Annotated in this window: 51 protein-coding genes (1 of these 51 running past the window's edge); 25 read left to right on the top strand and 26 right to left on the bottom strand. The window is 68.8% G+C overall.

What is annotated here, in order from left to right:
* On the top strand, positions 1-94 hold the end of the coding sequence (locus E6O51_RS19240) for a DUF2238 domain-containing protein (protein ID WP_136386644.1). It extends 521 nt beyond the left edge of the window; 94 of the gene's 615 nt are visible here — the last part of the coding sequence; the start codon falls outside the window, past its left edge; its stop codon occupies positions 92-94.
* Positions 95-162: 68 nt separating this feature from the next.
* Positions 163-1,722: a protein adenylyltransferase SelO gene (locus E6O51_RS19235; RefSeq protein ID WP_136386643.1), complete on the top strand. Its 1,560-nt coding sequence runs from the start codon at positions 163-165 to the stop codon at positions 1,720-1,722.
* 1 nt (position 1,723) lies between these two features.
* On the opposite strand, the gene E6O51_RS19230 is transcribed toward E6O51_RS19235, so the two are convergent.
* Positions 1,724-2,302, bottom strand: a complete 579-nt coding sequence (locus E6O51_RS19230) for an NnrU family protein (RefSeq protein ID WP_136386642.1) — start codon at positions 2,300-2,302, stop codon at positions 1,724-1,726.
* A 52-nt stretch (positions 2,303-2,354) separates the two neighbouring features.
* Entirely contained in the window at positions 2,355-2,801 is a 447-nt protein-coding gene (gene smpB, locus E6O51_RS19225; protein WP_136386641.1) for an SsrA-binding protein SmpB, read from the bottom strand.
* A 98-nt stretch (positions 2,802-2,899) separates the two neighbouring features.
* Here smpB and E6O51_RS19220 point away from each other — a divergent pair, with 98 nt between their 5' ends.
* Both E6O51_RS19220 and E6O51_RS19215 read left to right on the top strand, forming a co-directional pair.
* The gene (locus E6O51_RS19220; RefSeq protein ID WP_136386640.1) at positions 2,900-3,337 is read left to right on the top strand and encodes a type II toxin-antitoxin system RatA family toxin; all 438 of its coding nucleotides are present in this window, start codon (positions 2,900-2,902) and stop codon (positions 3,335-3,337) included.
* 3 nt (positions 3,338-3,340) lie between these two features.
* Positions 3,341-3,664 carry an RnfH family protein gene (locus tag E6O51_RS19215; RefSeq protein WP_136386639.1) on the top strand — a complete coding sequence of 108 codons (324 nt, stop codon included), beginning with the start codon at positions 3,341-3,343 and terminating at the stop codon, positions 3,662-3,664.
* A 66-nt stretch (positions 3,665-3,730) separates the two neighbouring features.
* Here E6O51_RS19215 and E6O51_RS19210 read toward each other — a convergent pair whose 3' ends face one another.
* Positions 3,731-4,231, bottom strand: a complete 501-nt coding sequence (locus E6O51_RS19210) for a DUF4124 domain-containing protein (protein WP_168735342.1) — start codon at positions 4,229-4,231, stop codon at positions 3,731-3,733.
* A gap of 82 nt (positions 4,232-4,313) precedes the next feature.
* Here E6O51_RS19210 and guaB point away from each other — a divergent pair, with 82 nt between their 5' ends.
* Together guaB and guaA are read left to right on the top strand one after the other, a co-directional pair.
* Positions 4,314-5,774, top strand: coding sequence for an IMP dehydrogenase (gene guaB / locus E6O51_RS19205; RefSeq protein ID WP_136386637.1), 1,461 nt, complete (start codon positions 4,314-4,316; stop codon positions 5,772-5,774).
* Between the two features lie 57 nt (positions 5,775-5,831).
* Positions 5,832-7,397: a glutamine-hydrolyzing GMP synthase gene (guaA, locus tag E6O51_RS19200; protein WP_136386636.1), complete on the top strand. Its 1,566-nt coding sequence runs from the start codon at positions 5,832-5,834 to the stop codon at positions 7,395-7,397.
* A gap of 28 nt (positions 7,398-7,425) precedes the next feature.
* On the opposite strand, the gene E6O51_RS19195 is transcribed toward guaA, so the two are convergent.
* Both E6O51_RS19195 and E6O51_RS19190 read right to left on the bottom strand, forming a co-directional pair.
* Complete coding sequence (locus E6O51_RS19195; protein ID WP_136386635.1) at positions 7,426-7,956, bottom strand: hypothetical protein; 531 nt, start codon at positions 7,954-7,956, stop codon at positions 7,426-7,428.
* A gap of 25 nt (positions 7,957-7,981) precedes the next feature.
* Positions 7,982-8,530 carry an ester cyclase gene (locus E6O51_RS19190; protein WP_168735341.1) on the bottom strand — a complete coding sequence of 183 codons (549 nt, stop codon included), beginning with the start codon at positions 8,528-8,530 and terminating at the stop codon, positions 7,982-7,984.
* Between the two features lie 194 nt (positions 8,531-8,724).
* Here E6O51_RS19190 and E6O51_RS19185 point away from each other — a divergent pair, with 194 nt between their 5' ends.
* The gene (locus tag E6O51_RS19185; protein ID WP_136386633.1) at positions 8,725-9,342 is read left to right on the top strand and encodes a TetR family transcriptional regulator; all 618 of its coding nucleotides are present in this window, start codon (positions 8,725-8,727) and stop codon (positions 9,340-9,342) included.
* A 28-nt stretch (positions 9,343-9,370) separates the two neighbouring features.
* Here the strand turns inward: E6O51_RS19185 and E6O51_RS22415 are convergent, their stop codons facing one another.
* From E6O51_RS22415 to E6O51_RS19165, 4 genes are all read right to left on the bottom strand, one after another.
* Complete coding sequence (locus E6O51_RS22415) at positions 9,371-9,469, bottom strand: DUF3363 domain-containing protein (protein ID WP_211091468.1); 99 nt, start codon at positions 9,467-9,469, stop codon at positions 9,371-9,373.
* A 16-nt stretch (positions 9,470-9,485) separates the two neighbouring features.
* On the bottom strand, positions 9,486-10,502 hold the full coding sequence (locus E6O51_RS19175) for an SDR family NAD(P)-dependent oxidoreductase (RefSeq protein WP_136386632.1): 1,017 nt from the start codon (positions 10,500-10,502) through the stop codon (positions 9,486-9,488).
* Positions 10,503-10,525: 23 nt separating this feature from the next.
* The gene (locus E6O51_RS19170; protein WP_136386631.1) at positions 10,526-11,374 is read right to left on the bottom strand and encodes an SDR family oxidoreductase; all 849 of its coding nucleotides are present in this window, start codon (positions 11,372-11,374) and stop codon (positions 10,526-10,528) included.
* A gap of 114 nt (positions 11,375-11,488) precedes the next feature.
* Entirely contained in the window at positions 11,489-12,220 is a 732-nt protein-coding gene (locus E6O51_RS19165; RefSeq protein WP_211091467.1) for an SDR family oxidoreductase, read from the bottom strand.
* A gap of 165 nt (positions 12,221-12,385) precedes the next feature.
* Here E6O51_RS19165 and E6O51_RS19160 point away from each other — a divergent pair, with 165 nt between their 5' ends.
* Positions 12,386-13,336 (top strand): AraC family transcriptional regulator, encoded by a 951-nt coding sequence (locus tag E6O51_RS19160; protein ID WP_136386629.1) that lies wholly within the window; start codon positions 12,386-12,388, stop codon positions 13,334-13,336.
* Positions 13,337-13,589: 253 nt separating this feature from the next.
* Complete coding sequence (locus E6O51_RS19155; protein WP_168735340.1) at positions 13,590-13,922, top strand: DMT family transporter; 333 nt, start codon at positions 13,590-13,592, stop codon at positions 13,920-13,922.
* Positions 13,923-13,981: 59 nt separating this feature from the next.
* Here E6O51_RS19155 and E6O51_RS19150 read toward each other — a convergent pair whose 3' ends face one another.
* Complete coding sequence (locus E6O51_RS19150) at positions 13,982-14,941, bottom strand: LysR substrate-binding domain-containing protein (protein ID WP_136386627.1); 960 nt, start codon at positions 14,939-14,941, stop codon at positions 13,982-13,984.
* 218 nt (positions 14,942-15,159) lie between these two features.
* On the opposite strand from E6O51_RS19150, the gene E6O51_RS19145 reads away from it, so the two are divergent.
* Positions 15,160-16,668 carry an acetyl-CoA hydrolase/transferase family protein gene (locus E6O51_RS19145; protein ID WP_136386626.1) on the top strand — a complete coding sequence of 503 codons (1,509 nt, stop codon included), beginning with the start codon at positions 15,160-15,162 and terminating at the stop codon, positions 16,666-16,668.
* 42 nt (positions 16,669-16,710) lie between these two features.
* On the opposite strand, the gene E6O51_RS19140 is transcribed toward E6O51_RS19145, so the two are convergent.
* Together E6O51_RS19140 and E6O51_RS19135 are read right to left on the bottom strand one after the other, a co-directional pair.
* Positions 16,711-18,153 (bottom strand): malonic semialdehyde reductase, encoded by a 1,443-nt coding sequence (locus tag E6O51_RS19140; RefSeq protein ID WP_136386625.1) that lies wholly within the window; start codon positions 18,151-18,153, stop codon positions 16,711-16,713.
* A gap of 37 nt (positions 18,154-18,190) precedes the next feature.
* A complete protein-coding gene (locus tag E6O51_RS19135) occupies positions 18,191-19,165 on the bottom strand; it encodes an aldo/keto reductase (RefSeq protein WP_136386624.1) in 975 nt (324 codons plus the stop codon).
* Positions 19,166-19,335: 170 nt separating this feature from the next.
* On the opposite strand from E6O51_RS19135, the gene E6O51_RS19130 reads away from it, so the two are divergent.
* Positions 19,336-19,731: a winged helix-turn-helix transcriptional regulator gene (locus tag E6O51_RS19130; RefSeq protein ID WP_136386623.1), complete on the top strand. Its 396-nt coding sequence runs from the start codon at positions 19,336-19,338 to the stop codon at positions 19,729-19,731.
* A 34-nt stretch (positions 19,732-19,765) separates the two neighbouring features.
* On the opposite strand, the gene E6O51_RS19125 is transcribed toward E6O51_RS19130, so the two are convergent.
* Positions 19,766-20,368 (bottom strand): cysteine hydrolase family protein, encoded by a 603-nt coding sequence (locus E6O51_RS19125; protein ID WP_136386622.1) that lies wholly within the window; start codon positions 20,366-20,368, stop codon positions 19,766-19,768.
* A 116-nt stretch (positions 20,369-20,484) separates the two neighbouring features.
* On the opposite strand from E6O51_RS19125, the gene E6O51_RS19120 reads away from it, so the two are divergent.
* Complete coding sequence (locus E6O51_RS19120) at positions 20,485-21,357, top strand: LysR family transcriptional regulator (protein ID WP_136386621.1); 873 nt, start codon at positions 20,485-20,487, stop codon at positions 21,355-21,357.
* 54 nt (positions 21,358-21,411) lie between these two features.
* Here the strand turns inward: E6O51_RS19120 and E6O51_RS19115 are convergent, their stop codons facing one another.
* The 4 genes from E6O51_RS19115 to E6O51_RS19100 all read right to left on the bottom strand — a co-directional run bounded on the left by E6O51_RS19115 (position 21,412) and on the right by E6O51_RS19100 (position 28,684).
* On the bottom strand, positions 21,412-24,528 hold the full coding sequence (locus tag E6O51_RS19115) for a UvrD-helicase domain-containing protein (protein WP_136386620.1): 3,117 nt from the start codon (positions 24,526-24,528) through the stop codon (positions 21,412-21,414).
* Between the two features lie 34 nt (positions 24,529-24,562).
* A complete protein-coding gene (locus E6O51_RS19110) occupies positions 24,563-25,801 on the bottom strand; it encodes an MFS transporter (protein WP_230976857.1) in 1,239 nt (412 codons plus the stop codon).
* 98 nt (positions 25,802-25,899) lie between these two features.
* A complete protein-coding gene (locus E6O51_RS19105) occupies positions 25,900-26,844 on the bottom strand; it encodes a zinc metalloprotease HtpX (protein WP_136386618.1) in 945 nt (314 codons plus the stop codon).
* A 22-nt stretch (positions 26,845-26,866) separates the two neighbouring features.
* Entirely contained in the window at positions 26,867-28,684 is a 1,818-nt protein-coding gene (locus E6O51_RS19100; RefSeq protein ID WP_168735338.1) for a sensor histidine kinase, read from the bottom strand.
* A 148-nt stretch (positions 28,685-28,832) separates the two neighbouring features.
* Here E6O51_RS19100 and tadA point away from each other — a divergent pair, with 148 nt between their 5' ends.
* From tadA to E6O51_RS19085, 3 genes are read left to right on the top strand one after another with little or no spacing between them, the layout of a single operon-like run.
* A complete protein-coding gene (gene tadA, locus E6O51_RS19095) occupies positions 28,833-29,297 on the top strand; it encodes a tRNA adenosine(34) deaminase TadA (RefSeq protein ID WP_136386616.1) in 465 nt (154 codons plus the stop codon).
* An 11-nt stretch (positions 29,298-29,308) separates the two neighbouring features.
* Positions 29,309-29,788, top strand: coding sequence for a L,D-transpeptidase (locus E6O51_RS19090; protein ID WP_136386615.1), 480 nt, complete (start codon positions 29,309-29,311; stop codon positions 29,786-29,788).
* Between the two features lie 3 nt (positions 29,789-29,791).
* Positions 29,792-30,229 carry a GNAT family N-acetyltransferase gene (locus E6O51_RS19085; protein WP_136386614.1) on the top strand — a complete coding sequence of 146 codons (438 nt, stop codon included), beginning with the start codon at positions 29,792-29,794 and terminating at the stop codon, positions 30,227-30,229.
* A gap of 12 nt (positions 30,230-30,241) precedes the next feature.
* Here the strand turns inward: E6O51_RS19085 and E6O51_RS19080 are convergent, their stop codons facing one another.
* Together E6O51_RS19080 and ygfZ are read right to left on the bottom strand one after the other, a co-directional pair.
* On the bottom strand, positions 30,242-31,033 hold the full coding sequence (locus tag E6O51_RS19080) for an NRDE family protein (RefSeq protein WP_136386613.1): 792 nt from the start codon (positions 31,031-31,033) through the stop codon (positions 30,242-30,244).
* Between the two features lie 9 nt (positions 31,034-31,042).
* Positions 31,043-32,059 carry a CAF17-like 4Fe-4S cluster assembly/insertion protein YgfZ gene (gene ygfZ, locus E6O51_RS19075; RefSeq protein WP_136386612.1) on the bottom strand — a complete coding sequence of 339 codons (1,017 nt, stop codon included), beginning with the start codon at positions 32,057-32,059 and terminating at the stop codon, positions 31,043-31,045.
* A 129-nt stretch (positions 32,060-32,188) separates the two neighbouring features.
* Here ygfZ and mltG point away from each other — a divergent pair, with 129 nt between their 5' ends.
* The 7 genes from mltG (at position 32,189) to gdhA (ending at position 38,252) form a co-directional block, all read left to right on the top strand.
* Positions 32,189-33,190, top strand: coding sequence for an endolytic transglycosylase MltG (gene mltG / locus E6O51_RS19070; protein ID WP_136386611.1), 1,002 nt, complete (start codon positions 32,189-32,191; stop codon positions 33,188-33,190).
* On the top strand, positions 33,187-33,819 hold the full coding sequence (gene tmk / locus E6O51_RS19065; RefSeq protein WP_136386610.1) for a dTMP kinase: 633 nt from the start codon (positions 33,187-33,189) through the stop codon (positions 33,817-33,819). Before mltG ends, tmk begins: the two co-directional genes overlap by 4 nt.
* The gene (holB, locus tag E6O51_RS19060; protein WP_136386609.1) at positions 33,816-34,865 is read left to right on the top strand and encodes a DNA polymerase III subunit delta'; all 1,050 of its coding nucleotides are present in this window, start codon (positions 33,816-33,818) and stop codon (positions 34,863-34,865) included. Before tmk ends, holB begins: the two co-directional genes overlap by 4 nt.
* A complete protein-coding gene (locus tag E6O51_RS19055; protein ID WP_136386608.1) occupies positions 34,862-35,227 on the top strand; it encodes a PilZ domain-containing protein in 366 nt (121 codons plus the stop codon). Before holB ends, E6O51_RS19055 begins: the two co-directional genes overlap by 4 nt.
* Before the next feature lie 96 nt (positions 35,228-35,323).
* Positions 35,324-36,097, top strand: coding sequence for a TatD family hydrolase (locus E6O51_RS19050; RefSeq protein WP_136386607.1), 774 nt, complete (start codon positions 35,324-35,326; stop codon positions 36,095-36,097).
* On the top strand, positions 36,081-36,761 hold the full coding sequence (locus E6O51_RS19045; RefSeq protein ID WP_136386606.1) for an ankyrin repeat domain-containing protein: 681 nt from the start codon (positions 36,081-36,083) through the stop codon (positions 36,759-36,761). Before E6O51_RS19050 ends, E6O51_RS19045 begins: the two co-directional genes overlap by 17 nt.
* Before the next feature lie 147 nt (positions 36,762-36,908).
* On the top strand, positions 36,909-38,252 hold the full coding sequence (gene gdhA, locus E6O51_RS19040) for an NADP-specific glutamate dehydrogenase (protein WP_136386605.1): 1,344 nt from the start codon (positions 36,909-36,911) through the stop codon (positions 38,250-38,252).
* Between the two features lie 78 nt (positions 38,253-38,330).
* Here gdhA and E6O51_RS19035 read toward each other — a convergent pair whose 3' ends face one another.
* From E6O51_RS19035 to E6O51_RS19025, 3 genes are all read right to left on the bottom strand, one after another.
* Positions 38,331-40,748, bottom strand: coding sequence for a sensor domain-containing protein (locus E6O51_RS19035; protein ID WP_136386604.1), 2,418 nt, complete (start codon positions 40,746-40,748; stop codon positions 38,331-38,333).
* 140 nt (positions 40,749-40,888) lie between these two features.
* The gene (locus E6O51_RS19030) at positions 40,889-44,494 is read right to left on the bottom strand and encodes an autotransporter domain-containing protein (protein WP_168735337.1); all 3,606 of its coding nucleotides are present in this window, start codon (positions 44,492-44,494) and stop codon (positions 40,889-40,891) included.
* 186 nt (positions 44,495-44,680) lie between these two features.
* Positions 44,681-46,807, bottom strand: a complete 2,127-nt coding sequence (locus tag E6O51_RS19025) for an inverse autotransporter beta domain-containing protein (RefSeq protein WP_168735336.1) — start codon at positions 46,805-46,807, stop codon at positions 44,681-44,683.
* A gap of 58 nt (positions 46,808-46,865) precedes the next feature.
* Between E6O51_RS19025 and E6O51_RS19020 the strand changes: the two genes are divergently transcribed.
* Positions 46,866-47,288 carry a putative toxin-antitoxin system toxin component, PIN family gene (locus tag E6O51_RS19020; protein ID WP_136386601.1) on the top strand — a complete coding sequence of 141 codons (423 nt, stop codon included), beginning with the start codon at positions 46,866-46,868 and terminating at the stop codon, positions 47,286-47,288.
* 1 nt (position 47,289) lies between these two features.
* Positions 47,290-47,523, top strand: coding sequence for a toxin-antitoxin system HicB family antitoxin (locus tag E6O51_RS19015; protein WP_136386600.1), 234 nt, complete (start codon positions 47,290-47,292; stop codon positions 47,521-47,523).
* A 75-nt stretch (positions 47,524-47,598) separates the two neighbouring features.
* On the opposite strand, the gene E6O51_RS19010 is transcribed toward E6O51_RS19015, so the two are convergent.
* The 4 genes from E6O51_RS19010 to E6O51_RS18995 form a co-directional block, all read right to left on the bottom strand.
* Positions 47,599-53,163, bottom strand: coding sequence for an autotransporter domain-containing protein (locus E6O51_RS19010; RefSeq protein WP_136386599.1), 5,565 nt, complete (start codon positions 53,161-53,163; stop codon positions 47,599-47,601).
* Between the two features lie 192 nt (positions 53,164-53,355).
* A complete protein-coding gene (locus E6O51_RS19005; protein WP_136386598.1) occupies positions 53,356-53,643 on the bottom strand; it encodes a hypothetical protein in 288 nt (95 codons plus the stop codon).
* A 78-nt stretch (positions 53,644-53,721) separates the two neighbouring features.
* Positions 53,722-54,096 carry a hypothetical protein gene (locus tag E6O51_RS19000; protein WP_136386597.1) on the bottom strand — a complete coding sequence of 125 codons (375 nt, stop codon included), beginning with the start codon at positions 54,094-54,096 and terminating at the stop codon, positions 53,722-53,724.
* Positions 54,097-54,222: 126 nt separating this feature from the next.
* Entirely contained in the window at positions 54,223-54,846 is a 624-nt protein-coding gene (locus tag E6O51_RS18995) for a helix-turn-helix transcriptional regulator (protein WP_136386596.1), read from the bottom strand.
* Between the two features lie 352 nt (positions 54,847-55,198).
* Here E6O51_RS18995 and E6O51_RS22115 point away from each other — a divergent pair.
* On the top strand, positions 55,199-55,511 hold a 313-nt coding region (locus tag E6O51_RS22115), incomplete at its 3' end, for a hypothetical protein (RefSeq protein ID WP_211091466.1).

Genomic DNA, 55,511 nt, shown 5'->3' with positions numbered 1-55,511 from the left:
CATGGCGCTGCTGGGGGCGGGCGGCGCGCTGTTGCTGCTGGGGCGCTGGCACGACCGGCAGCTCGCGGCGCTCGCCACCCGCGATCCAGGCTAGTTTGTTGGCGAACCTCGTCGTTTGCTGGCACTCTCAATTCCAGATACCAACAACGACATCACCCCCCAATGGATCACCTCGTCTTCGACAACCGCTTCGTGCGGGAGCTGCCCGCCGACCCCAGCGACGCGCCCCACATCCGCCAGGTGCTCGGCGCCTGCTACTCCCATGTGCGGCCCACGCCGGTCCGGGCACCGGAACTGGTCGCCTGGTCGCGGGAAGTGGCCGCCATGCTGGACCTGGACGAGGCGGACGTTAGTTCGTCGCGCTTCGCCGAGGTGTTCGCCGGCAACGCGCTGCTGTCGGGCATGGCGCCCTACGCGGCGTGCTACGGCGGCCACCAGTTCGGCAACTGGGCGGGGCAGCTCGGCGACGGGCGCGCGATCAACCTGGGCGAGGTGCTCAACGGGCGCGGCGAGCGCCTGGAACTGCAACTGAAGGGCGCCGGGCCGACGCCCTACGCCCGCCGTGCGGACGGCCGCGCCGTGCTGCGCTCGTCCATCCGCGAGTTCCTGTGCAGCGAGGCCATGCACCATCTGGGCGTGCCCACCACGCGGGCGCTGTCCCTGGTCGCCACCGGCGAGGAGGTCGTGCGCGACATGTTCTACGACGGCCATCCGCAGGCCGAACCCGGTGCGGTGGTGTGCCGCGTGGCGCCGTCCTTCATCCGCTTCGGCAACTTCGAGATCTTCGCCGCGCGCGGCGACCTGGACGTGCTGGAACGGCTCGCCGAATTCACCATCGCCCGGGATTTTCCGTGGATCGAAGGCAGCCCGGCGGAGCGCCGCAGCGCCTGGTTTGCCGAGGTGTGCGAGCGCACCGCGCGCATGGTGGCGCACTGGATGCGGGTGGGCTTCGTGCATGGGGTGATGAACACGGACAACATGTCCATCCTGGGCCTGACCATCGACTACGGTCCTTACGGCTGGATCGACAACTTCGATCCCGGCTGGACGCCCAACACCACCGACGAGGAGATGCGGCGCTACCGCTTCGGCCACCAGCCGCGTATCGCCCACTGGAATCTGCTGCAGCTCGCCAATGCGCTCTATCCCCTGTTCCGCAGCGAAGCCCCGCTGCAGGCCGGGTTGGATCGCTACGTCGCCACCTACGACGCGGAAAGCCGCCGCATGCAGGCCGACAAGCTCGGACTCGCGGCCTTCACCGACGCCGATCTGGAGATGACCGACGCGCTGCACCGGCTGATGACCAAGGCCGAGATCGACATGACGATCTTCTTCCGCGCGCTGGCCCGGCTGGACCTGGATGCACCGTCCCTCGCACCCTTCGAGGATGCCTTCTATTCCCCCGAGGGCCGCGAGGCCTACGGCGGCGAACTGCAGGCCTGGCTGGAAGGCTACGCTGTGCGGGTGCGCCAGGAGAACCGCCCGGCGGCCGAGCGGCGCGCCCGGATGGATGCCGCGAACCCGCGCTACGTGCTGCGCAACTGGCTGGCCCAGCAGGCCATCGACGCGGCGGAGCAGGGCGACTATGGCCTGGTGGCGGAGACCCTGGAGGTGATGCGCCGCCCCTACGAGGAACAGCCGGGCCGCGAACACTATGCCGGCCGGCGGCCCGACTGGGCGCGCAACCGGCCCGGCTGTTCGATGCTGTCCTGCAGTTCCTGACTCAGCCGAAGGGCGCCACCCCGAAGAGCGGTGCGTGCAGGTAGCGCACCACCGTGAACCAGGCCAGCAGGCCGATTGCCGCCGCGGCGGCATCGTTGCGCAGCGCGGCCTCGGGGCGGCGGCGGTGTTCGGCGCGGTCGCGCCGGCGCGAGACGATGAAATCGATGATCGCCCACACCAGGAAGCTGCCGAACAGCAGCAGGTCGGCCAGAGTGTTGTTGGCCAGCAGATGGGCCAGCGCCCACAGCTTGACGCCGGCCAGCATGGGGTGGCCGATGCGCGCCTTCATGTGCGTGCCGGGCAGGTAGGCGGCGACCAGCAGCACGAAGGCGGGCAGGGTGAACAGGGCCGCCACGTGGCGCATCCACACCGGTGTCTGCCACAGCAACAGGGGGTCGAGGCGCGCCTGGCCGTAGCCGTACACGATCAGCACCAGTCCCGCGGCCGACAGGGCGGAGTAGGCGAGCTTCCATTTCAGTTCGCCGAGGCGGGCGAACTGGCGGGTGCGCCAGGGGTCGGCGACGATGCGCACCGAGTGGGTGCCGAGGAACAGCACCAGGCCGAGGATCAGCAGGGTCATGGGCATTCTCCTTCCGATGATCGGTGTATGAGCCCCGCCCCGAAGCGGGCGCTCAGGCCTTCACGCGCATCAGGCGCTGTTTTTCGCGCTCCCAGTCGCGCTTCTTCTCGTCCTCGCGCTTGTCGTACTGCTTCTTGCCCTTGGCCAGGCCGATGGTGGCCTTGATGCGGCCCTTGCTGTAGTGCAGGTCCAGCGGCACCAGCGCGTAGCCGGCGCGCTCCACCTTGCCGATCAGCTTGTCGATCTCGTGGGCGTGCAGCAGCAGCTTGCGCGTGCGGGTGGGGTCCGCATGCACGTGGGTGGAGGCGCTCGCCAGCGGCGTGATGTGCATGCCGAAGATGAAGATCTCACCGTCGCGGATGACGACGTAGGATTCCTTGATGTTCGCGCGGCCGGCGCGGATGGCCTTGACTTCCCAGCCTTCGAGGACGATACCGGCCTCGTGTTTCTCCTCGATGAAGTAGTCGTGGAAGGCCTTGCGGTTGTCGATGATGCTCATGGTGTCGGGGTCGTCCGGCGGGCGCGGGCGGGGCGCCGCGGCTTTGCGGTAGAATCGCGCATTCTAGCAGTTCGCCCCAGCCCCGAGCCGCCCGTGCCATGGCCGAAGTCACCAAGCTTGTCCTGATCGAATTCACCCCGGCCCAGATGTTCGAACTGGTCGACCGCTGCGAGGACTACCCCGCCTTCCTGCCCTGGTGCGGCGGCGCCGAGGTGCACACGCGCACCGACACCCTGACCGCCGCGACGCTGCACATCAACTACCACGGCATCAAGGCCCACTTCAGCACCGAGAACGCCAAGCAGCGTCCGCACGAGATGCTGATCCGCCTGCGGGAAGGGCCGTTCAAGCACCTCAACGGCCACTGGCGCTTCACCCCGCTGGGCGACACCGCGTGCAAGATCGAATTCGGCCTGCACTACGAGTTTTCCAGCCGGCTGCTGGAAAAGGCGCTGGGGCCGGTGTTCAGCCATATCGCCAACACCTTCGTCGATTCCTTCGTCAAGCGCGCAGCGCTGGTCTATCCAAAGGACTGAAACGTGGCCGACCGCATCAACGTGGAAGTGACTTACGCCCTGCCGCAGCGCCAGGAAATCGTGCATCTCGTCCTGCCCGAAGGGGCGACCGTGCGTGAGGCCGTGGCCGCTTCCGGGCTGCTGCAGAAGTATCCGGACATCGATCTGGAGGGCGCGAACAAGCTCGGCGTTTACGCCAAGCTCGCCAAGGCGGACACCGTGTTGCGCGACCACGACCGGGTGGAAATCTACCGTCCGCTGATCGCCGACCCGAAAGCCGTGCGCAAGAAGCGCGCGGAGGAGGGCAAGGTGATGAAGAAGGGCGGCAGCAGCGGCGAAGAGGCCTGAGCTGCCGGGCGGCGGCAGCCGTTCTGCCCGGCGGATCGCCATTCGATGGCCGGGTGACGGCTCTGCCTACTGGGAGCAATTCTGGTCGAGGAAAGCCTGGATACGCTCCGCTTCCTGGGTGCGGGTGTCGTCGTCGAGGAACTCGCGCTCCCCTTGTGCGTTCACGCGTGCAACACGCTGGTTGTTCTGCAGCGTGGCCAGTTGCCCGCGCGCGCTGTCGCAGGCCCGTTGCCGGTCGGCGGCGCGCTTTTCCTCCTGCTCGGTCTTGGCGGCGGCGTCCGCTTCGGCAGCGCGGCGCTGGCGGAATTCCAGTTCCTTGTCGGCCAGCGTCGGTTCCTGGCCTTCGGCGCTTGCAGCCGCTTCTTCACTTTCCGACTTGGAGACGCGGCGCACGGGGCCGACCACCGTGGCGTCGCCGGTGAGCGGCGGGGTGTCCGCGTAGTGGACCTGTCCGCTCCTGTCCTTCCAGGTGTAGATGTCGGCCTGGGACGTCTGGGCGTAGAACAGGGGAACGGACAGCACGAGGAGGGTGGCGGCGAGGCTGAGCCGGGCGGAGCGTAGGGCCATGGTTGCTTTTCCTGATGTTGTGCGGCTTACATGACGCGAAGGCGGTCTGTATAATACGGATTTGGTCGAAAGGATAGAAGCCATGCGAGTGATCCAGAAGGCGCTGACGTTCGATGACGTCCTTCTCGTCCCCGCCCATTCCGCCGTCCTGCCCCGGGACGTCAGTCTCCAGACCCGCCTGACCCGCCGCATCACCATCAATCTGCCGCTCGTCTCCGCGGCCATGGATACCGTGACCGAAGCCCGTCTGGCCATTGCGCTGGCACAGGAAGGCGGGATCGGCATCGTGCACAAGAATCTCAGTGCCAAGAAGCAGGCCGCCGAGGTGCTCAAGGTCAAGCGCTTCGAGTCCGGCGTGCTCAAGGATCCGATCACCATTCCGCCGACGATGAGCGTGCGCGAGGTGATGGCGCTGACGCGGCAGCACAAGTTCTCCGGCCTGCCGGTGGTGGAAGGGCGCCAGGTGGTGGGCATCGTCACCAACCGCGACCTGCGCTTCGAGACCAACCTGGACCAGCCGGTGTCGGCCATCATGACGCCGCAGGGGCGCCTGGTCACCGTGCCCGAAGGCAGCAGCCTGGACGAGGCCCGCGCCCTGTTGCACAAGCACCGCCTGGAGCGCGTGCTGGTGGTCAACCCGGCCGGTGAGCTGTGCGGCCTGATCACCGTGAAGGACATGATGAAGTCCACCGAGCACCCCCATGCGGCCAAGGACGAGCAGGGCCGCCTGCGCGTGGGCGCGGCCATCGGCGTGGGTGCCGGCACCGAGGAGCGTGCCGAACTGCTGGCCGAGGCCGGCGTGGACGTGATGGTCGTAGACACGGCCCACGGCCATGCCCAGGGCGTGCTTGACCGGGTGAACTGGGTCAAGAAGCGCTTCCCCCATGTGGAGGTCATCGGCGGCAACATCGCCACCGGCGACGCCGCGCGGGCGCTGATCGATGCCGGTGCGGACGCGGTCAAGGTCGGCATCGGCCCCGGTTCCATCTGCACCACCCGCATCGTGGCCGGCGTGGGCGTGCCGCAGATCACCGCCATCGACAACGTCGCCAGCGCCCTCGTGAGCGCCGGTGTGCCGCTGATCGCCGACGGCGGCATCCGCTTCTCCGGCGACATCTCCAAGGCCATCGCGGCCGGCGCCAGCGCGGTGATGCTGGGCGGGCTGTTCGCCGGCACCGAAGAGGCGCCGGGCGAGACCGTGCTCTACCAGGGGCGTTCCTACAAGTCCTACCGCGGCATGGGCTCCCTGGGCGCCATGCAGCTGGGCGCGGCCGACCGCTACTTCCAGGACAGCACCGCCAACGTGGACAAGCTGGTGCCGGAAGGCATCGAGGGCCGCGTGCCGTACAAGGGCCCGGTCACCGCGGTGATCCACCAGTTGATCGGCGGTCTGCGCGCCTCCATGGGCTACCTGGGCTGCGGGAGCATCGCCGTCATGCACGAGCGTGCCCAGTTCGTGGAGATCACCTCGGCGGGCGTGCGCGAATCCCACGTGCACGACGTGCAGATCACCAAGGAAGCGCCCAACTACCACGTCGAATAAGCGGCCCAACCGACACCCGAGGCGGCCAAGGCCGCCTTTCTTCTTTTTGGAAGCGCCATGTCCCACCAGAAAATCCTCGTCCTCGACTTCGGCTCCCAAGTCGCGCAACTGATCGCCCGCCGCGTGCGCGAGCAGCAGGTCTATTGCGAACTGCATCCCTTCGACGTGTCCGAAGCCTTCATCCGCGAGTACGCGCCCCAGGGCATCATCCTGTCCGGCGGGCCGAACTCGGTGTACGAAGCCCTCGAATGGCAGGCGCCGCAGGTAGTGTTCGAACTGGGCGTGCCGGTGCTGGGTATCTGTTACGGCATGCAGACCATGGCGGAGCAACTCGGCGGCAAGGTGGAAAGCTCGGCCCAGCGCGAGTTCGGCTATGCGGAGATGCGCGCCCACGGCCATTCGAAGCTGTTCGAAGGCATCCAGGACCGCAGCAACGACCAGGGCCACGGTCTGCTGGACGTGTGGATGAGCCACGGCGACAAGGTCACGCAACTGCCCGCCGGCTTCAAGGTCATCGGCAGCAGCGCCTCCTGCCCGGTGGCGGCCATGGCCGACGAGGAGCGCGGCTTTTACGCCGTGCAGTTCCACCCGGAAGTCACCCACACCCTGAAGGGCAAGGACATCATCGCCCGCTTCGTGCATCGGATCTGTGGCTGTGGCCGCGACTGGAAGATGCCGGACTACATCGGCGAGGCGGTGGAGAAGATCCGCGCCCAAGTCGGCGACGAGGAAGTCATCCTCGGCCTGTCCGGCGGGGTGGATTCCTCCGTGGCGGCGGCGCTGATCCACCGCGCCATCGGCGACCAGCTCACCTGCGTGTTCGTGGACAACGGCCTGCTGCGCCTCAATGAAGCCGAGCAGGTCATGCAGACCTTCGCCCGTTCCCTGGGTGTCAAGGTCATCCACGTGGACGCCACGGAACAGTTCATGGGGCACCTGAAAGGCGTGTCCGATCCGGAGCAGAAGCGCAAGATCATCGGCCGCGAGTTCGTCGAGGTCTTCCAGACCGAGGCGAAGAAGCTGCCGAAGGCCCGCTGGCTGGCCCAGGGCACCATCTACCCGGACGTGATCGAATCGGCCGGCGCCAAAACCGGCAAGGCCCACGCCATCAAGAGCCACCACAACGTGGGCGGCCTGCCGGAAACACTCAACCTCAAGCTGCTCGAACCGCTGCGCGACCTCTTCAAGGACGAAGTGCGCGAACTGGGCGTGGCGCTGGGCCTGCCCCACGACATGGTCTATCGCCATCCCTTCCCGGGCCCCGGCCTGGGCGTGCGCATCCTGGGCGAGGTCAAGAAGGAATACGCCGACCTGCTGCGCCGGGCGGACGCCATCTTCATCGACGAACTCCGCGCCGCCGACTGGTACGACAAGACCAGCCAGGCCTTCGCCGTCTTCCTGCCGGTCAAGAGCGTGGGCGTCATGGGCGACGGCCGCACCTACGAATACGTCGTCGCCCTGCGCGCCGTGCAGACCCAGGACTTCATGACCGCCCACTGGGCGGAACTCCCCCACAGCCTGCTGGGCAAGGTCAGCAACCGCATCATCAACGAGGTGCGCGGCATCAACCGGGTGGTGTACGACATCTCCGGCAAGCCGCCGGCGACGATCGAGTGGGAGTGAAGCCGCACCCTTCGGGGACTATCGCCAGCTATCGAAAAAAATGATGTAACACGTTGATCGAGGCGTATGCCTCCACCGCTGCCTTGTAGTCGCGGTTTGCTTGCATGGAAAAAGCTTCGACCCCGTGGCCGATCACGCCCACGATCATGAGTCCCAGCGCTACGCCCTTCCAGATTGGAACGTTGATGGCGAGAAAGACCAATGCGACGCCGACGAAAAGGAGCGCCGTGTAGGTCGCAAGCGCGCCCGTATAGCCAGAGCTGAAAACTTTCTGCATGCGAACGAGTTCATCGCGCTTGACCTCGCTCTCCAGCTGCAACAGGTAGGTCTTTGCTGCGTCCTCAGCCCTGCGGTCCACGATCATGACGTAGCTGAAGCTCGCGGCGGCCTGGAGCAACCCGGCGACCAGAAGCACGTAGGCCATCCCTGTGCCTAGCGAAGCGGCTGCTGATGCTCGCCAGAGAGCCGCCGCCAGGATCGAGAGCACCGCGCCCATCCCAATGCCGAACAGCGCGAACTGCCGTTCGTTGGCATAGTATTGCTGAACCATTTCCATCATTTTCGCCACCAGTGACCTGAAGTGCTTACTGACGACCGGAGCCGGGCCAGTGACCCAGCATCTGTTGCTGTCCGAGGATGTCTTCGACGAACTGGGCCTCGGCGATCTTTCCGTTCACGACTCTGTAGATGCCGATTCCTTCCCAGACCGCATACTTTCCGGTGGCCGGGCGCCCCAGGAACGGTCCCGTATTGATGCCGCTGTTGGTGAAGTGAACGACGACCTTGTCGCCGCTGGCGATGACGTCCTTGATGTCGAGGTGCATTCTGCTGAAGCTTCCACCGACGGACGACTCCAGCGCCTTGCGATAGGCTTCAATGCCTCGTAGTTCGCCCAGACTGGCCCCGCGCCAAACGAGATCCGACGCCCATAGCTGGTCCACCAGCTCGAAGCGGCCGCCATTGACTACCTCATCGAGAAAGCGCTTGACGATCGCGATGTTGGCTGCGGCATCGGAATTGCCAGTGACCGGCTCCGGTTCCGCCGCGATGGCCGGTGCCGGCAGTGCAGCAAGAGCGCTGACGGCAAGCGATGCAGTGACGGCACGGCGTACCGGGTTCATAGGTGATTTCATGATGTGCCTCTCCGGCTCCCGCAAAGTGCTGACCATACGCTCATTCTGCTAAATTCTGCATTTAGTGCAATAATGCGTCAAGTGCAGCAAAATCGAACAGAGGGGCCGCCTTTCTCATTTCCCAGACCTGTTCTGCCCGCTGTCACGCATCCGTCTTGAAAGTAAATTCAGCGCAACATTGCACTTGGTGAGGCATGAAGGACGTTTCCAGGACGCCACCCGCCCTTGAAGGCCGGCGAGAACGAAAACGGCGGGAAACCCGCGCCCGCATTGCGGACGCTGCGATAACTCTGTTCCTGCGGAAAGGGTTCACGGCTGTGACGGTGGACGAGATCGCCGAAGCGGCGGATGTGTCCAAAAGAACCTTCTTCGACTACTTTCCCGCCAAGGAGGATGTGGTCATCGCATGGCAGGACAAGTTCACCGGGCCGCTGACGGAAGCGGTTGCGGCCGGCCCCCAGAGCGAGGCACCCGTGCAGGCAGTCGAACGGGCGATGCTGGATGCGCTCGGGAAGACTGCCACGCCTGAATCCTTCGCCATCCATGCACTGGTGCAAGGCACACCCGCTCTTGCGGCACGGGAGCAGCACAAGTACGTGCTCCTGGAAACTCGCCTGTTCGAGGCGTTGCACGCACGTTATCCGCAGGAGAATCCGCTCGGGCTCAGGCTGTTGGCGATGGTCGTGATTGGCGCTTTACGCATCGGAACCGAAGAATGGCAGTCCACCGAAGGACTGAAGCCCGAGGACATTCCCTCCTTCACGCACAAAGTGTTTCGCATGCTCTGGAGGCAGCTCGCCAAACTGCGGTAGCGTCGGAGCATGTTCAAGCGATGCCCAGTCAGTTGATCGACGGCCCTCGCTGTCTCCCGATTTCCCACGAAACGCTACCGGCGCGTGCCATCGCTGCGAGTTGTTGCCCCAACCGCTGTTCGATCACCGGCGTCCACCTGGGATCAGTCGAAGAAGCGTGTCCCGGTCATCTGCGCGCTGATTTCCCAGAGGAGCGTGGCGGCCTTACGATCGACCGCGTAAGGCGCCACGCCGTCGTCGCGTTTGCCGGATTGGCTCTCGGCCACCGAGAAGTTCTCGGGATTGCTTCCCATCAGGGGCGCGATCTCCGAGTTGACGCAGAAGACGCCGCCCAGACCAGCGAGCCGCGGGCTGGTGGCGCACCATACTTGGGTTGCGGCTCCTTGGGGGATCGATTTGATGTCCTTGGCGGGATCAAGTTGTGGGACGCCGTTCTCGTCGATGATGCCGGCATCGATCAGTTCCTGGACCGGCACGTTCCGCTCCAGACCGGTACCGGGAATGCCACCCGGATGCAGCGAAAAGGCGCGCACGCCGTCCGCTTTGCCACGTGCATCCAGTTCGACCGCGAACAGGATGTTGGCGGTCTTGGATTGGCCGTAGCCCGCCCATGGACTGTAAGGCCGGTTCTCGAAATGGATGTCGTCGAACACGACCGGGGAGAAGCGGTGCCCCATCGACGAGACCGACACCACCCGCGCACCTTCCGTGCGCTTCAGCGCCGGCCACAACCGCGAGGTGAGCTGGAAGTGGCCGAGGTGGTTGGTGGCGAAGTGCAGTTCGTAGCCGCGCGCATCCAGCGTGCGATCGGGCACCGCCATGATGCCGGCGCTGTTGACCAGAGCATTCAGCGGCAGGCCGGAGGACAGAAAATGCTTGGCGAAGGCATCGATCGATGCGGGGTCGAGCAGGTCCATCGGCTCGACCTCGATGCCGCCGATACCCTCGATCGCCTTCTTCGCGCGCGCCACGTCACGTGCCGGAACGATCACGCGCGCACCGGCCGACACGAACGCGCGAGCCGATTCGAGGCCGAGACCGGAATAACCGCCGGTGACGATGATGACTTGGCCGACCAGGTCGATGCCCTTGATGACGTGGGCCGTGGTGGAGGCCGGACCGAATCCGGAACCGATGGGTGCTTGGGGTGTTGTGGTCATGGGATGTCTCCGCTATCGGGTAATCAGGGGTGTGGATCGGGCATCCTGTCTGTCGATCGGGACAGCCCTCGATGAGCGTTCAATTCGTGCAACCGGGTTTCCAGAACCGGTTCGACGATCGCCAAGGCATCGCTGCCGGCGAGAAACTGTCGTGGCGGATCGGCCATGTTGGCGATGCGGACAAGGGCCTCACCCAGCTTTGCGGGATCGCCTGGCTGCCGGCCGTCCAGAGCGGCCCATGCCTGCGCCACATCGCCCGTGCCCGCGTAGTCTTCGATGGTGTTCAGGCCGTACTTCGCGTGGCCGGTCTCCAGCAGGCCCGTGCGGAATGCGCCGGGCTCGACCACGGTGATGCGAATGCCGAACGGCTCGACCTCTTGTGCCACCGACAGAGACAGGCCCTCCACCGCGAACTTCGTCGCCGCATAGGCGCCGCAGTGCGCGAAGCCGGTCACCCCTGCCAGCGAACCGATGTTGATGACACGGCCCGTGCGCTGCCTGCGCATGATCGGCAGAACGGCACGCAGGACATGCATCACGCCGAAGATGTTGGTCGCGAACTGACGTTCGATATCGGACGTGACGAGTTCCTCGAAGTTGCCCAGCATGCTGTAGCCGGCGTTGTTGACCAGCACGTCGATGCGGCCGAAGTGCCCGACCGCTTCTTGCACCGCTGTCTTGGCTTGTGCCTCGTCGGACACGTCGAGGCTGACGAAGGCCAACCGGTCGTTCGCCACGTCGCGCAAGGCACGGCGCAGTTTGGCGAGATTCCTGCCGGTGGCGACGGCTCGGTCTCCGGCTTTCAAAGCCGCCCGAACGGTGGCGGCGCCGATGCCGCTGCCGGCGCCCGTGATGAACCAGACTTTGCTCATGAGGGTTCGCTCCCGCAGTTCAGAGCAGCAGCCGGCCACCATCGATCGGGACCTCGATACCCGTCACGAACGAGGATTGGTTCATGATCGTTTCTCCTTTCCCGACATGCGGAATCAGACCAAGCCGCCGCTGGCATGAATGGTCTGGCCGTGCACCCAACGCAGAGGTCCGACAAGCGCTAGCACGACTTCGGCCGCATCGTCGGGACGGCCGATGCGGCCGAGGGGCGTGGCACTGACAATGGCCTGACGCATCTGCTCGCCGTGGCCGCTGTTGGCAAAGCCCGTGCGAAGCATGTCGGTATCCGTCGGGCCGGGCGCGACCGCATTGACCCTGATGCCACGGCCCCCAAGCTCCTTCGCCAGCGTTGCCGTCAGTGCTTCCAAGCCAGCCTTGGTCGCGGCGTAGACGCTGTAGCCGGGCGCCGTGCCCTTGGTGATTGCGCTCGAAATGTTGATGATCGATCCACCGGCGCGGACCCTGCGGGCCGCCTGCCGGCTCACGATGACGGCGCCACGCAGGTTGGTGCCCAGCATGCGGTCCACTTCGTCGATATTCAGGTCCGCCAGCGGCTTGTCGATGAGGACCCCGGCCGCGTTCACCACCACGTCGATGCCGCCGAATTCGCGCTCTGCGGTATCGAAGAGGCGGGCGATCACGGCTTCGTCGGCAACATCCGCGCGTACTGCACGCGCCGTTCCGCCGATAGCGGCGATACCGGCCGCTGCTTCGTCTGCGCTGGCCTGCTCACTGCGGTAGCCGATCAGCACGGCGTAGCCGGTCTGCGCCAGCCGTTCGGCGATCCGGCGGCCGATGCCGCGCGAGCCGCCGGTGACGATGGCCACCGGCGGCCGGCCGGCAGGAAGAGGGGATTGTTCCGAGGGGAGTCGGTCCGGTGGCGTTGCAGACATGGTGTACGTCCTCAGGTGGATGCGATGACGACACCTTATTCGCCCGTGGAAGGACTTAGAATGCTTGTGAGTACTTAATTTCTTTTCAATAGTCCTGCCATGAAAGAAGATCCGTTCTCCGATGTGCTTGCACTAGCCAATGCCCGGAGTGTCGTTTCCGGCGGTTTCCTGGCTGGTGGCGACTGGGCGATACGGTTTCCTCCTCCCGATCGCGTCAAGTTCTTCATCGCTGCCCGCGGCGCATGCTGGCTGTCCATCGAAGGTGAAGAGTCCATTCGTTTTTCCGCGGGCGAAACCATTCTGCTGACGGCGGCGCGAGGGTTCACGCTCGCCAGCGATCCGGCTTTGCCTGCGCTCGATGCCGTGGCCCTCTACGGCGATGATGGGAACAGGATCATCAATCTGGGCACGGCAGAGGAATTTTTCTTCCTTGGCGGGCATGTCAGGCTGGATTCGGCCAGCGGCAATCTGCTGATCGACAACCTTCCACCCGTGATCCACCTGCGAGCGGGTAGCGTCGATGCGGATGCAATCCGGTGGCTGATCGACCGACTGGCGAGGGAACACCACATAGGCCTTCCCGGCTCGGATTTCGCTGCCACGCAATTGGCGCAACTCGTCTTCCTGCAGATCCTGCGCGCATACCTGGCGAGCACGGACACGATGACGGCTGGCCGTCTTCGCGCCATCAGCGATCCTCGCATCGCACCCGCCATTCGGATGATGCACGCCGATCCCGCGCGTGCCTGGCATCTGACCGAGCTGGCCAGAGCCTGCGCGATGTCGCGCACGGTCTTTGCGAGTTACTTCAAGTCGGTCGCCGGTTTGGCGCCGCTGACCTACCTGACGCAGTGGCGCATGCACTTGGCCGAGCGCGCACTGCGCGAAAGCAACGCGCCGTTATCCGAATTGTCGGAGATGCTCGGCTACTCGTCCGAAAGCGCGTTCAGCGTGGCGTTCAAGCGCGTTACAGGCAAAGCCCCGAAGCGCTACAGATCGGCCGCGCGCCGGGCCGTTTCCCGGGATCTTGTTCTTCCCCGGGCGCATTGAGAGCCATGTGTGCCTGAAACTCCGCGCGCACCATTAAAGAAAGCCTTCTTGGTCAGGACTATTGAAAAGAAAAAGCGGACTGACTGATATGGATGGTCCATCTTCCGTGATTTACCGTTGATCGTAGTCACCACTTCGCAGCACTCGCATGCCTGCATCTATGCGAAGGGAGCCGGGTGACTCCAAGAACGAGGCTGTAAAGAGCGACGACAGCCGCTCTGACCGGCAATCCAATAGCAACGGAGTCCAGTTCATGTCCACCATACCGTTCGGCATCATTGCGATGCTCATGGGTTCAGTCGCCGTCCAAGTAGCAGGGGTTTTTCTGATGCCTTTGAACAAGGGTTTCACTGCCCCCCTTCCCACGATCGGGACGATTCTGTGCTTCGGGACGGGCGTATTCCTGTTGAGCCGTTCGCTTCATTCCGGCGCCAACCTCAGCATCGCGTTGCCACTGGTCTCCGCCGCCATTCCGCTCTGCGCCATCTTTGTAGGTATCTTTGCATTCGGGGACCCGGCATCGTTCGCCAGGGTTGCCGTGCTGGTGGCTGCGTGTGTGGCGATAGCTGTGGCGTCGTATTTGTAGGCTTGGTCGGCATGGTTCTCTCTGGCCCTTGTGCGTCCTATCGGCCTGAGAGTGGACTGTCACCTCGTAGTGTGCCCCGCCGGGATGTTCGCCTCGGCGATGATCCAGTCCCGGAAGGCCAGCGCGGCCGGATGCTGGGCCACGGCCTCGCGCATCACCAGGCTGTAGGTGCTGGGCGAAGGCAGGGCGAGGTTGCAGGGGATCACCAGCTTGCCCGCTGCCACCAGGGCTTCCACCAGCGGGCGCGGGGCCAGCGCCACGCCGTGGCCGGCGAGGGCGGCCTCCAGGGCGAGCACGGTGTTGGAGAAGCGGGGGCCGCGCAGCGGAGCGGTCGGCGGCAGTCCGGCCCGTTCCAACCAGGCATGCCAGTCGCAGGATGAGGGCGCGCCCTTGCCGTCGTCGAACGTGTCGTCGTGGATCAGCGGCAGGCGGGCGAGCTCGGCCGGTGCCAGCGGCGTGGGCAGGCCGTCCACCAGGGCGGGGGCGCAGACCGGGACGTAGTCGGGGGTGAAGATCGGCACCGTGATATAGCCGGGATAGTGGCCGCGGCCGTAGAGGATGGCGACTTCCTGCCGGGCCGGGTGCAGGCGTGCGGACAGGCTTTGCGCGCCCTTGCGGCCGACCGTGTCGGAGGTGCTGGTCAGGCGCACCGGCAGATCCGGATGGGCGCGCACGAAGCGCGGCAGGCGCGGCAGCAGCCAGTGGCTGGCGAAGGACGGTGGCGCGGTGATCGCCAGCGGGCCATGGGTTGCCTGGCGTACGCCGGCGACGGCGGCGGCGAGCTGGTCGAGGGCGGCCCGCAGCTCGGGCAGCAGGGCGGCGCCCTGGGGCGTGAGGTCCAGCCCGCGTACCCGGCGATGGAACAGGGTGACGCCGAGCTGCGCTTCGAGCGCCTTGATGTGCTGGCTGACGGCGGCCGGCGTGATGCAGATCTCTTCGGCCGCCTGCTTGAAGCTGAGGTGGCGGGCGGCGGCTTCGAAGGTGGTCAGCAGCGTGAGGCTGGGAAGGCGCTGGGCCATGGGGAATATGGTTAAGTTTTTGTTACGCGTCGAATAATAATTCTTCGTTTGTCGCCCCGCCAGCGCATTTCTACACTGCCTCCCGCCTGTTACTGGCAGTGCCCTTCCGCCGCGATGTTCCCTCCCTCCCATCGCGGCGGGTTCTTCGAGCGATCGAAGCACGCGCCATCGCCCCGTGCGATGGCGCGTTTATTTTGCCCACTACGCACGAGCAGACCATGAGCGAATCCCGCATCCAGTGCGCCGCGCTGCGCAGCAAGATCATGTCGGCCGACGAGGCCGCGGCTCTCATTACGTCCGGCGTCAACGTCGGCATGAGCGGCTTCACCGGTTCCGGCTATCCGAAGGCGGTGCCTTCGGCCCTGGCGCGGCGCATCGTGGCGGCCAACACCGCCGGCGGGAAGTTCCGCATCGGCGTGTGGACCGGGGCCTCCACCGCCCCCGAACTGGACGGCGCCCTGGCCCAGGTGGACGGCATCGAGATGCGCCTGCCTTATCAGTCCGATCCCCATTGCCGCGAGCGCATCAACGCCGGCGAGATGGAGTACATCGACATCCACCTGTCCCACGTGGCGCAGTTCGTGTGGTTCGGCTTCCTCGGCAAGCTGGACGTGGCCGTGGTGGAAGTGGCCGGCATCCTGGAGGACGGCCGGCTCGTGCCCTCGTCCTCGGTGGGCAACAACAAGACCTGGCTGGAGCAGGCCGACAAGGTGATCCTGGAGGTCAATTCCTGGCAGAGCAGCCAGTTGGAGGGCATGCACGACATCTACTACGGCACCCAGTTGCCGCCCCACCGCCAGCCGATTCCGCTGCTGCGCCCCTCCGACCGCATCGGCGAGCCCTATCTGCGCTGCGACCCGGACAAGGTCGTGGCCGTGGTCGAAACCCACGCGCCGGACCGCAACTCGGCCTTCACCGCGCCGGATGCGACTTCGCGCCGCATCGCCGGCCACATCCTGGAGTTCCTGCAGCACGAGGTGAAGAAGGGGCGTCTGCCGCCCGATCTGCTGCCGCTGCAGTCGGGCGTGGGCAACATCGCCAACGCGGTGATGGCTGGCCTCAACGAAGGCCCCTTCGACAACCTGACCGCCTACACCGAAGTGCTGCAGGACGGCATGCTGGACATGCTCCGCTCGGGCAAGCTCGCCTGTGCCTCGGCGACCGCCTTTTCGCTGAGCAACGGGGCGCTGGCCGAACTCAACGCGGACCTGGAGCGCTACCGCGAACGCATCATCCTGCGCCCGCAGGAGATCAGCAACCATCCCGAGGTAATCCGCCGTCTGGGGGTGATCGCCATGAACGGCCTGATCGAGGCCGACATCTATGGCAACGTGAATTCGACCCACGTGATGGGCTCGAAGATCATGAACGGCATCGGCGGTTCTGGGGACTTCGCGCGCAACGCCTACCTGTCCATCTTCATGACGCCCTCCCAGGCCAAGGGCGGGGCGCTTTCATGCATCGTGCCCATGGTTACCCACGTGGACCACACCGAGCACGACGTGCAGGTGCTGGTCACCGAGCAGGGGCTGGCGGACCTGCGCGGCCTGTCGCCGCGCCAGCGTGCCCGGGTGGTGATCGAGAACTGCGCCCATCCGGATTTCCGCCCGGCGCTGCGGGACTACTTCCGCCGCGCCATGGAAGGCGCGCCCGGCAAGCACACGCCCCATCTGCTCGGCGAGGTGTTCGACTGGCACCTGCGCGCCCTGCGCGGCGAAGGCATGTGAGAGCACCGGGCGGCGGCCCGTGCCGCCGCCCGGTCTGCCGCCTCAGAGGAACTGCGTCGCGGTGTCGGCGTCCAGCCGCGGGCCGCGCGGGCGGTTGCCGGACGGGTCGCCGTAGCCGACGTTGATGACGAAGTTGGCCTGCCAGCGCCCGTCCGGGAAGAACTCGGCATTCAGCTTGCCGGCGTCGAAGCCGCTCATGGGGCCGACGTCCAGGCCGAGCAGGCGGGCGGCGACGATGAAGTAGGCGCCCTGCAGGCTGCTGTTGCGCAGCGCCGTGGCTTCCGTCAGCGCAGCATTCCCCTCGAACAGCGGCTTGGCATCGTAAGCGGGGAACTGGGTGGGCAGATGCTCGAAGAAGCGCGTGTCCTGCGCCACGATGACGGTGACCGGCGCCTTGCCGGTCTTGTCCACATTGCCCGGCGAGAGCGCGGGCAGCAGGCGGGCCCTGGCTTCCGGCGTGCGGATGAAGACGAAGCGGGCCGGCTGGGCGTTGAAGGCGGTCGGCCCCCATTTGACGATGTCGTACAGGCGGCGCAGCAACTCGTCGGGCACCGGCCGGTCGGTGAAGGCGTTGGCGGTACGGGCGGCGAGGAAGGCGCGCTGCAGGGTTTCCGTGTCGGCCGGGACGAAGCGGCGCAGGTATTCGCGCGCGGTGGTCGTGGGGCGCCGGCCGCCGAGGCGTTCAGCGTCCTGCGAAACGGCGGAGAACTCGCCCGCGCCGAGGGCGGCGTAGAAGCTGGTGAGGCCGCTCACCACGAAATCCGGAAAACCGAGGGCGCGGAACTGGTCCGTATAGGCCTGCAGGGGTACGTCCACGGCTTCCACCGGGCGGCCGGAGAGCCGGCTCAGGATCGCCGCCAGTTCCCGCGCGCTGTAGGCTTGGGAGCCGGAAATCTCGTAGATCGTGTCGGGTTCACCGGCGCCGGTCAGGGCGCCGACGGCCGCGGCGGCCGCGTCTTCGTGGGAGATGTAGGCCACCGGGGTGTCGACGCCGGGGAAGGGCAGGGTGCCGGTGGCGACGGCCTGGGCGAACAGGCCGTCGTTGTTGGAGAAGTAGGAGTTGTCCCGCAGGATGGTGTAGCCGAGGCCGGAGGCCTTCAGGTAGGCCTCCGTTTCCACATGGGCGCCGGACCATTCGAAGCGGCTGTCGTGGGAGGGATTGGTGGTGCTGGTGTAGACGACGTGGCGCACACCGGCGGCCTTTGCCGCGTCGATGGCGGTCCGGTGCTGGCGGATGCGCTGCTCGTTGGTGCCCATGCTGGAGATCAGCAGTACCGCCTCGGTGCCGGCGAAGGCGGCGCGCAGGCTGGCGGGGTCGTCGTAGTCCGCGGCGACCGTCTCGAAACCCTGGGCCTCCAGGCCGGTGAGCTTTTGCGGATCGCGTGCGGCGAGGCGGGTTTGGCCGGCCAGGCCGCGGGCGGCCAGTTCGGCGGCCACGGCGTGGCCGAGCTTGCCGCTGGCGGCGGTGATGGTGATGTGCGTCATGGGACTTCCTCCGGGGTTTGAACGAGGGTGAGGCGGATCAGGCCGGGTTGCCCGCCCCTTCCAGCAGGGCCAGGTCGTCGGCGGAAAGGGTGAGGCGGGTGGCGCGGATCAGGCTGTCGAGCTGTTCGAGGGAGGTGGCGCTGGCGATGGGCGCGGTCACGCCCTGTCGGGCGATCAGCCAGGCCAGGGCCACTTCCGCAGGCCGGGCATCATGGCTGTGCGCCACGCCGTCGAGGGCATCCAGGATGCGCAGCCCGCGCTCGTCCAGGTATTTGGCGATGCCCGCGCCGCGCACGCTCTTCCCCAGATCGGCCGTGCTGCGGTACTTGCCGCTCAGGAAGCCGGAGGCGAGGCTGTAGTAGGTGATCACTCCCAGCCCTTCGGCGATGGCGAGGTCGCGCAGCGGGCCTTCGTAGCCGGCGCGGTCGTAGAGGTTGTATTCGGGCTGGATGACGCCGTAGCGCGGCAGATTGCTGCGGTCGGCGGCGTCCAGTGCTGCACGCAGTTGCGCGGCGTCGTGGTTGGAGGCGCCGATGGCGCGCACCTTGCCCTGGCGGATCAGGTCCTCGTAGGCGCGCAGGGTTTCCTCCACCGGCGTGGCCGGGTCCGGGTAGTGGCTCAGGTACAGGTCGATGTGGTCGGTCTGCAGGCGGCGCAGGGACGCTTCCACGCTCTCGGCGACGTACTTCGCCTGCAACCCGCCGGTGACGGGGCCGATGGCCGCGCCCACCTTGGTGATGAGCACGACCTTGTCGCGGCGCGAAGGCGCGGCCTTGAGCCACTGGCCGATGATGGTTTCGGATTCGCCGCCCCGGTTGCCCGCCACCCAGGCCGAGTACACGTCGGCAGTGTCGATGGCGTTGAGGCCGGCGTCCACGAAGCGGTCCAGCAGCGTGAAGGCAGTGGGCTGGTCCACGGTCCAGCCGAAGACGTTGCCGCCGAACACCAGCGGGGCGATGCTCAGGCCGGAGCGGCCCAGGGGGCGCAACGGAAGGGGCGTGGTTTGGCTCATGCGAGATCCTTTCCGCCGGGACGGCGGGGCGTTTACGTCAAACGCAGAAATGGATATAAGTATTTCGTTGAATCCAGCTCTCAAAAAGAGAGTTGATCCATTGTAGGGCCAGGATGGCGCCCATGGAAGGCGGCACCTGCTCCATACCTGGTTACTTTTCAGGAACTCGAATGGGCGATATCGATACCGTCGTGGCACGCATCCAGCAGGGCAACGGCAGGCCCGCGGAGGGCGTATGCCCGATCCGCGACGTGCTGGACCAACTCGGCGACAAGTGGAGCATGCTGCTGATCTTTTTGCTGGCGGCGGGGGCGCAGCGCTTCGGTGAACTGCGCCGCAAGCTGCCGGACATCTCCCAGCGCATGCTGACCCAGACCCTGCGCGACCTGACCCGCAACGGCCTGGTGACGCGCACCGTGCACCCCACCCGCCCGCCCAGCGTGGAATACGCGCTGACGCCCCAGGGCTTCACGCTGCTCGACGCCCTGGGGCCGCTGCTGCGCTGGGCGGAAGACCACCACGACTACGTCCGCAGCTCGCGCAGGCGCTTCGACGCGGAGGCTTGAACCGGGCGGAAAGGCCAGGAAGGGGGACGGTTGCTCAGTCGGGAATCGCCGCCCCGTCCGGCACCACCACCGCGAACAAATCTCCCAGGGCCGCCAGGGCGGCGGACTGCAGGGCCGCGGCACTGATCACCCCGTCGTCCGGTGCGGGCAGGGGGCGGGTGGCCGTGGCAGCCGCGGGGACCGTCACGCCGTAACCCAGGTTGAAGGCACCGCGGGCGGTGGAGTTGATGCACATGTGGGTCATGAAACCCGCCACCACCAGGTTCTGCACCCCCGTGGCCTTGAGGCGGGCGTCCAGGTCGGTGCCGACGAAGGAATTGGGGTAGTGCTTGACCACCACCGGCTCTCCGGCCGCCGGCGCCACCTCGTCGGCGATGGCGCCGATCCCGGCACGCACGTCGTAAGGGGTGCCGGGGCCCGCGTCGTGCTGGACGTGGATGACCGGAATCTTCAGCGCCCGCGCACGGGCCAGCAGCCGGGCACATTCGTCCAGGGCCGGCTCCACGCCGGTGAGCTGCATGATGCCGCTTCGATAGGTGTTCTGGGCATCTACGATGACCAGGACCGATTCGGACAGGCGGGCCGGGCCGGCAGGCCGGCCCGAAATTTGGCGCAGGGTGATGGATGCGGTGCTCATGGATGGTTTCCTCCCGGTGTCAGGACGTGACGCCATGAGGCTATAGCCCGGCCGTTCCTGCGTAAATGGACATTCCTGCCCTACACTCGTGCAGATTTGCAGACTTGGGGGAGCTCGTGAACTGGGACGATCTGCGCTTTCTCGTCGCCCTCGGCCGGGAAGCATCCCTGTCCGCCGCCGCACGCCGGCTCGGGGTGGACCAGACCACCGTTGCCCGCCGCCTGCGGGCACTGGACGAGAGCCTGGGCACCCCCCTCTTCGAGCGCAGGGATGGCCGGTGGCGCCCAACCCCCGTCGGCGTCCAGGTGCTGGAGCGGGCCGGCCGGATCGAGGAGGACGTGGCCGGGATAACGCGCCTGGCCGAAGCCGGTGCCGCCACGGTAGGCGGCGTGGTGCGGATCACCGCCGTGAGCGCCATCGCCGGCGAATGGCTGGTGCCCCGGCTGCCGGACCTCTACGCTCGTTACCCGGAACTGTGCGTGGATCTCGTCGCCAGCAACGACAACCTCAACGTGGCCCGCCGGGAGGCCGACATCGCCATCCGCCTGGCCCGTCCCGCCAGCGGCGATTTTCTCATCCGCAAGCTGGCGGACGTGGGCTTCGCCCTCTACGGTGCTGCGCGGGGCGATCTGCAGGCGCGGGCCGGCGACTGGGTGGCGTACAACGAGGATCTGGCCCACACGCCGGAGATGCGCCATCTGCAGTCCATGCTCGGCACCGGCCGTATCCGCCTGCGCTCCAACAGCGCCCATGGCCTGGCCAGAGCCGTGGCCGACGGCACGGGCCAGGGCCTGCTGCCCTGCTTTCTGGCCGATCCCGATCCCGGCCTGGCCCGTTTGTCCGGCCCCGACCCGGTCCTGAGCCGCGAACTGTGGATGCTCATCCACCCGGACGCCCGTTCCCAGGCCCGAGTCGCCGCCGCAGCGGACTGGCTGGCGGAGCGCTTCGGCCGGGAGGCCGGCCGTTTCGCGGGAAAGGCCGGGGCATGAGGCCGGCGCCGGCCGGATGAACCAGGCGCCGGTTTCCGTACGCTGCGGCCGGTTTCAGAACAGGTTGAACTGCTGCTGCGCGGCGCGTGCCGGGCGCGGCGGCGCCTCCTGCGCGCGCAGCAGTTCCGGTGCGATGTCGTCCAGGAAGGGCGAGGGCGGCAGGGTGCGGCGCTGGCCGCGCCAGGCGCGTTCGCGGGTGCGGGTGAGGAAGAGCCGGTCCTTGGCGCGGGTCAGGGCGACGTAGAACAGGCGGCGTTCCTCGGCCGCATCGGCGGTGGAGGTTTCCGCGTCCGCCGCGCCCCAGGAAAAGGGCATCAGCCCGTCCTCGACGCCGACCACGAACACCACCGCGAACTCCAGCCCCTTGGCGGCGTGCAGGGTGAGCAGGGACACGCGGTCGGCGCGGGCGTCCCAGAAATCGGCCTCGGTGGACAGGGCGACCCGCTCGCGCAACCGGGTTTCGTCCGCATCGGCGGCCAGCGCGGCGAGCCAGCGGAAGGCCTCGGCCAGGGTGGCCTGGCCGGCGGCGTCCTGTTCCGGGCGCAGCCGTTCGGCCGCGGCCGTGATGCGGTCGGGCAGGGGGGCGGCCTGCTGTTCGATGCCCTGCTGCGCCAGGGCGTCGAGCAGGGCTTCCACCATGGCGTGGCCGGCGATGGGTGCGGGCGAGCTTTTCTTGTACGGGATGCCCGCCCGGTCCAGGGTTTCGCGCAGCGGGTTGGCCTGGGCGTCGGTGCGGTAGAGCACGGCGAAATCGGCGAAGCCGAGCGGGCGCTCTTCCCGTCCTCCCGCGCCCTTGCGGTGGGCGGCGAGCATGTCGTGGCCGCCGAGCAGGCTCTCCATCGTGGCGGCGACGAAATCCGCTTCCGCGCGCTCGTCGAGGGCGGCGTACAGGGTGAGCGGTTCGCCCATCGGCCGGATGGGGTCGTCCGGCGTGCCGCTGCCGATGACCTGGGCTGCGGCGCCGACGATGCTGCCGGTGGAGCGGTAGTTGCGCCCCAGGCGCAGCGTGCGGGCGCCCGGGAAATCCTCGCCGAAACGGGCGAACAGGGTGGCGTCGGCGCCGCGGAAGGCGTAGATCGCCTGATTGGGGTCGCCGATGGCGCAGACGCTGGCGGCGGACGGCGCGAGCAGTTGCAGCAGGCGGTACTGGCGCGCATCCACGTCCTGGAATTCATCCACGCAGAGGTGGCGGAAGCGTCGGCGCCAGCGTGCCGCGACGGCGGGATCGTTTTCCAGGATGTCCACCGGCAGGCCCACCAGATCGTCGAAATCCACCCAGTGGCCGGCCTGGCCGAGGCGGCGGCAGGCGGCCAGCGCGGCGGCGCTTTCCTCGTCGGCGGGCGGCGTGCCGGTGCGCTTGAGCAGCGAGACGGCCTTCAGCAGGCGGGTGGCCTTGGCCTGGCCGACATCGAGTTCGGCGGCGAGGGCGGCAGCGCGTTCGCGCTCGTCGGCGATGCGGAAATCCGCCGGCAGGCCGGCTGCCGCCCCCTCCGCGTGCAGGAAGGCCAGCCCGAGGGAATGGAAGGTGTGGATCGCGCATTCCCCCGCGTCCGCCGGCAGCAGCGCGGCGAGCCGTTCGCGCACCTCCCCGGCGGCGCGGCGGCTGAAGGTGATCGCCAGGCAGGACTCGGCCGCTTCGCCGCGTTCCAGGATCAGGTGGGCGAGGCGGTGGGTGAGCATGCGCGTCTTGCCGGAGCCGGGGCCGGCGGCGACGATCAGCGGGCCGTCCACCGCCGCGGCCGCTGCGGCCTGATCGGCGTCGAGCGCGGCGAGGATGCCGGCGCGGCCGGAAGGCAGGGGCGCTGCCGGCTGCGGGGCGGCCGTTTCCGGCAGCGTCTCGTCGACCTTGGGCGCCGCTGTTCTTGCGGTCCGCCGGCGCTGCGGCAGGGGCATGTCGAAGAGCAGGTCGCCGCGGGTCAGGCGGTCCAGTTCGCCATCCTCGAACAGGCGGATCACGCCGTATTCGCCGTCGTACCCGGCCTGGCGGATCACGCGGCCGGCGCGCAGCCGCTCGACCGCCTCGCCGAGCAGCGGGTGCGCGCGGCGGACGTCGTCGATGGGCGTCTCGCACAGGATGGTGAAATCCGGCCCGAGCGCGGCCGACACGCGGTCGTAGGCCTGGGCCACGCCCTGGGAGGCGACGCCGCTGCCGAGGATTTCGGCCAGCATCTCGGGCAGCGGCACCAGGCTGGTCACCGTGCCGGCGGTGGGCGGTGGCACCGCAACGTCACGGTCGGCCAGCGCCTCGACGCGGTGCGCGACGCCCACGGTCACCGGCTTGCCGCATACCGGGCAGAGGCCGCCGCGGGCGATGGTCTCCACCGGGTCCAGCCGCACGCCGCAGGCGCGGTGGCCGTCCATGTGGTACTTGCCTTCCTCGGGGAAGAATTCCACCGTGCCCACGTAGCCGTCGCCGCTTTCCAGCGCGCGGCGCATGGCGTAATAGTCCGGCGCGCAGGAAAAGCGCGTCGCCTCGCGGCCGAGCTTGGCCGGCGAATGGGCGTCGGAGTTGGAGACCAGCCGGTAGCCGTCCAGGGAGGACACCCGCCAGTTCATCTCCGGGTCGGACGACAGCCCGGTCTCCACCGCGAAGATGTGCCCGGCGAGGTCGCCGTAGCATTCCTGGATCGAATCGAAGCCGGACTGGGAGCCGAGGGCGGCGAACCATGGCGTCCAGATGTGCGCCGGCACGAGGCAGGCGTGCGGCCCGGATTCCAGCACCGTTTCCAGCAGGTCGCGGGAATCCAGGCCGAGGATGGGCCGGCCGTCGGAAGCGATGTTGCCGATCCGCCCCAGGCTGGCCGCCAGGCGGTCGGCGGTGGCGAAGTCGGGAGCGTAGACCACGTGGTGGATCTTGCGCGTGCGCTCGCCCTTCTTGTAGATCGTGGAAATCTCGGTGGAGAGCATGAAGCGCACCGGCGCCCGGCAACTCGGCGGCAGGGTCCGCCACACCTCGGCCTCGATCTCCGGCCGCAGGGCGAACAGGCCGCTGCCGTCGGGCACCAGCTTGTCCTTCATCTCCGCCAGCCAGGCCGGGTGCACGCAGTCGCCGGTGGCCACCACCGCGATGCCCTTGCGCGCCGCCCACCAGGCCAGATGCTCCAGGTCCAGGTCGCGGCTGGTGGCGCGGGAATGCTTGGAGTGCACGTGCAGGTCGGCGTGGAACGCCATGGCGGATCGGGCCTCGCTTCAAACAATGCCGGAATTATAGGGAGCCTGCCGGGCGCAGATGGGGGAAATGATCCATCCGCGCCAGCACCGGAAAGAGCCTGATCCACGCCCCGGCGACCGCGAGCGTGGCCGCACCGCCGAACACCACCGCGGGCACCAGCCCGAGCAGGCGCGCGGCGACGCCGGACTCGAAATCGCCGAGCTGGTTGGAGGCGCCGATGAACACCGCATTGACCGCGCTGACCCGCCCGCGGATCGCATCCGGCGTCTCGTGCTGGACCAGGATCTGGCGCACGTAGACGCTGACCATGTCGCCCGCGCCGCTCAACGCCAGCGCCGCGACCGACAGGGGCAGGCTCGCCGACAGGCCGAACAGCGCCATCGAGGCGCCGAACACCGCCACTCCGCCGAACATCCAGCGCCCCACGTGGCGATGGACCGGCCGCCACACCAGCGCCACGGCGGCCAGTGCCGCGCCCGCCGCGGGTGCGGCGCGCAGCAGGCCCAGGCCGGCGGCGTCCACCTGCAGCACGTCCCGCGCCATGGCCGGCAGCAGGGCGACCGCGCCGCCGAACAATACCGCGAACAGATCGAGCGACACCGCCCCCAGCACCAGCGGGCGGGAGAACACGAAGCGCAGGCCCTCGAACACCGCTCCGGCACCGCGGGAGCCTTCCTGCGTCTCGAAGTGGTGCACGCCGCTGCGCACGCGGCTCATCAGCAGCACCGCGCAGGCGAAGAGCGTGGTCGAGGCGACGTAGACCGCATGCGGACCGCCCAGATACACCACGCCGCCCAGCAGCGGGCCGACGATCACCGCCACGTGGAAGGACGAGGAATGCAGCGCCACCGCCTGGGCGAAGCGCGGCGCGGACACCAGGTTGATCAGCACCGCCTGGCTGGCCGGCATCATGAAGGCCCGCGCGCAGCCGAGCAGCACCAGCACCGCGTAGATCAGGCCGACCGCACGCAGGTCCGCCAGCGTGATGCCCAGCAGCGCGGCCGAGGCCAGCCCCTGCAGCGCGAAGCAGAAGGCGATGATGCGGCTGCGTTCCTTGCGATCGGCGACCTGGCCGGCGGGCAGGATCAGCACCACGAAGGGCAGGAACTGGGCCAGCCCGACCAGCCCCAGGGCGAGCAGGTCGCCGGTCAGTTCATAGACCTGCATGCCGACCGCGACGCTGACCATCTCTGCGGCCAGCGTGACCAGGAGCTTCGCGCTCAGGAAGAGCGTGAAATCCCGTTCCCGGAGCACCTCCAGCCGTCCCGGCACGCTCAATCCAGGCTCCCCGGCAGGTGCAGCCGACGTGGGCTCATCCGTAGTCCTTCAGCAATCGACATGAACCGGCGATTGTGCCGGATTGCGAGACCCTAGCGCCACAGCCCGCCCGGCCACCAGCGCGGACGGGGCGGCACGGCTGCACCATGGGGGCCGGAGAGGGCGGTGCCGGGCCAGGCCGCGGGGGCGGCCTGCAGGGCCATTTCGCGCAGGCGGCCGATGCGCTCCCCGGTGGCGGGGTGGGTGCGCAGCCAGGACGGTTCCGGGTTGCCCCAGCCGGGCATCAGCCAGGCGCGCCAGGAGCGGCTCACCCGCTCGATATGGACGAGGGCGCGGGCGAGCGATTCCGGGTCGCCGGTGAGTTCCGCCGCGGCCCGGTCGGCGTCGAACTCGCGCACGCGGGACAGGCCCAGTTGGGCGAGCAGGGCGAGTTGGGGCGAGAAGGCGAGCAGCAGCAGGGCTGGCCAGTTCACCGCCGCCTCGCCCAGCAGCAGCGCCGGCAGCGACAGCAGCAGGCCGATCTGCCCGCTCAGGGCGAGGAGGGCGGTCATGCGGCTGACGAAGTCCGCCAGCCCCATCACGCGCAGGTCGCCGTGGGCGATGTGGGCGGTTTCGTGGGCCAGCACGCCGAACACCTCGCGCGCGTCCAGGGTGCGCAGCAGGCCGTCGGTGACGGCGATGGCGGAGGATTGCCGGCGGCCGACCGCGAAGGCATTGACCAGCGGGCTGGGCACGTAGTGGGGAACGGGCACGGCGGGCAGGCCGGCACGGTCGGCCAGCGTGGCGAGCATGCGCCACAGCTCGGGGGCCTCGTGCCGGCCCAAGGGGCGGGCGCCGTACAGGGCGAGCGTCATGCGCGAGGCGGCGGCCGGTTCGAGGATCAGCGCGAGCAGGCCGGAACCGAGGGCGCCCCACAGCCCGGCGCGGCCGAACAGCAGGTAGCCCGCCAGCCCGGACAGGGCCAGCAGCACGCCGACCAGCAGCACGGTCTGCATTAGGTTCGCCACGGCGTGGCGGTTGGCGATGGTGCCGTTCATCGCGCGTCCCGGCGGGCGCCGGTCAGGCCCGGCGGCGGGCTTCGCCGGCTGGCGCGGCGGCTTCGGCGGCGGCGTTGCCGAGGGTGAAGCAGAAGCGCGCGCCCTTGCCCGGTTCGCCGTGGGCCCAGATCCGGCCCCCGTGGCGCTGCACGATGCGGGCCACGGTGGCCAGCCCGATGCCGGTGCCCTGGAAGTCGCGTTCGTGGTGCAGGCGCTGGAAGGCGCCGAAGAGCTTGTCGGCGTAGCGCATGTCGAAGCCGGCGCCGTTGTCCTCGATGCAGAACACGTCCTCGCCGCCGTCGCCGGCGTTGCGGGTGAAGCGGATCGCGGCGTCGTCGCGCCGGGCGGTGAATTTCCACGCGTTGCCGACCAGGTTCTCCAGCGCGATGCGCAGCAGGCTGGGGTCGGCATGGGTGTGCAGGCCGGGTTCGATCTCCACGCTCACCTTGCGCTGCGGCTCGTCGCGTTGCAGGTCGGCGGCGATTTCGGCGACCAGGCTGGACAGGTTCACCGGCTGGCAGGCGATGCTCTGCCGCGACACGCGCGCCAGGTCGAGCAGATCGTCGATCAACATGCCCATGCGCTGCACCGCGGCGCGCATGCGCTGGAAGAGCTGGCGCGCTTCGTCGTCGAAGGCCGCGTCGTAGTCGGTGGCGAGGATCGCGCTGTAGCCGTCGATGGCGCGCAGCGGCGCGCGCAGGTCGTGGGACACGGAGTAGCTGAAGGCTTCCAGCTCCTTCATCGCCGCGCTCAACTGGGCGGTGCGTTCGGCGACGCGGGACTCGAGTTCGCGGTTGAGATCGCGCATGCCCGCTTCGGCGCGCTTGCGTTCGGTGATGTCGCCGATGGAGCCGACCATGCGGTAGGCGATGCCGTTCCCGTCGCGCTGGGCGATCCCGCGCGCGAGCACCCAGCGGAACTCCCCGCTGCGGTCGAGGAGGCGGTATTCGCACTCGAAATGGGGCGTCTGCCCCTTGAGGTGGGCGATCAGCGCGGTCTGGAAATGGGCGCGGTCCTGCACGTGGATCAGCTTCAGCCATTCGTCGCTGGTGGTGCGCAGGTGATCGCCTTCCGCGCCGAGGATGCTCAGCAGGCGGCTGGAGAGGAACAGGGAACGGCTTTGGGGATTCCAGTCCCACAACCCTTCGTTGGTGCCGCGCATGGCCAGCGCGTAGCGGGTTTCGCCTTCCTGCAGCATGCTCTCGGCCTCGTGCTGGGCCGAGACGTCCTCGACGATGCCCACGCCGCCCGTCACCCGGCCGTCGGCGTCGAACACCGGCGTGGCGCGCAGCGTGACGCGGAGCTGGCGCCCCGAGAGGGTGGCCGCGTACTCGCCTTCGTAGCGCGCGGGCCTGCCGGCCAGCGCGGCGCGCAGGGGTTCCAGGATGCGCTGGTCGCGCAGCGTGGTCATGTCCAGGCGATGGAGCGCCCGCCGCGGCACGTGCAGGATTTCGGCGAAGCGGCGGTTGAGTTCGGTGATGCGCAACTCGCGGTCGTAGTGGAAGATGCCCACCGGCAGGTTCTCGACCAGCGTCTGGTAGCGCGAGGATTCCGTTTCCAGGCGCCGCAGGGTGTCGGTTTCCGGTTCGGCCGCGGGGGCTGCGCCGGAACCCGCGAAGCGGCACGGACCGGCGACGATGCAGGCCATCAGCGGGGCGAGGAGGACGAAACCCCACAGCCAGACGTAATGGGCCGATTGCTGCAGGCCCGTGGCCGCGGCCAGCGGGCCCGCAAGGATGCTCCATCCTATTGCCGTGACGACATAGCACAGCAGGCCGCGGAGGAAGGGCGCGAGGCTGCGCCCTTCATGCTGGCCGCGGGTGGAGGCGGAGTCATCCATGGTCGATGGATAGTACGATGGTCGTAGCAGTGCGTTGTTCGGGGAATCCGCAGCCGGGTATACCCCTCGGCGCCCCGGCCCGCAAGCTGCAGTGCAGCGCGATCGCCCGGCTCGGGTACACTGTCGGCTTGCATTGCAGGGCGATTCGATGACGGACGAGGATTTCATGCGTGCCGCACTGGAACAGGCCAGGCTCGCGGGCAGTTGCGGCGAGGTGCCGGTGGGGGCGGTGGTGGTGCTGGACGGCGAGATCGTCGGGCGCGGCTTCAACCAGCCCATCCGCAGCAAGGACCCCACCGCCCACGCCGAAGTGATGGCGCTGCGCGACGCCGGCGAGCGCCTGGCCAACTATCGCCTGCCGGGCTGCGACCTCTACGTCACGCTTGAGCCGTGCGCCATGTGTTCCGGCGCGATCATGCACGCGCGCGTGCGCCGGGTGGTGTTCGGCGCGCGCGACCCCAAGACCGGCGTGGCCGGCAGCGTGATCGACCTGTTCCAGGAAAAGCGCCTCAACCATCACGCCATCGTGGAAGGCGGCGTGCTGGCCGACGAATGCGGCGCGCTGCTGTCCGGCTTCTTCGCCGCGCGCCGCGGGCGCACGCTGACCGCCTGAGGACGGCCGCCGTGCGCATCGAAGTGAGCCTCGCCCGCCAGGAACTGGCGCTGTTCGGCGAGGACGGCGCCTGCATCCGCCGCTATCCCGTGTCCACCGCGGCCAACGGCCCGGGCGAACTGCAGGACAGCGGGTGCACGCCGCGCGGCCGCCACGTGGTGCGCGCCCGCCTCGGCGCCGGTGCACCCGTCGGCACGGTGTTCCGCGGCCGCCGTCCGACCGGCGAATGCTGGACCCCCGAACTGGCCGCCGTCCAGCCGCAACGGGACTGGATTCTGTCGCGCATCCTGTGGCTGTCCGGCTGCGAGCCCGGGTGCAACCGCCTCGGCGGCGTGGACAGCATGCGGCGCTACATCTACATCCACGGCACCGGCGACGACCAGCCCATGGGCGTGCCGCGCTCCCACGGCTGCATCCGCATGCGCAACCGGGACGTGATCGAACTGTTCGACCTGGTGCCCGCGGGCACCGCGGTGGACATCGGAGACTGAGCGATGGCCGTCCAAGGGATTGCCGAGACGCTGCGCATCCTGGACTGGCCCCGGGCCGAGGCACTGGTCATGCCGCTGCGCACCGCGGTGTTCGTGGTCGAACAGGGCGTGCCGCCGGAGCTCGAACTGGATGAATTCGACCCGCTGAGCCGCCATGCGGTGGCGCAGGACGCCGCCGGCGCGGTGATCGCCACCGGGCGTCTGCTGCCGGACGGGCACATCGGCCGCATGGCCGTCGCGGCGCACGCACGCGGCTGCGGCACCGGCGGGCGGGTACTGGAGGCGCTGGTGGCCGAGGCGCGCTCGCGCGGGCTGCGCGAGGTGGTGCTCCACGCCCAGGTGCAGGCGCTGGAGTTCTACCGCCGCCACGGCTTCGCGCCGGAAGGCGAGGTGTTCATGGAAGCGGGCATCGCGCACCGCTGCATGCGGCGGCGCTGGTAGGGTTCGTGCGTTTCAGGCGGCCTGCCCGCTCCCGTCGATCGCGAAGCCGTGGGTGGCTTCGCCCGCCAGGTCACCGTCTTCCGTCCACGTCCATTCGCGCAGCCGCACCTGCCCGTCGCGGCGCACCGTGAGCATGGTCGAACAGCGCGTGCCGTAGCCCGGGGCGCGGATGAAGGCGGGGGACAGCCAGCGCTCCCATTCCGCGCCCACACCGGTGTGCGGCAGATCCGCTTCGGCCGCCGGGGTGCCGTCCCGCAGCAGGGCGAGGATGGCCTCTTCGTCCAGTTCTTCATCCGGCTGCGAGCCCAGCGCCGTGGCCAGGCGTTCGCGCGCCTGGCGCACCTTGGGCCAGGGCGTGTCGAGCAGGTGGTTGGAAAGGCCGTAGATGCCCGGCGCCAGCATGTGGATGCGGCCGGTGACGCTCTCGAAGGCCCCCAGGCGCTCGCCGTCACCGACCAGCAGGTTGAAGGCGGCGTAGCTGTCGGCATGGCGGGCGATGCCCGCCAGCGTGGGCTCGGCGGCCTCCGGTGCGGTGAGGCAGTCGCGCACCAGCAGGCCGCGGGAGGGCACCCCGTCGCGGCGCAGGCTGGGGTCGCGGTAGTTGGTCAGGGCGGCGAAACGGCCGTCGCGGCTCACGCCCATCCAGGTGCCGCCACCTTCCAGATCGCGCCCGGCGAGCAGGTCGGGCAGGTCCGGCCACCAGTGCGCCGCCGCGGCGGGCCGGGCGAAGAACTCGTCCCGGTTGGCCGCGACCACCAGCGGGTAGTCGGGATGGGCCTGCCAGGCCAGCGCGATCAGGCACATGCTGCCGGATCAGCCCAGGGCGTAGGGCAGGTCGAGGAAGGTGAGCCGCGGGCCGTCCGTTGCGCCGACGTGCACCTCGCCGCCCTCGTGGCTGCTCACCTGCAGCACCGCCAGGGCCTCGTAGCCGCCGCCGGGGGCGGGCGCCACATTGACGAGCTGGCCGGCGGACTGCTCGCCGAAGTCCGGCGCGTAGAGATCGGTGGCCGGTGCGGGGGCGGCGCCGGCTTCGATGTGCACGCGGAAGGTGCGCTTCTTGAGCTTGCCCAGGTACTGGGTGCGGGCGACGATTTCCTGGCCGGGGTAGCAGCCCTTGTGGAAGCTCACCCCGCCGATCAGTTCGAAGTTGAGCATCTGGGCGACGAAGGCTTCCTGCGTGGCGGCGGTGACGAGCGGCAGGCCGGCGCGGATCATCGCCAGCGTCCACGCGTCGGTGCCGGCCGCCGCCGCGCCGGCCTCGCGCAGCGCGGCGAAGCGCGCCGGGGCGTCGGCCAGCGGGGCGGCGACGACGTAGCTGTCCTGGGTGATGCGGACCACCCGCCCGTCGCCGGCCGCGGCGTGGCGCATGGGCTCCTGGGGCCGGGGCAGGCCCGCGGCGGCGAGCACGTCGGCGGCCTTGGGGCCGCTCACGCCGATCAGGGCGAATTCCCCACTGGCGTCGGTGAGCTTCACCTTGCTGCGCAGGATGTACATGGACAGCTTCTTCAGGATGCCCGGCAGGATGTCGGCCGACAGGGCGATCAGGTGGCCGTCCGCCTCGCGCCACATGAGCAGGCTGGCCAGCATGCGGCCCTTGGGCGTGTTGAAGCTGTTCAGCGTGGCGGCGTCCTCGGCCAGCTTGTTGACCTCGTTGGACAGCAGGTTGTGCAGGAAGGGGGCGGACTCCTCCCCGCGGCTGCGGATCAGGCCGAGGTGGGTGAGCGGCACCGCGACGGTGGCGCCTTCATCCGGCGCGCCGGGAAAGCGGACTTGGCCGGCGTCGAGGGTGGCGCCGGCCTGGGCAAGGTATTCGGTCCAGGTCGTGTTCATGGGTCGGGGGCAGGTTTGGCGTTGTAGGAGGGTCGGGCGTGCGGCAGGCAAGGTGAAGTATTATAGTGCGCCCCCGGCGGGGGCCTGGGTCTATCCGCTGCACGGGCCGTGCAGCCAACATCCGTTCCTATGAGATTCCTGTTCCGTCTCGTCCTGATCATCGCCGTGCTCGCCGGACTCGCGGCGGCTGCCGCCTGGTGGGTGGGCACGCGCCCGCTCGCGCTGTCCGCGCCGGTCATCGACTTCACCGTGCAGCGCGGCCACAACATGCGCCAGGCCGCCAACACCATCGCCGCGGCCGGCGTCGCGGTGGAGCCGCGCGTGCTGTACTGGGTCGCCCGCCTGAGCGGCAAGGCCCGCCTGCTCAAGGCCGGCAGCTACGAGGTGCATGAGGGGCTGACGCTGTGGCAACTGGTCCTCAAGCTCTCCAGCGGCGACGTGTCCCAGGCCGACCTGACCCTGGTGGAAGGCTGGAATTTCCATCAGGTGAGGGCGGCGATCGAATCCCATCCCTACCTGACGCAGGACGCGGCCGGGCTGACGGACGCCGAACTCCTGCAGCGCGTCGGCGCCGCCGAGGCGCACCCGGAAGGGCTGTTCTTCCCCGACACCTACGTCTTCGACAAGCACTCGGGCGCGCTGGCCCTGTACCGCCGCGCCTACCAGTCCATGCAGGAGCGCCTGCGGCGCGCCTGGGACGAGCGCCAGCCGGGGCTGCCGCTGGCCTCGCCCTACGAGGCGCTGATCCTGGCCTCCATCGTGGAGAAGGAAACCGGCCGCCCCGAGGACCGCGGGCTGGTCGCTTCGGTGTTCATCAACCGGCTGCGCATCGGCATGCGCCTGCAGACCGACCCGGCCGTGATCTACGGCTACGGCCCGCAATTCGAAGGCCGCCTGCGCCGGCACCACCTGGACACGGACCACCCCTGGAACACCTACACCCGCGCCGGCCTGCCCCCCACGCCCATCGCCATGCCGGGCATGGAATCGCTGCGTGCCACGCTGCAGCCCACCGCTTCCCAGTATTTCTACTTCGTCTCCCGGGGCGACGGCAGCAGCGAGTTTTCGCGCAACCTCGCCGATCACAACCGGGCGGTCAATCGCTTTCAGCGCGGAGGTAACGGCAGTTGAACGGTACGGCAACCCGGGCGCGCTTCATCACGTTCGAAGGCATAGACGGCGCGGGCAAGAGCAGCCAGATCGCCAACCTGGTCGAGCTGCTGCGCGGGCGCGGCCTCGACGTGGACCAGACCCGCGAGCCGGGCGGCACGCCCCTGGGCGAACGCCTGCGCGAGCTGCTGCTGCACGAGCCCATGCACCTGGAGACCGAGGCCCTGCTGATGTTCGCCGCGCGCCGGGAACATCTCGCCGCGCGCATCCTGCCGGCGCTGGCTGCGGGGCGCTGGGTGGTGTGCGACCGCTTCACCGACGCCACCTACGCCTACCAAGTGGGCGGACGCGGACTGGACGAGGCGCGCTTCGAGGCCCTCGAACGCTGGGTGCATCCGGACTTCCAGCCCGATCTCACGCTGGTCTTCGACCTGCCGCCGGAGATCGCCGCCGCGCGCGTGGCCGCCACCGGCACGGCCCCCGACCGCTTCGAGCGCGAACAGCGCGACTTCTTCGGGCGCGTGCGCGCCGCCTACCTGCTGCGCGCCCGGCGCGACCCGGCGCGGGTGCGGGTGATCGCCGCCGACCGGGCGCCGGAGACCATCCGCGCCGAGCTGGAAGCCATCGTCGCCGAGCGCTTCTTCCCATGATCCAGCCCTGGCTCGTGCCCGTCTGGCAGCGCCTGCTCGACCTGGGCGAGCGCTTGCCCCACGCGCTGCTCTTCGTCGGCCCGCCGGGCCTGGGCAAGCGCGACCTGGCCGAGGCACTCGCCGCCCGCCTGCTGTGCGATGCGCCGGGCGCCGACGGCCATGCCTGCGGCCATTGTCCGGCCTGCCAGTGGCGCCTGTCGGGCAACCACCCGGACCTGCTGCGCATCGTGCCGGAGGCGGAAGCCGCCGCCGAAGCGGAAGAGGGTGAAGGAGCCGAGGCGGGCACCGGCAAGGCGAAATCCTCGCAGATACTCATCGAGCAGATCCGCGCACTGCAGGAAGCCCTCAGCGTCACCGGCCACCACGGCAGCCGGCGCGTGGTGGTGCTGGACCCGGCCGAGGCGATGAACGTGTTCACCGCCAACGCACTCCTCAAGCTGCTGGAAGAACCGCCGGCGGGTTGCATCTTCCTGCTCGTGTCCTCGGCGCCGCGGCGTCTGCTGCCCACCATCCGCAGCCGCTGCCAGCAGTGGTCCTTCTCGCGCCCGTCCGCGGAGGCGCTGGGCGCCTGGCTGGCTGCACGCGACGCCAATGCGGGCGCGCTGCTCGCGCTCACCGGCGGCCTGCCGCTGGCAGCCGAACGGCTGGCGGAGCAGGGCGCGGGCAGCCTGTTCGCCCGCTTCGTACGCGACGTGGCCAGCCTGCCGGGCGAAGACCCGCTGCGCCTGGCCGGACAGTGGGAAAGCTGGCTCAAGTCCAAGGAAGCCCTCGCCGCCGGCTTCAACATGCCGGCCCTGGTGGACTGGATGCAGCGTTGGGTGGCCGATCTCGTTGCGCTGCGACTGGGGGGCCGGGTGCGCTTCTTCCCGGCGCAGGAAAGCACGCTGGCCGCGCTGGCCGCGCGCACCAGCATTGCCGCGGTAAACAACTGTTACAATGAATTCATCCAGATTCGCCGGGTCGCCCAGCATCCGCTCAATGCCCGGTTGATGCTGGAAGACATGCTGATGCGCTACGCGCGCGCTCTAACCGGACCCAGATCATGAGTGAGCAGGCCAGGCCCCAGGTGGCACGCCCCAGCGTGCTGTCGCTGAACATCAACTCCAAGTCGGCGCTCTACGCCGCCTATATGCCTTTCCTCACCAACGGCGGCATCTTCGTGCCCACCCCCAAGGGCCAGAACCTGGGCGACGAGGTGTTCATGCTGCTGCAACTGATGGACGACCCGACCAAGCACCCAGTGGCCGGCACGGTGGTGTGGGTCACACCCCACGGCGCGCAGGGGGGCAAGACCCAGGGCGTGGGCGTGCATTTCAGCGACGACGAATCCGGCAAGGCGGTCAAGCACAAGATCGAGCAGATCCTCGCCGGCCATCTGGGCTCCAACCGCCCCACCCACACCCTCTGAACGCCGGCCGGCGCGCCGGCCCCTGCGAACCCTCACGCCCGCGGCCGGTCCCATCGCTGTCCGGACGCCGCGGCGTCCGTCTTTTTTCCTCCGCGCATGTTCGTAGATTCCCACTGCCATCTCGATTTCCCCGACCTCATCGCCCGCGAGTCCGAAGTGCTCGCGGCCATGGCCGCCAACGGCGTCGGCCACGCCCTGTGCGTGTCGGTGAAGCTGGAGGATTTTCCCGCCGTGCTGGCGCTGGCCGAGCGCCATCCCAACCTGTACGCCTCGGTGGGCGTGCACCCGGACAACGCCGACTGCGAGGAGCCGGACGAGGTGCGCCTGCTGGCCCTGGCCGACCACCCGCGCGTGGTGGCCATCGGCGAGACCGGGCTGGACTACTACTGGCACAAGGACGCCCCCGAGTGGCAGCGGGCGCGCTTCCGCACCCACATCCGCGCCGCCCGCCGCGCGGGCAAGCCGCTGATCATCCACACCCGGGACGCGGCCGCCGACACGCTGCGCCTGATGCGGGAGGAAGAGGCGGGTGAAGCGGGCGGCGTCATGCACTGCTTCACGGAGTCCCAGGAAGTGGCCGATGCGGCACTGGACCTGGGCTTCTATATTTCATTCTCGGGCATCGTCACCTTCAAGAACGCCACGGCGCTCAAGGAAGTGGCCGCCCGCGTGCCGCTGGACCGCCTGCTGATCGAGACCGATTCGCCCTATCTCGCGCCCACGCCATACCGCGGCAAGACCAACCAGCCGGCCTACGTCGTCCATGTCGCCGAGGAGATCGCCCGCCTGCGCCATGAGCCGCTGGAGCGCATCGCCGAGGCCACCACCGACAACTTCTTCAGGTTGTTCCGCCATGCGTCCCGCCACTGATACCTCCATCCTTCGTCCGTACGGTTTCCCGCGCCTGCTCGTGGCCGTGCTCGCCTGCCTGTTCGTGGCCGCGGCCGCCGCCCAGGGCAGCAGCTATGAGGATTCCCTCAGTTCCGCGCGCCTGGGCGATACCCGGCAGCTCGCCGCGCTGCTCGCCCGCGGCATCGACCCGAACACCGTGGACGCCCAGGGCAACAGCCTGCTCATGCTCGCCGCGAGGGAGGGGCACAAGGCCACCGTGGAAACCCTGCTGCGTTACCGGCCCAGCCTCGGGCTGCGCAACCTCGCCGGCGATTCGGCGCTGATGCTGGCCGTGCTCAAGGGGCACGAGGACGTCGCCGACCTGCTCCTCGCAGCCGGCGCGCCCGTGGATCAGGACGGCTGGACGCCGCTGCACTACGCGGCTTTCGAGGGGCGCACGGCGCTCGTCGACAAGCTGCTGGCGAGTGGCGCGCGGATCGATGCGCCGGCGCCCAACCAGGCCACGCCGCTGATGATCGCCGCACGCAACGGCCACATCGACGTCGTGCGCCGCCTGCTCGCCGCCGGCGCCGACGTGGACCTGAAGAACGACCGCGGCCTGACCGCGGACGCCTGGGCGCGCGCCCAGGGCAACACCGACATCGCCGCGCTGATCGAAGCCGCGCGCACGCGCCGGCGCTGAAACGGAGCCCCGTCGCGCGATCGGTTCGTTGGTTGCACCGATGTAGTGCAGGTGTGCGCAAAGTTGGTGCGCTCCATCCTCTTTTCCGACAAAATGCATGGTTTTGGTGCATTGCGGGCCCACGAGGGCCGGGAAGGAAAAGAGAGGATGAAGTATCACAACCTGGAAGAGTTCCTCGCTTACGTGCAGGAGCGCAATCCCGGCCAGCCGGAGTTCCTGCAGGCGGTGGCCGAGGTCATGGAGAGCATCTGGCCCTATATCGCCGAACATCCGCGCTACGCGGAACACGGCCTGCTCGACCGTCTGCTCGAACCCGAGCGCGCCATCCTGTTCCGCGTGTCCTGGGTGGATGACAAGGGCGAGGTCCGGGTCAATCGCGGCTACCGCATCCAGCACAGCTCGGCCATCGGCCCGTACAAGGGCGGCATCCGCTTCCACCCCTCGGTGAACCTCTCCATCCTGAAGTTCCTCGCCTTCGAGCAGACCTTCAAGAACGCCCTGACCACGCTGCCCATGGGCGGCGGCAAGGGCGGTTCGGACTTCGACCCCAAGGGCAGGAGCCCGGGGGAGGTGATGCGCTTCTGCCAGGCCTTCGTCAGCGAGCTGTACCGCCACATCGGCTCCGACACCGACGTGCCGGCCGGCGACATCGGCGTGGGCGGGCGGGAGGTGGGCTTCATGGCCGGCATGGTGAAGAAGCTCTCCAACCGCGCGGACTGCGTTTTCACCGGCAAGGGGCTGCCCTTCGGCGGTTCGCTGATCCGTCCCGAGGCCACCGGCTACGGTACCGTGTATTTCGCCGAGGAGATGCTGCGCCACACCGGCCGCAGCATCGAAGGCCTGCGGGTGGCGGTGTCCGGTTCGGGCAACGTGGCGCAGTACGCGGTGGAGAAGGCGATGGCCTGCGGCGCCAGGGTGGTCACGGTGTCGGATTCCGGCGGTACCGCGATCGACGAGGACGGCTTCACGCCGGAGAAGCTCGCCGTGCTGATGGAGGTGAAGAACCACCTCTACGGCCGGGTGCGCGACTACGCGGAGCGGGTCGGTGCCCGCTTCGTGGCGGGCGTACGGCCTTGGCGCGTGCCGGTGGACGTGGCGCTGCCGTGTGCGACGCAGAACGAACTGGACGCGGACGATGCCGCCGCGCTGGTGAAGCAGGGCGTGGTGTGCGTGGCCGAGGGCGCCAACATGCCCTCTACCGCCGAGGCGGTGAAGGTGTTCGAGAGCGCGGGCGTGCTGTACGCCCCGGGCAAGGCCAGCAACGCCGGCGGCGTGGCGACCTCGGGCCTGGAGATGAGCCAGAACGCGATGCGCCTGTCCTGGACCCGGGAGGAGGTGGACGCCCGCCTGCAGGAGATCATGCGCGGCATCCACCATGCCTGCCTGCAGTACGGCCGGCGCGCCGACGGTTCGGTGAGCTACGTGGACGGCGCCAACGTGGCCGGCTTCGTCAAGGTGGCCGACGCCATGCTGGCCCAGGGCGTGGTCTGAGAAACCCCAGGTAGGAGCGGGCTTGCCCGCGATGCGGCCTTCGTTTGTCCATAGGCCGCATCGCGGCCAAGGCCGCTCCTACAGGGCCGGCCCGTCCCCGCCGTTGGAAGGGCATCCGGCCGCCGGGATGCCGCCCAGGCGGGCGAGGAAGGCTTCGACCGGTTCCGGCCGCGCGTACAGGTAACCCTGATAGAGCATGGGCGCGCGGGCGGCGAGGAAGGCGGCCTGTTCCTCGGTTTCCACCCCTTCGGCCACCACGTCGATGTGCAGCAGGGCCGCGATGGACAGGATGGCGTCCACCAGCGCCGCGTCGTTCGGGTCGCTCGGTGCGTCGCGGACGAAGCTGCGGTCTATCTTCAGTTCGTCGATGGGCAGGCGCTTCAGGTAGGAGAGCGAAGAGTAGCCGGTGCCGAAATCGTCGATCGAGAAGCGGATGCCCAGGGCGTTGAGCTCGGACATGGTGGCGACGGTCTGGTGCACCTTGTCGATGACCAGGTTCTCGGTGACCTCGAAGGTGAGCCGCTCCGGGTCCGCGCCGGTGTCGGCGAGGATGTCGCGCACGCGGCCGACGAAGCCGGTGCGGTGGAACTGGCGCGGACTCACGTTCACCGACAGGCGCAGCGGCAGCCCGGCCATCTGCGGTGAGGTCAGCAGGCGACAGGCCTGGTGCAGCACCCAGTCGCCCAGTTCGACGATCAGGCCGGTTTCCTCGGCGATGGGGATGAAGCTCGCGGGCGGGATCAGCCCGCGGCGCGGGTGGTGCCAGCGCAGCAGCACCTCGGCGCCGCGCATGCGGCGCTCGGCGTCGAACTGGGGCTGCACGTACAGGCGCAGCTCGTTCTGGTCGATGGCCTGGCGCAGTTCGGTTTCGAGGGTGAAGCGCATCTCGGCGCGCGCCTGCATCTCCGGCTCGAAGAAGCGCACGGCGTTGCGTCCCGCGGCCTTGGCCTGGTACAGCGCGGTGTCGGCCTGCTTGATCAGCTCCGTGGCTTCGCCCCCCTGGGCGGGCGGGAACAGCGTCACCCCTATGCTCACGCCCAGCGCGATGGGCTGGCCGCCGATGTCGAAGGGCAGGCCGATCACGCTGCGCATCTTCTCCGCCACGTTGCGCGCCATGTCGGCGGCCTGGTGCTCGTACGCCGCGATCTCGGGCAACAGCAGCACGAACTCGTCGCCGCCGAAGCGAGACAGGGTGTCGCTGGCGCGCAGTCCCTCATGCAGGCGCTCCGCGACCGCCTTGAGCAGGCGGTCGCCCATTTCGTGGCCGCGGGCGTCGTTGAGGGTCTTGAAGTAGTCCAGGTCGAGCAGCAGCAGGGCGCCGTGGTGGCCGGAGCGCTGCGCCACCGCCAGCGCATGGGCCAGGCGGTCGAGCAGCAGGTGGCGGTTGGGCAGGCCGGTGAGCGAGTCGAAATACGCCAGGCGTTCGATCTCCGATTCGGCGTGGCGCCGCTCGGTGATGTCGCGGCCTATGCTCACCAGGCCGTTGCGGCTGCCGTCGGTGTGGAAGAGCGGCACCTTGATGGTGTCGAACACCATGCACTGGCCGTTGGCGGTGGGGATGTTCTCCTCGATGCGCAGCGCGGCGCCGGCCTGCCAGGCCTCCTCGTCGGACTGCTCGTGGCCGAGCAGGGCGCGGCGCGCATCGCCCTGGCGGAAGGCGAGTTCGGCGTCGGTGCGGCCGCGGTAATCCACGTCCGTGAGCCCGAACAGCTCCAGCGCATAGCGGTTCGCCTGCTGCCAGCGCCCGGCGCCGTCCTTCAGGCGGATCACGTCGGGCAGGGCGTCGATCAGCGTGCCCAGTTGCTCCTCGTGCCGTGCCAGCGCCCACGCACTGCGGCGCTGGCGCACGATGCTGACGAGCAGCAGTGCGATGAGCGCCAACTGGGCCATCACTGCACCGGCGAGCACGTTGCGCGTGCGCTCCTGGGCCGCGCCCGCTTCGCGGGTACGTTGTCCGACTAGTTCTTCCAGGCGGTGTCTGTAGTCGAGCAGGTCGGCCTCGGCGACGCGCTTGCCGGTGATGTCGTGGACGATGGAGAACAGCACCAGTTGGCCGTTGTCCAGCCGCACCGGCGAGGAATACACCTCCACGGTGCGGATTTCGCCGCTCGCCAGGCGGTGCGGGAATACGAAGTAGCTGCGCTGCTCGGCACGCGCCTGTGCCCGTTCGGCGGCGACTTCATAGGGGTCGAGGGCGTTGATCTCGTCGATGCTGCGGCCGGTCAGTCCACGCGGGCCGTAGCCGTAGAAGCGTTCGGCGGCCGCATTGGCGTCCACGATGAGGCCACTCTCGGGCTCGATGAACATCATGACGGCGGTGTGGCGGTGGAAGAGGGAGGACAGCAGGTCACGCTGCGCCTGCGCCAGCGAGGCCGTTGCCGTGGCGGCGGCGAGCCCCAGCGCCAGCAGCAGCCAGCGCAGGGGGGAGGAAGCGGAACGGATGCGGTGCAAAAGGGAGGACAGGATGGTACGGGAACGATATTTATCGGCCAACATTCTCTGGACGCCGGCAGGGTTTTTCACAGTAAGTTAACCTGAAACGGCGCGGCGGCCACTTGTACCAAGGTCGTAGGCTCATCCGTGATCGCGGGGCGTTTCGCCCGGCAATCGCGGACAAGCTCACTTGTCGATGAAGCTCACCACACCCGGCGGAAGGTGGCCGCCACCCCGTGCTCCCGGTCGGATTCGGCGAACTCGCCGCGGTAGGCGAGATCCAGCCGGGCGTCCTTGCCCGCCCACGCCGTCAGCCCCAGGCCGAGCGCGAGGCGGTCGCGGTCCAGTTCCGGGCCGTCGATGCGGAAGGCCGCGGCCGGTGCGCCCGCGAAGCTTGCGGCGATGCGGCCGCGGTCGTCGCCGAACTCGTGGACCCAGGCCACGTCGGCACTGGGCGCGAAGCGCGTGCCCTGCCAGGCGTAGCGCACGCCGAGCCTGGAGCGCAGGGAATCGTCCGTGCGGCGTTTCACCTTCAGGTTGGCGTCGTCCGCGCCCGATTCGGTGAAGCCTTCGCGCTGCAGGACGGCCGCTTCCAGGCCCAGATAGGGCGTGAAGCTGCCCCACGCCCGCGCGTGGGTGCGGCCGGCTTCCACGGCCAGCGTGAAGCTGTCGGCGCCGTAGTCCGAATCGGCACGGGCACCCAGGAAGGCGATGTTGCGGCGCGCGTCCGCCTCGTGGCGGCCGTAGCCGGCGGAACCGGCCAGGTAGAACCGTTCTCCCTGCCAGCGGCCGTAGGCGGCGAGCTGGTAGCTGTCCAGGTCCACGTCGCCGCTGCGGGTGTCGGCTTCGCCGCGGCTGTAGGCGAAGGCGGCACCGATGCGCAGGCTGCCGTTCACCTGCCGGTCGGCGCCGATGGCCACACCGCCGCTGGAGGTGTCGGCGCCGCGGGCGTTGCCGTCGCCGTCGATGCGCCCGTCGGCAGCGAGCGCACGCAGCCAGAAACCGTCGCCGGCGGGGGTGTCGTCCGCGAGACTGCCCAGGTTGTTGCCGGCGTAGGCGAGTTTCGCGCCGTCGAAGGCGTTGAACGCGGTCTGCCCGACGCCGCCGGCCAGTCGCTGGCCCAGCAGGCCGTGGAACTGGCGCGTGGCCTGGAAAGCCAGGGCAGGCACGAAGCCGTGCTCCACGCCGGAGAGCGTGTCGAAGGCGGCGGGCAATGCCCTGGCGGCCAGCGTGTTCAGCCCGGCGATCAGGCCCGCGGCCTGGCCGCTGGTGGAGAAACTGTCCAGGTTGGCTGCGACGGCGGACTGGTTGCGCGTCAGCGGACCCGCCACGGCAAGGTAGTCCTGCTGGGCCAGGGAAATCACGATGTCGAAGGTGGCGGGGTCGATGACCGGGGTAGCGAGCAGCCCGGCGCCGAGGTTGCTGGTGATGCTGGCGAAACCGGTGGCGGCATCCCCCGCCGGGACGATGCTGGCGGCCTGGATGAGGCGGTACTGGGTGCCGTTGGTGGGCACGTAGCCGAAGACCAGATCGAGCGTGCCGTCCAGGGTGGCCGTGCCGGCGACGTCGATGGCGTCGTAGTCGGCGCCCCGGTTCGTACCGTTTATCTCCATCACGGTGGTCGAACCGGGGGCGAGCGTCAGGTCGCCCGTCACCGTGAGCAGGCCGGGGCTGTTGCCGGGGGCCAGCGTGCCGCCGCTGGCGACGCTCACGTCGGCGACCGTGCCGGAACCGCCCAGCGTGCCGCCGGACTGCACGGTGAGCGTGCCGCCGATCTGGCCGTCGACGGCCAGGATGCCGCTGGCGACCGTGGTCGCGCCGGTGTAGGTGCTGGCACCGGTCAACGTCAGCGTACCCGCGCCGGCCTTGGTCAGGCCGCCCGTGCCGGCCAGGCCCACGCCGATGCCGATGGCGTGGCCGTTACTGTCGACGAAGGCGCCGCCGTTCGCTATGGTCACTTCACCGGCGTTGAAGCCGCGCAGGAAATCCGCCGTGTCGGCGGTGGCGCGCAGGATGCCGCCGTCGAAGGCGACGTTGGCGGTGGAACCGCCGACCCGCGTGCCGCCAAAGCCCGCCTCGACGAAATCGGTTTCCAGCACGCCACGGGCGCCAGCGCTGCCGTCGAGGTGCAGGATGCCCGCGCCAGGCGAGCCGGCGTTGCCGGTAAGGTGGACTTCGTCCGCCGAGACGCGCCCGCCGTCCGCCAGCGTCAGCGCGCCGCTGCCGCCGTCGCCGCCAAGGGTGATGCGATGGCCGCCGGTCTGCCCCAGGTCCCACAAGGAATTATTTCCGGTGACGGTGACCTGGCCGGTGGCGCCGTCGACGCCGATCCCTCCGTTGAGGCTGACGAGCTTGCCGCCGTCGGCGACGGTGAGCGTGCCGTCGCCGCTCGCATTGGTCTGCCCGATGTTCAGGTTGCCCGCCAGCCGCAACGTGGAACCGGCGCCCGTGACGGTGAGGCTGCCCTCGCCGCCAGCGCCGACGCGAGAAGTGCCCCCCACAGCATCCAGAACGACCTCGGCGCCGTTGCGGACGGTGAAAGCGGCATTGCCGCCGCCGGTGTTGGTGACGGAAAGATAGCCGTTCGCGCTCTGGATGTCTCCGCCGTCGACGATCAGCGTGCCGTTGTTGACGGCGGTGGCGCCGCCGTAGCTGCCGCCGCCGGTGAGCGTGAGAGTCCCCGTGCCGGATTTGGTCAACCCGCCCGTGCCGGTGACGGCCGTGGCGAAAACGACGTCGTTGCCGTTGGTGTCGAAGGTGCCGCCGCCCGCTCCCAAGGCATTCAGCCTGCCGGAAATGTCGGTGGTATTGCCCGCGGCCCATTGCAGGCCGCCGCCGTTGAGCGTGACGTTGCCGGTGCCGAGATTGCCGCCGGTGCTGAAATTGATGAAGCCGCCGGTAATCGTGGTGCCGCCGGCGTAGGTGTTGGTGCCGGTCAGCGTGGTGGTGCCGCTGCCGCGCTGGTTGACGTTGATGCTGCCCTCGATGGGCACGGCGAAGGTGATGTCGTCCGTCTGGTTGAAGTTCACCGTGGCGGACCCGGCGCCGCCGGTCAGCCGGGTGGCGGTGACGGTGCCGGCGGTGCCGGAAAGATCGTCCTTGCCGATGTTGAGTGTGCCGCTGCCGGCGGCGAGGAAGCCGAGGCGCAACTCTCCCGTATTCGTCCAGGTGCCGCCGTCCGTCACGGTGACGATGCCGGTGCTGGTACGGCCGATGTTGCCGGTGCCGTTGCTGCTGACCGTGCCGCCGCTTTCGATGTTGAGGTCGCCGGTGCCGCCGGTGTCGCCGACACTCAGGCTGGCCGTATTCGTCCAGGTGCCGCCGCTCGCCACGACGACGGTGCCGCTGCCGCCGCTGGCGACATAGCCAGTGCCGTTGCTGACCGTGGCGCCGTTCTCGATGCGGAGGCTGCCGGTGCGGCCGCTGGCATAGCCGACGATCAGTGTGCCGGTATTCGTCCAAGTGGAACCGACGCCGGTGACGGTGACGGCGCCGTCGCCGATGCCGCCGGTGCCATTGTTGACCATGCCGCCGCTCTCGATGCTGAGACTGCCGGCGGCGGCATCTCCGACAAGCAGACCGCCGCCGACATTCCACGGCGAAGCCTGGGCACTGCCATTGATGGTGCCGCCACTGCCGGAAATGACGTTTCCAGTCGTAGCGATATCGACAAATTGCGCCCGCGCGGGCGGTGCGCAAAGCGCGGCGGCCAGCGTCAAGGCCGACATGCCCGTCTGCAAGGCGCGTGCGCGCTTTTCCTTGGCCGCGCGCGCCATCGCGCGGCAACGTACCGAACCGTTGGTGTTCATATTCCCCTCAGACTGTCTGCATGGCCGCCGGTCGCAGTCCGACCGTCCCGGCCCCATCCCCTCCCCGGCGCGAACGGCCGAGGTCGTTGATTATCGTGGATATTCGGCGAATTCTTCGCAATGTGCCTAAACCAAGGGCATCCTCCGTTCAGCCGCAGGGCAGGCCGGGGTGCGGCGGAACGGCGCTCACGGGCAGGAGATGTTGGTGAAACCGACGGCGCCCGACGGCGTGCCGGTGAATGTGCAGGTGCCGTGGATCGCCGTGTTGCCGGTCGATCCCGCCGCGAAGCCGGTGAAGGCGTTGCCGAAGACGGCATTGCCGGAAAAACCGCCCACGGCGTCGATCGTGTTGTCGGCCACGGTCAGGTTGACGGTCGCGGCGCCGGCGCTTACGCCGTCCGCCATGATCGCGATCCCCGCGCCGGTCCCCCCCTGCGCGGTGATGGTGTTGCCGCGTATCACCGTGTCGGTCGTTCTCCGCGCGTCCACACCCCAGGCACCGAAGCTGCTACTTGTCGCCACAATGGTGTTGTCGGTGATGGTCACGTTCGACGAACCCTGGGCAGTGACCGCGGTCGGGGTACCGCCGCCGCTCCATGTCGCGACGATCGTCAGGCCGGAGAGGACGGCGCCGTTCTCCATGGTGACGCCGAAGAGTGTCGTCGAACCGGTGGTGACGTCCAGGGTGGCGCCTGGGGCGGCGATGGTGGCGGTATGGCCCGACGCGGTGGTGACGGTGAGGTCGCCGGCGCCGAGCAGGCTTTGCCCGGCCTGTACCGCCACCGTGGTGTTGGTGTTGAAGGTTCCCGCCAGCACCACGGTGCTGCCGCTCCCGGCGGCGTTGAGGGCGGCCTGCAAGTTGGCGCCGGTGGTGGTTTCGCTGCTCAGCAGGGTCACGGGCGTGCCGCCCGCCATGGTGAGCGTGACGCCGCTAGCCGGATCGGTAATGTCGGTGCGGTTGACGGTGACGCCGCTCAGGGAACTGCCGGGCGCCGCCGTGGAGACGGCGGGCGTGGTCGAGCCGATCACGAAGGCGTTGATGGCGGCAGCCGGCGTGGTGACGGTGGCGCGCCGCCCCGAAGCCGTGGTCACCGTCAGCGCCGTCGAACCCAGCAGGCTCTGGCCGTTGTGCAGGGCGGTGGCGCCGGTGTAGAAGTCGCCCGCCAGCACCACGGTGCTGTCGTTCCCGGCGGCGTCGAAGACGGCCTGCAACTGATTGCCGGCGGTGGTTTCGCTGCTCAGCAGGGTCACGGTCCTGCCGCTCGCCGTGGTGACGGCGGGCGTGGGCGTGGCGGCATCCACGCTTTCCACCAGCGTGGGCATGACGCGGCTGACGCGGCGCTGGGCGACGATGTCCACGTCGCGCACCACCGGCGCGGTCATGCGCCGTTCCTGCATGGAGCGTTGCGCCGGACGGGAGGTCTCCTTGTCCAGCGGGATGCGCAGGCGCAGGGAAAGGAAGTTCTGTGATCCCCGCTCGTCGTCCTTCTGCGCCTCCGCGCCGAGAAAGAGGGCCGTGCCATTGCCGAACCAGGCGAGGTCCTCGATGGCCAGTTCGACCCGGATCCGGGGGCCGCTGACCGTCGTACCGGCATCGCTGAAACGGTAGCCGCCGGCATGAAGACGCAGTTGCCGCGCGCCCTCGGTTTCGAACAGAGGGACGCGCCAGCCGATTTCGGCGTCGTAGCCCTTGAGGGCGCGTTCCTCATAAGCCGTGCTGCCGGGCGTGGTGACGGTGATGGTGGTGCCGGACAGCGCCGCAGTCGAGGCGCCGCCGCCGACGGTGTTCAACTCGCGTGCCTTGTCGCCGGTGGGGCGATAGACGTTGGCGCGGAAATCCCAGTCCGGTCCCAGGGCTTCAAACCCGGCAGTGGCCTGGTTGAAATGGTTGTCGAACTCCGTGCGGCGACGGTCCAGGTAGCCGTAAATGCCGACGTTCCAGCCGCTGTCCAGCATGCGGCGCAGGCCGAGGCCGAGATTGCCCTCGCGGCTGTGTCTGTTGTCGAAGCGGCCGCGCAGGTTGGCGAAGAGGAGGGTGTCGGCATTCTGCCAGACAGGCACGAACAGATCGGCTTCACGCAGGGTGCGCCGGTTGCCGGGTTTGGCTTCGAGGTCGATGTGCGGTCCCCATTTGGGCGCCTCCGTTGCCGCGGCGCCCAGGGCGAAAACCGTCAGCACCGTGCCGACGGCGGTTTTCAGCGCGGGATTCCGGGCAGCGCCGCTTCCGCCTCTGCCATGGGACTTTGCGGTTTCGGGCACGGCCTGCATCTGGCCGGTGGCGGTGTTGCGGGTGAGTTTGTAGGTGTGGTTCATGGGGGGGACCTCAGGTTTGGCTTGATTCGGTGCTATCGCTGGCGCTATCATTTGGCGCATGAAACGGGTGGTGGTCGATACCAATGTTTTCGTCGCGGCGCTCTTGAGCGCGGACGGCGCGGCGCGGGAGGTGCTGCGGGGCTGGCTGGCCGGTCGCTACGAGGTGTGCATGTCGCTGGCGCTGTTCGCCGAATACCGCGATTTGCTGGGGCGGCATGAATTGCTCGGCAAATCGCCGCTCGATGGCGAGGAGCGCGCGGCCTTGTTTCATGACCTGATGGCCGCCGCGCGGCTGGTGGATGTGTATTTCCTCTGGCGGCCCAATCTGCCGGACGAGGCCGACAACCATGTGCTGGAACTGGCGGTGGCGGCAGGCGCCGATGCGGTGGTGACGCACAACACGGGCGATTTCCGCCGCGCCGAACTGCGTTTTCCGGCCTTGCGGATACAGACGCCCGCCGAGTTTTTGAAGGAGCACTGACATGTCAACCGTGACCTTGCGTATTCCCGATGACAAGCACGCCCGCTTGAAGGCGCTGGCGGAAAGCCGCCATGTGAGCGTGAACCGCTTGCTGGACGAGTTGGCCACGGTGGCGCTGGCGCAACACGATCTGGCGGCGCAATTCCGCGCCGCCGCCGCCAGCGGCGATCCGCAGCGCGGGCTGGCGTTCCTGGACAAGCTGGATCGGCATTTCGGCGATAAATCCGGGCATTGACCATCCGCCTGCCCGCTTCCGCGCACCGCAAGATCAAGGAACTGGCCGCCAGCGACGGCGTTTTGGTGAACCCGTTCATCGCCACGCCCACCTGAAGGTCGCTGCGACGGCATGGTCGCGGTCCGAGCCGGCGAACTCGCCCCGGTAGCCCACGTCCAGCCGCGCTGCCTTGCCCGTCCAGGCGGTCAGCCCCAGGCCCAGTGCCAGGCGGTCGCGGTCCAGTTCCGGGCCGTCGATGCGGAAGTCCGCCGTGCCGGCGAAGCCGGCGGCGATGCGGCGTTTGGCGTCGCCGAACTCATGCACCCACGCCAGATCGATGGCCGGCGACAACCGCGCGCCTTCCCAGGCGCACCGCACGCCCAGGCCGGAACGCAGCGAACCGTCCGTTCTGCTCTTCACACGCAAGTTGGCGTCGCCCGCGCCTTGCTCAGTGAAACTTTCGCGGCGCAGGTGCGCGCCTTCGAGCCCCGCGTAGGGCGTGAGCGTTGCCGCGCCGCGCGCGAGCGGCAGGCCGGCTTCGAGCGCGAAGGCCGCGCTGTCGCCGTCGTAATCGGCTTCCGCGCGCTGCCCGAGGAAAGCGATGTCGCGGCGGGTTTCGGCGCGGTGGCGGCCCGCACTCACGCTCGCATCCACGTAGGCGGTGTCGTTCTGCCAGCGGCCGTAGGCCGCCAACTGGACGCTGTCCACGTCCACCGCGCCGTGGTCGGTGTCCGCTTCGCTCTTGCTGTAGGCGAAGGCGAGGCCGGCGCGCACGTCCGCGGCGATCCGGCGGTCCGCGCCCAGCGCCACGCCGCCGCCCGAGAGCTTCGCGCCGCTGGCGTTGCGGTCGCCATCGATGCGGCCGTGGCTTCCCAGCGCGCGCAGCCAGAAGCCGTCGGCCGGTCTCTGCGGCGCATCGAACAGGCCGGCGGGATTGCCGGCGTGGGCGAGTTTCACCCCGTCGAAGGCGTCGAGCGCGGCCTGGCCTCCGCTGCCGCCGGCCAGTCGTTCGCCGAGCAGGCCGTGAAGCCGGCGCACGGCCTGGAAGGCCAGCGTCGGCACGAACGTGTGTTCCACGCCGGAGAGCGCGTCGAAGGCCGGGGCCACTTGATGCGTGGTGAGGTTCGCCACCGCGTTGAACAGCGGGTTGCCCAGCCCGAGGGCGTAGGCGGCCTTGCCGACGGCGGCCTGGTTCCGCGTCTGGCCGGGCAGGGAGAAGCCGCCACCACCACCACCACCACCGCCGACGAGTGCGCTGGTCAGGTAGTAGCTGTTGGCGTCGAAACTCGTGCTGAAGTCGAGGAAGGGGTAGTCGTCGGTCACGATCTGGCTGCCATCGACCGTCAGCCCGCCGCTGGCGGTGAGGAGGGTGTAGGTGAGGCCGGGCGTGTAGGTGCTGCCGTCGTCCGTGCCGTTCTCGGGCTTTACCTCGATCATCGCGCCGTCGGCAACGGTGGCGGTGCCGGTGATGGCGGCAAAATCGTTGTGCGTGCCCGGCGTATTGCCGCCCGCCTTCAGTTCCACCTCGTAGGTCGCGCCGGTGCCGAGCGTCCAGTTGCCGGCGACGTTCAAGGTGCCGATGCTGTTGCCCGGGGCGAAGCGGCCGCCGGACTGCACCGCGGCGCCGCCCACCGTGCCGCTGCCGCCCAGCGTGCCGCCGCTGTTCACCGTTACCGCCGAGTTGGCAATGCTGCCGCCCACCATCAGCGTGCCGCTGGCAACGGTGGTGGCGCCGCTGTAGTCGTTGCTGCCGGACAGCGTCAGCGTGCCCGCACCGCTCTTGGTCAGGCCGCTGCCGCCGGTGATCGGCGCGGCGATGGTCGCGCCGTCGGCCAGCACTTCCACCGTGGCCGCGCCGGTGAGTTCGAGCCGGCCGCTGCCGTCGGCGGCGAGCACGTAGCCGTCGGCGAGGAAGGAGAGCGCCGGGGCGGAGGCCGTGAAGCCGTCGTCTATCGTCACCGTGCCCGCGGTGCCCGCAAAGACCGCCGCAATACTGCCGCTCCATGCGCCGTTGCCGTTGCCGTCGGCGTTGGTCCAGTTGCCGGTGCCGCCGTCCCAGGTGCCGCTGCCGCCGGCGCCCTGGGCGATACCCGGGGGCGTGGTGCCGCCGCCGTTCCAGTACTGCGCGGTGGCGGCGGAGACCAGCAGGTTCACCTGGTACAAGGTGGCGGTATCCAGGCTGTAGTCGTAGGCCACCGGCATCACCTCGAAGGCGAGGCCGCTGCCGGTGAGCGCGCCGCCGTAGTCGAACAGCCGGTAGCTGCCCGCGCCGAAACCGGCGAGCGGCGTCACCCGCAGCTTGCCGGCCAGCGCAAGGTCGCCGGTGACGGTGACCAGGTCGCTGTCCACGCCGGCCGTGCCGGTGGGGTCGCCCAGTTCGAATTCGAGGATGGAATCGGCATCCAGCACCAGACTGCCCACGGTGAGCGTGCCGGGGCTGTTGCCGGCGGCCAGCGTGCCGCCTGCGGCCACCGTCACCACGCCGGCGATGCTGCCGCTGCCGCCCAGTTTGCCGCCGTTGTTCACCGTTACCGCCGAGTTGGTGAGGCTGCCGTTCACCGCCAGCGTGCCGTCGGCCACCGTAGTGGCGCCGCTGTAGGTGTTGGTGCCGGACAGCGTCACCGTGCCCGCGCCCTGCTTGGTCAGGCCGCCGCTGCCGGAAAAGCCGGCGGCGATGCCGATGTTGTAGCCGTTGCTGTCGATGAAGGCGCCGCCGCCGGCGATCGTCACCTCGCCGTCGTAGAAGTTGCGCAGGAAATCGCTCTCGCCGCCGGTGGCGCGCAGCATGCCGCCGTCGAAGTTGAGGGTGGCGTTGCCCACGTTCGGGCGCCCGCCGCTGCCGACCTCGACGTAGCCGGTTTCCAGCACGCCACGGGCGCCGACGCTGCCGTTCAGGTTCACCGTGCCCACGCTGTTGGCGGGGGTGAGGGCGATGCTCGTCCGGTACGCCTTCACCTGGCCGCCGTTCTCGACGGTGAGCGAGGCATGGTTGGTGGTGCCGCTGCCGACCCGGAGATAACTGCTGGCCACCAGGACCTCCAGGGTGGAGTCCGTGCCGCTCACCGTGACCGCGCCGCTGGACGAACCGCCCACGCCGATGGCCAGGGTACTGACGGCGTGGGCCGTGCCGCCGTTCTCGATGCGCAGGGTGCCCTCGCCGTTACTGGCGCCGACCTGCGCGATGGAACCGAGCAGCAGGCGTGAACCCGTTCCCGTGACCGTGGCCGCGCCCTTGCCCTGGTAGCCGATGTAACTTGAGAAGGATTCGCCGAAATCCGCCGTGCCGCCGTTCTTCACCACCAGTTCGGCGGTGCCGCCGCCGGTGTCGCGCAAGTAGAACGAATCCGCGACATCCCCGTTGCCGCCCTTGACGTAGGCCCCATCGATTTCCAGCCGGCCTTGCCCGATGTCCGTATTGCCCTGCCAGTTGCCGTTGCCGCTGAGCGCGAGGGTGCCGCCGCCGGTCTTGGTCAGGCTGCCGCCGCCGGTGATGCCGCCCGACAGGGTGGCGGCGTAGGCGCCGGTGTCGAAGGTGCCGCTGCCGCCCAGCACGATGGCGCGGGCCGAATCGAAGGCCGTGCCCCATTGCAGGGTGCCGCCGTTCAGGGTGACGCCGCCGGAGGCATCGCCCAGGGCGGCATCGCTGCCGGCCCGCAGGGCGCCGCCGGCGATCGTGGTGCCACCGCCGTAGCCGTTGCTGCCGGAAAGAGTGAGGGTGCCGTTGCCGCGCTTGGTCAGGCCGCCGCTGCCGGAAATGTCGCTCGCCAGGGTGACGTCGTTGCCGTTGGTGTCGAAAATGCCGCCGCCCGCGCCGAGGGCGGCGAGCCGGCCGGAAACGTCGGTGGCGTGGCCGTTCCATTGCAGGCCGCCGCCGTTCAGGCTGAGGGTGCCGCTGCCGAAATTGGCGAGGCCGGTGAAGTTGATGAGGCCGCCGGTGATCGTGGTGCCGCCGCCGTAGGTGCTGTTGCCGGAAAGGGTGAGGGTGCCGGCGCCGCTCTTGACGAGACGGCCGGTGGTGCCGGTGATCGCGCCCGCGTAGCTCGTGTTGATCGCCTGGTCGATGGTCAGCGTGGCGCTGCCCAGCGCCACGCTGCCGGCGCCGGACAGGGACGACATGGTGAGGCCGTAACCGTTCAGGTTCAACGTCGCGCCGCTGTTCACCGTATAGGCCGTGTTGGCGGCGAATGCGCCCGCCGCCCCTTGCCGCAATTCGCCCGCCGTCACCGTGGTGGCGCCGGTGAAGGCGTTGCTTCCGGTCAGCGTCCAGGCGGAACTGCCGCTCTTCTCGAAAACCTCGAAGCCCCGGTACTGGGCGGCCGCGCCCACCTGGGACATGTCGAAACTCCCGTTCGTCGTGCCGCCCAGCCGCAGGGTGTCATTGGTGCCGTTCGCCGCCACGTTGCCGGTGATGACGTAGCCGCTTTGCAGTTCCAGCACGTTGGTGCCGCCGGTGAATTCGATGGCATTGGCGCGCACGCTGCCGTTGCTGCCGTTGCCGCCCATGCCGCCGGTGATGCTGCCGCTGTTGACCAGGGTGATGTTGGCGCCGATGACGCCGACGCCGCCCGCGCCGCCGAAGCCGATGCTGTTTATGGTGGCGGTTCCGTCCAAATTCCAGCTTTTACCGCCATCGCCACCATTGCCGCCGGTGATGCTGCCGCTATTGGTCAGGGTGATGCCGCTGCCGGAAACGCCCGCGCCGCCGTCGCCGCCGTGACCGCCGCAGAGGCCGGCCGCGATCCCCGCGCCGATGCAGATGTCACCGGCGCCACTTTCGTAAAGGGAACCCTTGTTGCCGCCGATCCCCCCGGCTCCGCCGACGATGCCGCCGGTGTTGGCGAAGGAGGCGGCTCCGGTGAACCGCAGGCCGATGCCGCCATCCCCGCCGTCGCCGCCGTTGCCGAAGATGTAGCCGTGCCCGCCCGCACCGCCCGCACCGCCGAGGAATGTGCGGGCACTGCTGCCGCTGCCGCTGCCCGTGAGCACTGCGCCGTAGCCGCCCGCGCCGCCGCCGCCGCCCGCGGTGCCCTCGAACGTGCCGTTGCCCCCTTTCCCGCCCTTGCCTCCGGCGGTCGTGCCGCTGGCGAAGGCGGTCGCGGCCGCGCTCACGGCGCCGTGCGCGCCGCCCCCACCCCCGCCCGCGGGGCCAAGATAATAGGGCGCAGTGACATCGGTGGCGTCATAGTCGGCGTTGAACGCGTCGCCCCCATCGGCGCCGGCGGAGGCGCCGCCCACACCGGCGTTGTTCATATCGTAGCCCGGTGGTTGCAGCGGCTGCGCCAGGTTTTCGTCGGTGCGTCCGCGCCAGCCGCCGCCGTCGCCGCCCACCGCGCCCGCGCCGCCGCCGCCGCCCGCGCTGCTGACCCGGGGAGAGACATCCCATTTTCCCCCGTCGGGTTCGCCGAAGCTGCCGGCGCCGCCCGTGCCGGTATCCACGCTGGCGCCGCCCGCGCCGCCGCTGAATTGGTAAGGATCGGGGCGGGCGTCCCCGCCCGTGCCGCCGCCTGCGGCGGCCGGCCCGGCAAGCGAGAGCAGCGCCGCGCAGGCCAGCGTGGCGGCGGGGAGCGTTCCACTTCTCTTGCCGCGTGCTTTCGTGTGTTCCGATACCGCCTGCCATACGCCGAGGCTTTCATTGAATACGGTGCGGTAGCTGCGGTTCATGCCATCTCCCCCGAATGCCTGCGCATAAAATGGTGGGAGGATAGCGACGGGAATTGCAGCGACATAGTCTCTGAACAGAGACTATGTCATTAAATAATTGATTTTAATTGATAATTTAATCCAACTCGGCGTAATGAAACGGGCGGCTGGGCCGCCCGTTTCCCGCCATTCGGCCTGGTCGGTAGGAAGACTCTAGTTACCGTAGCCCGAGATGAGCAGATTTTCGGGAGGATGGTTGACCGGCTGGTAGGTCAGGTGATCCACGTTCAGTTCCGGAGCCTCTGCGCATGTTGCCTTGGCTGTCACCGTGAAATACCAAAATTCCGAAGTGTCATCCCACTGGAGGTTCAAGATGGTGACGGGAACAGGACCATGATTGGGCCCGACGATGAATCCGTCAATGGCGTTCCAGTTGATTGGTTGGTGATTCGGCGCTCCGGCCACGACGATTACGTAATCGTACGTTTTGATCATTGGCATTTTTGACCCCTTTCGTTGTTGATTCCATCGAAGTGTTCCATCCGTAGACCTTGACGATCCTACGCATGGGCACAGGGTTTACTGCTTGGTGTGCACGTTGTTGCCGTCGAACAGGTAGGCCAGTCCCTTGGCGCAGTCGTAGGTGCAGCCGTTGCTCTTGACGAGGATGTGGATGCGCTCGCCCCGGGCGGTGAGCTGCACCGCCTGGTGGGGGGCGATCTTGCGTTCCTCGTAGCGCACCCAGCGCACGGCGTCGTCCTGGTCGAAGGTCTCGACGGAGACGGTTTCGTCCGTGTCGTTGAGCCAGGTGACGTAGCCCTCCGCCGGGCGGTAGAGGAACTGCAGGTTCTCGATGAGCTTGGCGGCCTGTTCGGTGATGACCTTGATGCCGAAGTCGAGCAGGCGCTGGCCGGTGCTGCCTTGTTCGGGCGTGTCTTGATCCTGATCGGGCATGGTGTTGCTCCTTTGCTGAAGTTGAACGGTTGTGCCATATGGCATGGCCGATGTTAGGGACGGGCTCCGTTTCCATCTGTCCGGGCGATTGCCGACAAGGGCGTAAGGAAACGACCCACGGAGCGCTCATGGCGCGAGGCCGTTGCGCACCGCGAAGCGGATGAGGTCGGCGGCGCAGCCCAGGCCCAGCTTCTGCATCAGGCGGTTGCGGTAGGTCTCCACGGTCTTGGGGCTGAGGCCCAGGGCGCGGGCCATGTGCTTGGTGGTCTGCCCGGCGGCGATGCCTTGCAGCACCTCGAGTTCGCGGCGCGAGAGCCCGAGCCGTTCGCCCTGGACGGCCGCGACCGGGGGAGGCGGGGACGGGAAGAGGCCGCCATGCAGCACCAGCAGCAGGGTGGCGAGGAGGTCCTCGAAGTCGTTTTCCCGGGTCAGGATGGCGCAGATGCCGGGGGGCCGGGGCGGTACGGCCCCGCCGGACGCCGTTTCGCAGGCGGCGAGGTAGACGACCCGGGTGGGGGTTTCCGTGGCGGCGGTGCGCGCCACGGCGGTGCACACGTCGCCGTCCGGGGGATGTCCGGTGACGATGACGGTTTCCGGCCGGTGGGCCAGGAGCCGGGCACGGGCTTCCGCCGCGCCGGCGACGGCTTCCACCGCCACGAGGCTGGGGCGGGTTGCGGGGAGGGTGGCCAGGGCGCGGGTGGCCGGGGATGCTTCGAGGAGGTGCGCGTGGGTGAGGATCAAGGTTGCCATGCCGCTTTCTCATGTGGACGGGAAACCGGCCGCCCCGGGGGCGGAACAGGCATGGCGGGTCGGGGGAGGGAACGGACGGCGGGGGAGGAAGACGGGGAAACCGGCGGGCGAAGCCGAATCGGGCGAGCCATTCGGGGCCGCGCAGGGCATGGGCGGCCAAGTCGCGCTCGCTGGCGGTGAAGCGCGGCTTATTAACCCGGCGTTCGGGCTGAGCCCTTCGGCTGCGCTCAGGACAGGCTTGTCGAAGCCCGCTTTGGGCCAACGCCCTTCGACAGAGCCTGTCCCGAGCCTGTCGAGGGGCTCAGGGCGAACGGTGTTGCCTGAATGATTGCCGGGTTAGCAAAGGGGTGAAATGGACTTCGGCGTCGATGGCGACGGGCCGATCCGCCCACATCGCGTCGCCGATACATCCATTCGCAATGGTCGGGACGATAGCGGAATGTATTACACTTGCATAGTCTCTGTTCAGAGACTGTGCGATGCCAGCCGCGCCATCCCGCTGGAGGATGACGTCATCTTCCCGGATGCGCCGCCGTCGGGTGGGAGCAACTGTCTGCAGCAGATTTGTCGTTCAGGCTTACAGGGGGTCGCCCGTTCTCCATGTGGTCTGGTGGCGGATCATGGCGTTCAGACGAATGAGGAGGACGCGCATGCAGGCGACGAGG

Origin of the sequence: Pseudothauera rhizosphaerae, assembly GCF_004801305.1 — a bacterium.
GTDB lineage: Bacteria > Pseudomonadota > Gammaproteobacteria > Burkholderiales > Rhodocyclaceae > Pseudothauera > Pseudothauera rhizosphaerae.
Note: the sequence above shows the minus strand (reverse complement) of the source record. Positions and strands in the feature narration are given on the sequence as shown.

What these genes read in the sequence shown, in the direction of transcription:
- E6O51_RS19235 (WP_136386643.1), top strand. Translation starts at nt 163, where the DNA reads ATGGATCACCTCGTCTTCGACAACCGCTTCGTGCGGGAGCTGCCCGCC.
- E6O51_RS19230 (WP_136386642.1), bottom strand. Translation starts at nt 2,302, where the DNA reads ATGACCCTGCTGATCCTCGGCCTGGTGCTGTTCCTCGGCACCCACTCG.
- smpB (WP_136386641.1), bottom strand. Translation starts at nt 2,801, where the DNA reads ATGAGCATCATCGACAACCGCAAGGCCTTCCACGACTACTTCATCGAG.
- E6O51_RS19220 (WP_136386640.1), top strand. Translation starts at nt 2,900, where the DNA reads ATGGCCGAAGTCACCAAGCTTGTCCTGATCGAATTCACCCCGGCCCAG.
- E6O51_RS19210 (WP_168735342.1), bottom strand. Translation starts at nt 4,231, where the DNA reads ATGGCCCTACGCTCCGCCCGGCTCAGCCTCGCCGCCACCCTCCTCGTG.
- guaB (WP_136386637.1), top strand. Translation starts at nt 4,314, where the DNA reads ATGCGAGTGATCCAGAAGGCGCTGACGTTCGATGACGTCCTTCTCGTC.
- guaA (WP_136386636.1), top strand. Translation starts at nt 5,832, where the DNA reads ATGTCCCACCAGAAAATCCTCGTCCTCGACTTCGGCTCCCAAGTCGCG.
- E6O51_RS19195 (WP_136386635.1), bottom strand. Translation starts at nt 7,956, where the DNA reads ATGATGGAAATGGTTCAGCAATACTATGCCAACGAACGGCAGTTCGCG.
- E6O51_RS19190 (WP_168735341.1), bottom strand. Translation starts at nt 8,530, where the DNA reads ATGAAATCACCTATGAACCCGGTACGCCGTGCCGTCACTGCATCGCTT.
- E6O51_RS19185 (WP_136386633.1), top strand. Translation starts at nt 8,725, where the DNA reads ATGAAGGACGTTTCCAGGACGCCACCCGCCCTTGAAGGCCGGCGAGAA.
- E6O51_RS19175 (WP_136386632.1), bottom strand. Translation starts at nt 10,502, where the DNA reads ATGACCACAACACCCCAAGCACCCATCGGTTCCGGATTCGGTCCGGCC.
- E6O51_RS19170 (WP_136386631.1), bottom strand. Translation starts at nt 11,374, where the DNA reads ATGAGCAAAGTCTGGTTCATCACGGGCGCCGGCAGCGGCATCGGCGCC.
- E6O51_RS19160 (WP_136386629.1), top strand. Translation starts at nt 12,386, where the DNA reads ATGAAAGAAGATCCGTTCTCCGATGTGCTTGCACTAGCCAATGCCCGG.
- E6O51_RS19155 (WP_168735340.1), top strand. Translation starts at nt 13,590, where the DNA reads ATGTCCACCATACCGTTCGGCATCATTGCGATGCTCATGGGTTCAGTC.
- E6O51_RS19150 (WP_136386627.1), bottom strand. Translation starts at nt 14,941, where the DNA reads ATGGCCCAGCGCCTTCCCAGCCTCACGCTGCTGACCACCTTCGAAGCC.
- E6O51_RS19145 (WP_136386626.1), top strand. Translation starts at nt 15,160, where the DNA reads ATGAGCGAATCCCGCATCCAGTGCGCCGCGCTGCGCAGCAAGATCATG.
- E6O51_RS19140 (WP_136386625.1), bottom strand. Translation starts at nt 18,153, where the DNA reads ATGACGCACATCACCATCACCGCCGCCAGCGGCAAGCTCGGCCACGCC.
- E6O51_RS19135 (WP_136386624.1), bottom strand. Translation starts at nt 19,165, where the DNA reads ATGAGCCAAACCACGCCCCTTCCGTTGCGCCCCCTGGGCCGCTCCGGC.
- E6O51_RS19130 (WP_136386623.1), top strand. Translation starts at nt 19,336, where the DNA reads ATGGGCGATATCGATACCGTCGTGGCACGCATCCAGCAGGGCAACGGC.
- E6O51_RS19125 (WP_136386622.1), bottom strand. Translation starts at nt 20,368, where the DNA reads ATGAGCACCGCATCCATCACCCTGCGCCAAATTTCGGGCCGGCCTGCC.
- E6O51_RS19115 (WP_136386620.1), bottom strand. Translation starts at nt 24,528, where the DNA reads ATGGCGTTCCACGCCGACCTGCACGTGCACTCCAAGCATTCCCGCGCC.
- E6O51_RS19105 (WP_136386618.1), bottom strand. Translation starts at nt 26,844, where the DNA reads ATGAACGGCACCATCGCCAACCGCCACGCCGTGGCGAACCTAATGCAG.
- E6O51_RS19100 (WP_168735338.1), bottom strand. Translation starts at nt 28,684, where the DNA reads ATGGATGACTCCGCCTCCACCCGCGGCCAGCATGAAGGGCGCAGCCTC.
- tadA (WP_136386616.1), top strand. Translation starts at nt 28,833, where the DNA reads ATGACGGACGAGGATTTCATGCGTGCCGCACTGGAACAGGCCAGGCTC.
- E6O51_RS19085 (WP_136386614.1), top strand. Translation starts at nt 29,792, where the DNA reads ATGGCCGTCCAAGGGATTGCCGAGACGCTGCGCATCCTGGACTGGCCC.
- E6O51_RS19080 (WP_136386613.1), bottom strand. Translation starts at nt 31,033, where the DNA reads ATGTGCCTGATCGCGCTGGCCTGGCAGGCCCATCCCGACTACCCGCTG.
- ygfZ (WP_136386612.1), bottom strand. Translation starts at nt 32,059, where the DNA reads ATGAACACGACCTGGACCGAATACCTTGCCCAGGCCGGCGCCACCCTC.
- mltG (WP_136386611.1), top strand. Translation starts at nt 32,189, where the DNA reads ATGAGATTCCTGTTCCGTCTCGTCCTGATCATCGCCGTGCTCGCCGGA.
- holB (WP_136386609.1), top strand. Translation starts at nt 33,816, where the DNA reads ATGATCCAGCCCTGGCTCGTGCCCGTCTGGCAGCGCCTGCTCGACCTG.
- E6O51_RS19055 (WP_136386608.1), top strand. Translation starts at nt 34,862, where the DNA reads ATGAGTGAGCAGGCCAGGCCCCAGGTGGCACGCCCCAGCGTGCTGTCG.
- E6O51_RS19050 (WP_136386607.1), top strand. Translation starts at nt 35,324, where the DNA reads ATGTTCGTAGATTCCCACTGCCATCTCGATTTCCCCGACCTCATCGCC.
- E6O51_RS19045 (WP_136386606.1), top strand. Translation starts at nt 36,081, where the DNA reads ATGCGTCCCGCCACTGATACCTCCATCCTTCGTCCGTACGGTTTCCCG.
- gdhA (WP_136386605.1), top strand. Translation starts at nt 36,909, where the DNA reads ATGAAGTATCACAACCTGGAAGAGTTCCTCGCTTACGTGCAGGAGCGC.
- E6O51_RS19035 (WP_136386604.1), bottom strand. Translation starts at nt 40,748, where the DNA reads ATGTTGGCCGATAAATATCGTTCCCGTACCATCCTGTCCTCCCTTTTG.
- E6O51_RS19030 (WP_168735337.1), bottom strand. Translation starts at nt 44,494, where the DNA reads ATGAACACCAACGGTTCGGTACGTTGCCGCGCGATGGCGCGCGCGGCC.
- E6O51_RS19025 (WP_168735336.1), bottom strand. Translation starts at nt 46,807, where the DNA reads ATGAACCACACCTACAAACTCACCCGCAACACCGCCACCGGCCAGATG.
- E6O51_RS19020 (WP_136386601.1), top strand. Translation starts at nt 46,866, where the DNA reads ATGAAACGGGTGGTGGTCGATACCAATGTTTTCGTCGCGGCGCTCTTG.
- E6O51_RS19015 (WP_136386600.1), top strand. Translation starts at nt 47,290, where the DNA reads ATGTCAACCGTGACCTTGCGTATTCCCGATGACAAGCACGCCCGCTTG.
- E6O51_RS19010 (WP_136386599.1), bottom strand. Translation starts at nt 53,163, where the DNA reads ATGAACCGCAGCTACCGCACCGTATTCAATGAAAGCCTCGGCGTATGG.
- E6O51_RS19005 (WP_136386598.1), bottom strand. Translation starts at nt 53,643, where the DNA reads ATGCCAATGATCAAAACGTACGATTACGTAATCGTCGTGGCCGGAGCG.
- E6O51_RS19000 (WP_136386597.1), bottom strand. Translation starts at nt 54,096, where the DNA reads ATGCCCGATCAGGATCAAGACACGCCCGAACAAGGCAGCACCGGCCAG.
- E6O51_RS18995 (WP_136386596.1), bottom strand. Translation starts at nt 54,846, where the DNA reads ATGGCAACCTTGATCCTCACCCACGCGCACCTCCTCGAAGCATCCCCG.